57 protein-coding genes and 1 pseudogene are annotated in these 56,346 nt (G+C 55.9%); 52 read left to right on the top strand and 6 right to left on the bottom strand.

Going from position 1 to position 56,346, the window contains the following annotated elements; genetic code table 11:
- Positions 1-300 precede the first annotated feature (300 nt).
- The 3 genes from GFC01_RS09565 to GFC01_RS09555 all read left to right on the top strand — a co-directional run bounded on the left by GFC01_RS09565 (position 301) and on the right by GFC01_RS09555 (position 2,896).
- Complete coding sequence (locus tag GFC01_RS09565; RefSeq protein WP_152946614.1) at positions 301-1,224, top strand: sulfite exporter TauE/SafE family protein; 924 nt, start codon at positions 301-303, stop codon at positions 1,222-1,224.
- Positions 1,224-2,042: a TIGR02186 family protein gene (locus tag GFC01_RS09560; protein WP_152946612.1), complete on the top strand. Its 819-nt coding sequence runs from the start codon at positions 1,224-1,226 to the stop codon at positions 2,040-2,042. Before GFC01_RS09565 ends, GFC01_RS09560 begins: the two co-directional genes overlap by 1 nt.
- Positions 2,043-2,218: 176 nt before the next feature.
- Positions 2,219-2,896 carry a hypothetical protein gene (locus GFC01_RS09555; RefSeq protein WP_152946610.1) on the top strand — a complete coding sequence of 226 codons (678 nt, stop codon included), beginning with the start codon at positions 2,219-2,221 and terminating at the stop codon, positions 2,894-2,896.
- Positions 2,897-2,899: 3 nt separating this feature from the next.
- Here GFC01_RS09555 and GFC01_RS09550 read toward each other — a convergent pair whose 3' ends face one another.
- Positions 2,900-3,883: a TSUP family transporter gene (locus GFC01_RS09550; RefSeq protein WP_152946609.1), complete on the bottom strand. Its 984-nt coding sequence runs from the start codon at positions 3,881-3,883 to the stop codon at positions 2,900-2,902.
- A 36-nt stretch (positions 3,884-3,919) separates the two neighbouring features.
- A complete protein-coding gene (locus GFC01_RS09545; protein WP_152946608.1) occupies positions 3,920-4,069 on the bottom strand; it encodes a hypothetical protein in 150 nt (49 codons plus the stop codon).
- A gap of 741 nt (positions 4,070-4,810) precedes the next feature.
- Here GFC01_RS09545 and GFC01_RS09540 point away from each other — a divergent pair.
- Positions 4,811-6,946 carry an FAD-dependent oxidoreductase gene (locus GFC01_RS09540; RefSeq protein WP_152946607.1) on the top strand — a complete coding sequence of 712 codons (2,136 nt, stop codon included), beginning with the start codon at positions 4,811-4,813 and terminating at the stop codon, positions 6,944-6,946.
- Here GFC01_RS09540 and GFC01_RS09535 read toward each other — a convergent pair.
- Positions 6,903-8,603: a PAS domain-containing sensor histidine kinase gene (locus GFC01_RS09535; protein ID WP_152946606.1), complete on the bottom strand. Its 1,701-nt coding sequence runs from the start codon at positions 8,601-8,603 to the stop codon at positions 6,903-6,905. The two genes, GFC01_RS09540 and GFC01_RS09535, sit on opposite strands and share 44 nt — an antisense overlap.
- A gap of 454 nt (positions 8,604-9,057) precedes the next feature.
- Here GFC01_RS09535 and rpsB point away from each other — a divergent pair, with 454 nt between their 5' ends.
- From rpsB to GFC01_RS19380, 46 genes and pseudogenes are all read left to right on the top strand, one after another.
- Entirely contained in the window at positions 9,058-9,762 is a 705-nt protein-coding gene (gene rpsB / locus GFC01_RS09530) for a 30S ribosomal protein S2 (RefSeq protein WP_152946604.1), read from the top strand.
- 370 nt (positions 9,763-10,132) lie between these two features.
- Positions 10,133-10,789, top strand: a complete 657-nt coding sequence (tsf, locus tag GFC01_RS09525; protein WP_152946602.1) for a translation elongation factor Ts — start codon at positions 10,133-10,135, stop codon at positions 10,787-10,789.
- 83 nt (positions 10,790-10,872) lie between these two features.
- Positions 10,873-11,604 (top strand): UMP kinase, encoded by a 732-nt coding sequence (pyrH, locus tag GFC01_RS09520; protein ID WP_341473876.1) that lies wholly within the window; start codon positions 10,873-10,875, stop codon positions 11,602-11,604.
- Entirely contained in the window at positions 11,597-12,154 is a 558-nt protein-coding gene (gene frr / locus GFC01_RS09515; protein ID WP_152946600.1) for a ribosome recycling factor, read from the top strand. Before pyrH ends, frr begins: the two co-directional genes overlap by 8 nt.
- The gene (locus GFC01_RS09510; protein ID WP_152946599.1) at positions 12,151-12,372 is read left to right on the top strand and encodes a hypothetical protein; all 222 of its coding nucleotides are present in this window, start codon (positions 12,151-12,153) and stop codon (positions 12,370-12,372) included. Before frr ends, GFC01_RS09510 begins: the two co-directional genes overlap by 4 nt.
- A 2-nt stretch (positions 12,373-12,374) precedes the next feature.
- Positions 12,375-12,542, top strand: a complete 168-nt coding sequence (locus GFC01_RS09505) for a DUF362 domain-containing protein (protein ID WP_341473875.1) — start codon at positions 12,375-12,377, stop codon at positions 12,540-12,542.
- A 78-nt stretch (positions 12,543-12,620) separates the two neighbouring features.
- On the top strand, positions 12,621-13,442 hold the full coding sequence (locus tag GFC01_RS09500; protein ID WP_341473874.1) for an isoprenyl transferase: 822 nt from the start codon (positions 12,621-12,623) through the stop codon (positions 13,440-13,442).
- Positions 13,421-14,209, top strand: coding sequence for a phosphatidate cytidylyltransferase (locus GFC01_RS09495; protein ID WP_152946597.1), 789 nt, complete (start codon positions 13,421-13,423; stop codon positions 14,207-14,209). The genes GFC01_RS09500 and GFC01_RS09495 overlap by 22 nt, the downstream gene beginning before the upstream one ends.
- A 10-nt stretch (positions 14,210-14,219) precedes the next feature.
- A complete protein-coding gene (gene ytvI / locus GFC01_RS09490; RefSeq protein WP_341473873.1) occupies positions 14,220-15,296 on the top strand; it encodes a sporulation integral membrane protein YtvI in 1,077 nt (358 codons plus the stop codon).
- A gap of 19 nt (positions 15,297-15,315) precedes the next feature.
- Positions 15,316-16,467: a 1-deoxy-D-xylulose-5-phosphate reductoisomerase gene (locus tag GFC01_RS09485; RefSeq protein ID WP_152946595.1), complete on the top strand. Its 1,152-nt coding sequence runs from the start codon at positions 15,316-15,318 to the stop codon at positions 16,465-16,467.
- 4 nt (positions 16,468-16,471) lie between these two features.
- Positions 16,472-17,491: an RIP metalloprotease RseP gene (gene rseP, locus GFC01_RS09480; protein ID WP_152946593.1), complete on the top strand. Its 1,020-nt coding sequence runs from the start codon at positions 16,472-16,474 to the stop codon at positions 17,489-17,491.
- 48 nt (positions 17,492-17,539) lie between these two features.
- Positions 17,540-18,598: a flavodoxin-dependent (E)-4-hydroxy-3-methylbut-2-enyl-diphosphate synthase gene (gene ispG, locus GFC01_RS09475; protein ID WP_341473872.1), complete on the top strand. Its 1,059-nt coding sequence runs from the start codon at positions 17,540-17,542 to the stop codon at positions 18,596-18,598.
- A gap of 82 nt (positions 18,599-18,680) precedes the next feature.
- Entirely contained in the window at positions 18,681-20,396 is a 1,716-nt protein-coding gene (locus tag GFC01_RS09470) for a proline--tRNA ligase (protein ID WP_341473877.1), read from the top strand.
- A gap of 11 nt (positions 20,397-20,407) precedes the next feature.
- The gene (locus GFC01_RS09465; RefSeq protein ID WP_152946587.1) at positions 20,408-21,601 is read left to right on the top strand and encodes an MGDG synthase family glycosyltransferase; all 1,194 of its coding nucleotides are present in this window, start codon (positions 20,408-20,410) and stop codon (positions 21,599-21,601) included.
- 13 nt (positions 21,602-21,614) lie between these two features.
- A complete protein-coding gene (locus GFC01_RS09460) occupies positions 21,615-22,292 on the top strand; it encodes an MgtC/SapB family protein (protein ID WP_152946585.1) in 678 nt (225 codons plus the stop codon).
- A gap of 192 nt (positions 22,293-22,484) precedes the next feature.
- Positions 22,485-22,949, top strand: a complete 465-nt coding sequence (locus tag GFC01_RS09455; RefSeq protein ID WP_341473871.1) for a ribosome maturation factor RimP — start codon at positions 22,485-22,487, stop codon at positions 22,947-22,949.
- Positions 22,950-22,973: 24 nt separating this feature from the next.
- Positions 22,974-24,140 carry a transcription termination factor NusA gene (gene nusA / locus GFC01_RS09450; protein ID WP_152946583.1) on the top strand — a complete coding sequence of 389 codons (1,167 nt, stop codon included), beginning with the start codon at positions 22,974-22,976 and terminating at the stop codon, positions 24,138-24,140.
- Between the two features lie 187 nt (positions 24,141-24,327).
- Positions 24,328-24,594, top strand: coding sequence for an RNase P modulator RnpM (gene rnpM, locus GFC01_RS09445; protein WP_152946581.1), 267 nt, complete (start codon positions 24,328-24,330; stop codon positions 24,592-24,594).
- Complete coding sequence (locus GFC01_RS09440; RefSeq protein WP_152946579.1) at positions 24,594-24,902, top strand: L7Ae/L30e/S12e/Gadd45 family ribosomal protein; 309 nt, start codon at positions 24,594-24,596, stop codon at positions 24,900-24,902. Before rnpM ends, GFC01_RS09440 begins: the two co-directional genes overlap by 1 nt.
- 94 nt (positions 24,903-24,996) lie before the next feature.
- The gene (infB, locus tag GFC01_RS09435; RefSeq protein ID WP_152946577.1) at positions 24,997-27,567 is read left to right on the top strand and encodes a translation initiation factor IF-2; all 2,571 of its coding nucleotides are present in this window, start codon (positions 24,997-24,999) and stop codon (positions 27,565-27,567) included.
- Between the two features lie 13 nt (positions 27,568-27,580).
- On the top strand, positions 27,581-27,940 hold the full coding sequence (gene rbfA, locus GFC01_RS09430; RefSeq protein WP_152946575.1) for a 30S ribosome-binding factor RbfA: 360 nt from the start codon (positions 27,581-27,583) through the stop codon (positions 27,938-27,940).
- A 22-nt stretch (positions 27,941-27,962) separates the two neighbouring features.
- Positions 27,963-28,904 (top strand): DHH family phosphoesterase, encoded by a 942-nt coding sequence (locus GFC01_RS09425; RefSeq protein WP_243137413.1) that lies wholly within the window; start codon positions 27,963-27,965, stop codon positions 28,902-28,904.
- 5 nt (positions 28,905-28,909) lie between these two features.
- Complete coding sequence (truB, locus tag GFC01_RS09420) at positions 28,910-29,833, top strand: tRNA pseudouridine(55) synthase TruB (protein ID WP_152946573.1); 924 nt, start codon at positions 28,910-28,912, stop codon at positions 29,831-29,833.
- Positions 29,834-29,873: 40 nt separating this feature from the next.
- Entirely contained in the window at positions 29,874-30,809 is a 936-nt protein-coding gene (locus GFC01_RS09415) for a bifunctional riboflavin kinase/FAD synthetase (protein ID WP_341473870.1), read from the top strand.
- Positions 30,810-30,920: 111 nt separating this feature from the next.
- Complete coding sequence (locus GFC01_RS09410) at positions 30,921-31,148, top strand: hypothetical protein (RefSeq protein ID WP_152946571.1); 228 nt, start codon at positions 30,921-30,923, stop codon at positions 31,146-31,148.
- A gap of 15 nt (positions 31,149-31,163) precedes the next feature.
- On the top strand, positions 31,164-31,385 hold the full coding sequence (locus GFC01_RS09405; protein WP_152946569.1) for a hypothetical protein: 222 nt from the start codon (positions 31,164-31,166) through the stop codon (positions 31,383-31,385).
- Positions 31,386-31,476: 91 nt separating this feature from the next.
- Positions 31,477-31,746, top strand: a complete 270-nt coding sequence (gene rpsO / locus GFC01_RS09400) for a 30S ribosomal protein S15 (protein ID WP_152946567.1) — start codon at positions 31,477-31,479, stop codon at positions 31,744-31,746.
- 161 nt (positions 31,747-31,907) lie between these two features.
- Positions 31,908-34,130, top strand: coding sequence for a polyribonucleotide nucleotidyltransferase (locus GFC01_RS09395; protein ID WP_152946565.1), 2,223 nt, complete (start codon positions 31,908-31,910; stop codon positions 34,128-34,130).
- A 343-nt stretch (positions 34,131-34,473) separates the two neighbouring features.
- Positions 34,474-34,707: a MerR family DNA-binding transcriptional regulator gene (locus GFC01_RS09390; RefSeq protein ID WP_243137411.1), complete on the top strand. Its 234-nt coding sequence runs from the start codon at positions 34,474-34,476 to the stop codon at positions 34,705-34,707.
- Entirely contained in the window at positions 34,679-36,379 is a 1,701-nt protein-coding gene (locus GFC01_RS09385) for an IS200/IS605 family accessory protein TnpB-related protein (RefSeq protein WP_152946563.1), read from the top strand. Before GFC01_RS09390 ends, GFC01_RS09385 begins: the two co-directional genes overlap by 29 nt.
- Before the next feature lie 337 nt (positions 36,380-36,716).
- Positions 36,717-37,361: a 4Fe-4S binding protein gene (locus GFC01_RS09380; RefSeq protein ID WP_243137409.1), complete on the top strand. Its 645-nt coding sequence runs from the start codon at positions 36,717-36,719 to the stop codon at positions 37,359-37,361.
- A gap of 178 nt (positions 37,362-37,539) precedes the next feature.
- Positions 37,540-38,295, top strand: coding sequence for a polysaccharide deacetylase family protein (locus GFC01_RS09375; RefSeq protein WP_152946561.1), 756 nt, complete (start codon positions 37,540-37,542; stop codon positions 38,293-38,295).
- A 49-nt stretch (positions 38,296-38,344) separates the two neighbouring features.
- Positions 38,345-39,607, top strand: coding sequence for a D-alanyl-D-alanine carboxypeptidase family protein (locus tag GFC01_RS09370; protein ID WP_152946559.1), 1,263 nt, complete (start codon positions 38,345-38,347; stop codon positions 39,605-39,607).
- Between the two features lie 83 nt (positions 39,608-39,690).
- Positions 39,691-40,956, top strand: a complete 1,266-nt coding sequence (locus GFC01_RS09365) for a M16 family metallopeptidase (protein ID WP_152946557.1) — start codon at positions 39,691-39,693, stop codon at positions 40,954-40,956.
- Positions 40,957-41,088: 132 nt separating this feature from the next.
- A complete protein-coding gene (locus GFC01_RS09360; protein WP_152946555.1) occupies positions 41,089-41,418 on the top strand; it encodes a hypothetical protein in 330 nt (109 codons plus the stop codon).
- A gap of 207 nt (positions 41,419-41,625) precedes the next feature.
- Positions 41,626-41,895 carry a YlmC/YmxH family sporulation protein gene (locus GFC01_RS09355; RefSeq protein ID WP_152946553.1) on the top strand — a complete coding sequence of 90 codons (270 nt, stop codon included), beginning with the start codon at positions 41,626-41,628 and terminating at the stop codon, positions 41,893-41,895.
- A 153-nt stretch (positions 41,896-42,048) separates the two neighbouring features.
- Entirely contained in the window at positions 42,049-43,035 is a 987-nt protein-coding gene (locus GFC01_RS09350; RefSeq protein ID WP_152946551.1) for an SDH family Clp fold serine proteinase, read from the top strand.
- Between the two features lie 14 nt (positions 43,036-43,049).
- Positions 43,050-43,340 (top strand): hypothetical protein, encoded by a 291-nt coding sequence (locus tag GFC01_RS09345; RefSeq protein WP_152946549.1) that lies wholly within the window; start codon positions 43,050-43,052, stop codon positions 43,338-43,340.
- A 15-nt stretch (positions 43,341-43,355) separates the two neighbouring features.
- A complete protein-coding gene (dapB, locus tag GFC01_RS09340) occupies positions 43,356-44,156 on the top strand; it encodes a 4-hydroxy-tetrahydrodipicolinate reductase (protein ID WP_341473869.1) in 801 nt (266 codons plus the stop codon).
- 85 nt (positions 44,157-44,241) lie between these two features.
- Positions 44,242-45,120 carry a dipicolinate synthase subunit DpsA gene (gene dpsA / locus GFC01_RS09335; protein WP_152946547.1) on the top strand — a complete coding sequence of 293 codons (879 nt, stop codon included), beginning with the start codon at positions 44,242-44,244 and terminating at the stop codon, positions 45,118-45,120.
- 29 nt (positions 45,121-45,149) lie between these two features.
- On the top strand, positions 45,150-45,737 hold the full coding sequence (locus tag GFC01_RS09330; RefSeq protein WP_152946545.1) for a dipicolinate synthase subunit B: 588 nt from the start codon (positions 45,150-45,152) through the stop codon (positions 45,735-45,737).
- A gap of 197 nt (positions 45,738-45,934) precedes the next feature.
- Positions 45,935-46,948: an aspartate-semialdehyde dehydrogenase gene (locus tag GFC01_RS09325; protein WP_152946543.1), complete on the top strand. Its 1,014-nt coding sequence runs from the start codon at positions 45,935-45,937 to the stop codon at positions 46,946-46,948.
- A gap of 5 nt (positions 46,949-46,953) precedes the next feature.
- Positions 46,954-48,180: an aspartate kinase gene (gene dapG, locus GFC01_RS09320; RefSeq protein ID WP_152946542.1), complete on the top strand. Its 1,227-nt coding sequence runs from the start codon at positions 46,954-46,956 to the stop codon at positions 48,178-48,180.
- A gap of 36 nt (positions 48,181-48,216) precedes the next feature.
- Complete coding sequence (gene dapA, locus GFC01_RS09315) at positions 48,217-49,101, top strand: 4-hydroxy-tetrahydrodipicolinate synthase (protein ID WP_152946540.1); 885 nt, start codon at positions 48,217-48,219, stop codon at positions 49,099-49,101.
- A gap of 308 nt (positions 49,102-49,409) precedes the next feature.
- Positions 49,410-51,074 carry a ribonuclease J gene (locus GFC01_RS09310; RefSeq protein ID WP_152946538.1) on the top strand — a complete coding sequence of 555 codons (1,665 nt, stop codon included), beginning with the start codon at positions 49,410-49,412 and terminating at the stop codon, positions 51,072-51,074.
- A 257-nt stretch (positions 51,075-51,331) separates the two neighbouring features.
- Positions 51,332-51,823: pseudogene (locus GFC01_RS19380) on the top strand (ClpP family protease); the annotation flags it as partial.
- Positions 51,824-52,014: 191 nt separating this feature from the next.
- Here the strand turns inward: GFC01_RS19380 and GFC01_RS09300 are convergent.
- The 3 genes from GFC01_RS09300 to GFC01_RS09290 are packed head-to-tail and all read right to left on the bottom strand — an operon-like array spanning position 52,015 to position 53,032.
- Positions 52,015-52,248 (bottom strand): type II toxin-antitoxin system HicA family toxin, encoded by a 234-nt coding sequence (locus GFC01_RS09300; protein WP_152946536.1) that lies wholly within the window; start codon positions 52,246-52,248, stop codon positions 52,015-52,017.
- Positions 52,245-52,622 carry a type II toxin-antitoxin system HicB family antitoxin gene (locus GFC01_RS09295; RefSeq protein WP_152946534.1) on the bottom strand — a complete coding sequence of 126 codons (378 nt, stop codon included), beginning with the start codon at positions 52,620-52,622 and terminating at the stop codon, positions 52,245-52,247. Before GFC01_RS09295 ends, GFC01_RS09300 begins: the two co-directional genes overlap by 4 nt.
- Positions 52,622-53,032: a helix-turn-helix domain-containing protein gene (locus GFC01_RS09290; protein WP_207707602.1), complete on the bottom strand. Its 411-nt coding sequence runs from the start codon at positions 53,030-53,032 to the stop codon at positions 52,622-52,624. The genes GFC01_RS09295 and GFC01_RS09290 overlap by 1 nt, the downstream gene beginning before the upstream one ends.
- An 84-nt stretch (positions 53,033-53,116) precedes the next feature.
- Between GFC01_RS09290 and GFC01_RS20180 the strand changes: the two genes are divergently transcribed.
- Complete coding sequence (locus GFC01_RS20180; RefSeq protein WP_423244382.1) at positions 53,117-53,347, top strand: helix-turn-helix domain-containing protein; 231 nt, start codon at positions 53,117-53,119, stop codon at positions 53,345-53,347.
- 350 nt (positions 53,348-53,697) lie between these two features.
- Positions 53,698-55,626 (top strand): multicopper oxidase family protein, encoded by a 1,929-nt coding sequence (locus GFC01_RS09280; RefSeq protein WP_152946532.1) that lies wholly within the window; start codon positions 53,698-53,700, stop codon positions 55,624-55,626.
- Positions 55,627-56,346: the final 720 nt, after the last annotated feature.

Here is a 56,346-nt window from a genome sequence, read left to right as displayed (position 1 = left end):
GGGGGGAGGGTACAAATTTATTTTAAACCCGTTTTTTTTAAAAGTAGCTTTGTGCATGGGTTTACAAGCACAAGCCGGAAAAGGGGTGATGTTAAGGAAATATTTCCTCTACCCGTTGAATGTGCAGGGCTGGAGAAACAGGGAACGGCTTTCCGGTCACTGTTCCGGGGCGTACCCGCGGTTTTGGGGGACTGCCGGGCCCGGGGTGGTGGTCGAAAGCGGCCGGAAAAAACTGAACAGAGGACGAGAAAGATATGATCATCGCCTTCTTACCAGAAAGAAGTAGAGGAGTGAGGGTTTATGAGCATTTACCTGGCCGTAGCGGGAATGTCGGTAAACGTCTTCCTGATCATGGGCCTGGGGGCTCTGGTGGGCGTGTTGTCCGGTCTGTTTGGGGTGGGCGGCGGTTTTCTTTTGACACCGCTTTTAATGATGGTGGGCATTCCACCGGCTGTGGCCGCCGCCTCCGACTCCAACCAGATTGTGGCTGCTTCCTGTTCCGGGGCCATAGCCCATAAACGTTTGGGCAACGTGGATATGAAAATGGGCATCACCTTTCTTATCGGAGGGATCATGGGTGGCACTGTGGGCGCCCAGCTGGTGAAGGTCCTGCGCGGGTTCGGCAACTATGATTTTGCCGTCAAGCTCATTTACGTGGTGGTCCTGGCTCTCATTGGCGGATTTATGTTTATTGAAAGCTTAAACGCACTGCGCGGGAAGGTAAAAGTATCTGACCCGGCCAAACCATCGAAATTCAAGCGATTTTTGGCTTCCCTGCCACTGCAGACCGATTTTCCGGTGAGCGGCATCAGGGCTTACATCATCTTTGTGGTGGGTTTGGGTTTTCTGGTAGGATTGCTGGCCGCCCTGATGGGTGTGGGGGGTGGATTCATTACCGTACCGGCCATGATCTATCTGCTGGGTATGCCCACCATGGCTGCCATAGGTACGGATCTGTTTCAGATAGTTTTCACCAGCATGAATGTGACCTTCCAGCAGGCCATAACCAACCATACCGTGGATGTGGTGCTGGCCGTCCTGCTCTTTTGCGGTTCCACCATCGGCGCCCAGATTGGCGCCCGGTTCAGCAAGCGGTTTAAGGGAGAGCAGCTGCGGGTGTTGCTGTCCCTCATCGTTTTGATGGTGATGGTAAAAATGTTTGTTGATCTGGTTACCGTGCCCGTCAGTTTCATCGGTTTAACCACGGGGGGAGGGGGGCACTGATGAAAAATAAACTTTTGGTTTTCTTGCTGGTGGCAATGCTGTTGCTTCCGGGAGCCCCTCTCGCCCTGGCCCAATCCCTGACCGTGAACACCAATCCGTCCACGGTGGAAGTGGGGCTGAACTTTGCGGGCGAAACGGTGAAAATTTCCGGTCAGGTGCCGGAAGGAAGCCGGGTATTTATAAAGGTGCTTTCTCCTGAAAGGACCGTGGGGTTGAGCAAGAAGGGGAAAAAAGGCGGTATCTTTTACATGACAGTGGAAACAGTTAATGTAAAGGGAATGCCCGGAATGTATAAAGTGCTGGGTAGTGACCGGATAACCAGCTTGACTCCGGAGTTGCAGCGGGCCATGGGCATTGACAGCGAATATTCTTATATTCGGGGCAATGCCCAGGTTGTGCGAAAGCATGACGAGAAAAGTGTCGTCCTGCCCCCTGCAGAAGCGAAGGAATATCTGGACGGGCTGGTGCGACTCAACACCCAGCGGGGCCTTTACAGCATGTCTGAAAATGCTGTTATGGTCAGGGGCAACCAGTACGAAGCCACTTTGGCCATTCCTCCGGAAGTCCCCCGGGGAGATAGTCAAATTACCGTTTATGCGGTGAAGGACGGTCGGGTGGTGGCCACGGCCAGCCGGGTTCTGCCGGTGGTGAATGTGGGATTGGTACGTTCCCTGGGTGGCATGGCTCAGGTTAACGCTGTGGCCTATGGGGTGTTGTGCATTGCCGTTGCCCTTACGGCCGGTATCGTCATTGCCGGGTTGTTCAAGCTGATCAACAAGTACCTTTTTAAGGACGAGGGCGTTAGCGCACACCACTAACCGTTTCCCTGAACTGCCGGAGATTCTGCCTGCACTGGAAGGAGCGGAAAGCGTCTGCCTCCGGGTGCCGGTAATGGGTTGTTAGCGGCACCCGGAGCACAGCATCCGACCTGACCGGGCCATATCCCGTTATGCCACCCCTTCGCATGAGGAAAATCTGTTAAGGAGCGAGGGAGATGACTGACAGAGAGTTCCTGAAAGTATTCCGGCAGCAAAAGGAAGCCTTTTTAAAAGACTTTGAAAAAGGGACCCATCATTTACGGTCGGCGCCGGTGACCAGTGCAGGTGGTGATTATAAAAAGGTGCTGGACTGGTTCGAACGCTGGCTCAGGGAAGAAAGGGTGAACACAGGCAGTTTTGAGGTTGGGACCCGGGAACCGGCCAGGTCCTTTGATCAGTTTATGGATGAAGTGCTGGCCGTTGCCCGGGAAAAGCTGGGCGACAAAAATATCAACATAACTTATAGCCTGCCCGGTCAGCGGCTGGGGATTAGTGAATCCTGGAAATGTATAAAGGCCTTTGGTTCCCGGGACATATACTATCGTATCGGGCGCACCCGCCCCCGCAAGGGTCCCCGCCGCGGGGAAGACTTGCTGGTTATTGACCTGGTTATGGACGGATATAAAAAGCAGGTCTTTTTGCCTTTACTGGCCCAAAAAGAGGCCATTGAACGGGAACTGGGCGAAACCCTGGAAAGGGAACCGCCCAAGGTGGAAACCACGGGAAAATATCGCTTGAAACTGCTGCTACCCTTTCAAGTGGTTTTACGGAACGATGTGCATTTTGTCGCTGAAAAACTGGCCGACTTCATCGCCGTGACCAAACCGGTGCTCAACGGTCTGGGTGTGATGTGAAGGCTAACGTTGCTGGGGCCGCGGCTTTACCGGTCTGGTCCCCAACCGTTCCCGCAGGTGGTTCCAATAGGAGCCGAGAACCACGCACGTGCAGGCCAGCATAAGGGCACCCAGAAAAAATAAGGCGCCCGGACTGTATTCACCCAATCCTCTGATTGTCAGGGCTATTATGGTCAGGAGGCACATAATGGCCGTTAAACGGCGCTGGAAGAGGAAATTTATTGCGGCCGGAAGAAGTTGCCCAGTGCGCTGACCGAGAATTGTGCCGGCCATCAATAGTAACACTGCTACAATTTCTGTCCGCCCGGCCAAACTGAAGGTAAGCACCGAGGACCCTGCTGCAAACATCCACATAAGGCGATCCGTGGCCAGCGCCACCAGGCGGGGGGCACCCAGGTAACGGGTTAAAAGGATGTTTCCCGCCAACCCGGCCCCCAGGCCCAAAAACCCGCAAATAAATCCGCTGCACAACCCGACCCGCAGGATATCTCCCAGTGAGACAAAGTCAATAAAGTGTTCGCTGTCAAACCCCGGGCGCCCGCCAAATGGCCAGGAAGGGGACGGAAAGCGGGTGCCATACCATCTCCGCGGACGTAGTGGCCAGTAAAAAATGAAGATACCCAGGAAGAGCAGGCCATAGGCTGTATATAGAACAGGAATGGCCAGGTTCAGGCGGGCCAGGCCCATTAGAGACAGCGAACCGGCTGCCGCCCCCACCAGGGCAAACAGACCCAGGGCCAAACCGAGCCTGCGGTGAGCGTACGTGAGGGGAGTGGAATCAAAAAGCACGGCGGCAGAGCGACCGAAAGCCGAGGTAAGGGTGGTGCTGACGGCGAAGGTGCTGGGGAAGCCGAACAGGGTGAGTGCCGGCACCGTCAACATCTGGGCGGCCCGGCCGAGGCTTCCCCAGAGCAGGCCAATGCCCGTTCCCAGCAGGAACAGGGCGTGAAAGTTAACAAACACATCAGCCAGGGGCAGATACAGCACTTGAGTTCCCCCCTTCGAAAATGGTTGTTGGTGTAGCTACTCCTGACCTTCTTTGCGAGCGGGAAAGATGGTCAGTGTTTCCAGGGCGATGCCCACTGCCGTGGACAACAGTATGGTCAGGAGAGCAAACAGATAGGGATGGGTGCAGTAGAGAGCAAGCAGGTAATCATTGCTGCCTTCGAACATACCCTTTCCCTCCCTATGAAAATAGATTTTCATGCTTTATGGAGGGAACCAATGTTCCCATGGGCAACTCCTTAAATTAAGCTGGTCCCGGTATTAGGTAGCCCGGCATTTATTGATACAAGGTAGCTTCGCAATACGCCCCACCACCTCCCGTAGAGGAAAACACGTGCATGTGATAACAAGCACATACTTTACTAGTGGTATATTATCACAATCTTTCCTGTAGTGCAAGAGGTTCTGCCATAAAATTTGTGACTGACATCACAATACCCTGGTGGGAATAATTGTCACCATGATGTTCTTACCACTGAGGAGCAATCTTTTTTTCAGCGGGAATGCCACTGCAAAAGGCGGAAGAAAATGTCTGTTTGTGTTGCGGGACATGGCAGGAACCCCCTTGCGAAAGAACATAATTGTTTAAAGCCTGCCGGTATTATGCCTTTGTAATATTGTTATACTACGGCGTTTGGCCCGCGGGTAGGCTTCGGCTCCTAAAAGCAGTTTTTTTCCGCTGAGCACCGCCGTGGCAAAGGCGAAAGTTTCACAAAATGGCTTGTGGCCGTCCATTCGATATTAAAAAAGTTATTTCCTGCAAGAAGACTTATTTCCATCCCCCTGCAGGAATTACAAACGGCTAAGGCGAAATAAGACAGGAAGGACTAAAGTAAGACTATTTTTTGTTTTAATGAAACTGAAGAGGGGAAAATTTATTTTCATCTGTTAAAGGGGGAATATGGACAAATGAGTTTGCTTTTGCCGCCATGTACGGCTGCCTGCCCCGTTTATACGGATGTCCGTGGTTACCTGGCTGCCATAGCCCGGGGAGATTACCGGGAGGCGGAGCGCCTGATCCGGGCTACCAATCCCTTTGCTGCCGTATGCGCCTGGGTTTGTCCCCATCCCTGTGAAGAACGCTGCCGCCGGGGGCAGGTGGAGGAACCTCTGGCGGTGCGGGCGCTGAAGCGGTTCGCTCTGGAGAAAGCCGGTGGGAGAAACGGGTTTTCCCGGCCATCCCCGTCCGGGCACAGCGGTGTTTCCCACAAGGTGGCCGTTGTGGGGGCGGGGCCGGCGGGCTTGACCGCCGCTTATGATCTGGCCACGCGCGGCTATCTGGTAACGGTTTTTGAACGCTGGCCGGAAGCGGGGGGGCACTTATATGCCTCCCTGCCCACTTATCGTTTACCCAGACATGTGGTCAGGCAGGATGTGGCCCGGATCAAGGCCGCCGGGGTGGAAATACGTACGGGAGTAGAAATAGGAAAGGATCTGGGTTTATCCGAACTCAAAGAAAAATTCGATGCGGTGATCCTGGCGGTGGGTTTATCCTCCAGCCGGTGCCTGAACCTGCCCGGTTTTGAACATCCGCAGGGGGTTCTGCCGGCCCTGCCTTTTCTGCAGGGAGCCAACCTGGGGCGTCCCCATGCTGTGGCCCGCCGGGTAATTGTCATCGGTGGCGGGGATGTGGCCATGGATGTGGCCAGGGTGGCCCTGCGCCTGGGGGCAAGGGAAGTACGGGTGGTTTGCCTGGAATTCCGGGAAATCATGCCCGCCCATAGCTGGGAAATCCAGGAGGCCCTGGAGGAGGGGGTGGAACTGTGGCCGGGATGGGGGCCGGTGCGGGTTTTGCTGGAAGGGGACCGGATTCAGGGCCTGGCCGTCAAAGGGGTGGTTTCGGTTTTTGATGAAAAGGGTCGTTTCAATCCCCGTTTTGACGAGTCCAGGACGGCGGTGGTGCCCGGTGAGATGATCATTCAGGCCATCGGACAGTGTGCCGATTTGACCTGTCTCGACGGCAGCGCGGTGGCGGTAAATGAGCGGGGACAGCTCCTGGTGGATGGTGACAGGATGACCACCAGTGAGCCCGGTATATTTGCCTGCGGCGAAGTGGCCACCGGTCCCGGCCCGGCCGTGAATGCCGTGGCCAGCGGCCACCGGGCGGCCGCCGCTGTCTGTGCCTATCTGGAGGGGGAAAGGATTTCCGCCACCCGGCCGCCGGTAATTCCCGATTTGCCCCAATGGATCAGGCCGCAGCTACCATCCCTGCCCCGGCAGGAGGTGCCGGTACTGCCGGTGGAGGAAAGGCGCAGTTCATTTGTACCCGTGGAATCGGGTTTTACCCAAACCAGGGCTTTGCGGGAGGCGGAACGCTGTCTGCGCTGCGGCCTGGGGGCCGTGGTGAATACGGAGCGCTGTGTGGCCTGTTTGACCTGCCGCCGGGTATGCCCCTACGGCGTACCGGTGGTGGAGGGGCGGGCCAGCATCGGGGCCGACGCCTGCCAGGGATGCGGCATCTGTGCCACCGCCTGCCCGGCGGGGGCCATTGAAATCACCGGCTTACCGGCGGAAAAGGTAAACGCCCTTCTGGCTGGTGTCGCTGCCGCAGGGGATGCTCCGGGAAACGTTCCAGGCCGTGTTTCCGGCGGACCGGATGCCGGTAACGTGGCGGACTGCCACGGGCCCGCGGCTTCCGGGATGGAGTCCCCCGCAGGAGCCGCCGATCCTCCCCTGGCCGTCTTTGTCTGCCAGCGGGCACACTTTCTGGGACTGCCTCCCGGCTTTACATCCCTGGCTTCCGGCATGGGCCGGGCAAAGGTGATTACCCTGCCCACGGCCGGAGCGCTGGATCCGGTCTGGTTGCTCAGGGCTCTGGAAGGGGGAGCCCGGGGGGTGGCGGTGATTACCTGTGGAGATGAGCAATGCCGTCACGCCGGCGGTGCGGCCCGGGTAAAGGGACAGTTAAAGCGCTTCCGGAATTTGCTGTCGGATCTGGGTTATGACCCTGTGTGTCTGCAATGGCACACCCTCGGCGTAGACGGTGATCCCCTGGCCTGGCTCAGTGCTTTTGCCCGGAGGGTGGCACAGGTAGATAAAGCCTGAATTCGCTGCCGGCGCCGGCATGGCTTTCCACTTCCACGCGGCCGCCATGGTTTTCGATAATGCGGTAGGATACGGTAAGTCCCAGACCGGTGCCGGCGTCTTTGGTGGTAAAAAAAGGTGTCCCCAGGCGTTTTAGCACCTCCGGACTCATGCCGGTGCCCGTATCCCGTACCACCACTTTGATTTCCCCGCTGTCCGGCAGGTAGTGGGTGGCCAGGGTGAGGGTTTTCTTTTCCCGTCCTTCCATGGCCTGCAGGGCGTTATGGATCAAATTGAGCAGCACCTGTTTGAGCTGGTCCGGTTCCCCCGGAATGACCGGCAGAGCCGGGTCCTGGCACCGGACCAGATCCACTTCCGTGAGCAGGCACTGGCTTTCAATTAGAGGCAGCAGATCATTGAGTAGCTGGTTCAAATCCACCAGTTCTCCCCGGGGGGATCGGGGACGGGCCAGCAGGAGAAAATCCCGGATGATTTCATTGGTGCGGTCTATTTCCCGGATGATGATATTCAGGTATTCTTTATTTTTTTCGTCAGCCAGCCGTTCACCCAGGAGTTGGGCGAAGCCCTTTACCGAAGTCAGGGGATTGCGCAACTCATGGGCCATGCCTGCTGCCATCTGACCCACCACAGCCAGCTTTTCCCGGTTGTGGTCCAGATCCTGCTGATGGCGCAACTGGGTGATATCATGGAATACGGTGACCGCCCCGCTGATCCGGCCGTTTTTCTCCCGTAAGACATCGGCACTGGTGAGCAGGATATAGTTTTTCCCCTGAAAGTTCCATTGTTCTTCCACCGGACCCACCGGTGCCCCTTTTTGCAACGCCTGGAGGGGTACCAGTTTTTCCGGGGCCACCTTCGGGAACAGATCGGTCAGGGAACGCCCGATGGCGTGGGAGGCTTCTATACCGGTAATCTGCTCGGCGCTGCGGTTGAACATGGTCACCTTTCCCGAGGCATCCACGGCGATTACGCCGCCCAGCATCTGCTCCAGAATGGTGGCGGCTGTTTGTTTCAAGTTATCATATTTCACTTCCGCGCTTATATCCATAACGTAGATAATGGTTCCTTCCCTGGTATCCCCCCGCATCAGGGGGGTGGTATCCAGCGTAACGTGGATTAACTGACCGTTTTTCCCCGTTATATTTAACTGCTTGCCCGGTACGGGAAATCCAGGGTTCCTTTCGGTGGTCCCGGTTTCCATCATCTTTGCCTGGAGTAGCCCCAATAATTCGGATAGATCCTTCCCCTCCACTTCATTTCCCGTATATCCCACCAAACTTTCCCAGGCCCGGTTGACAAAGCTGATCTTCATATGGTTATCCGCGGTCATGATGGCCAGGGGGGTGCTGTTCAATACGCTGGTGACGAATTCTTTCATCTGGATTTCCCTGATTATTTCCTCCTGGGCCAGCCTTTGCCCCTGGCGGACGCGGTAGTACTTGAACATGCTGAAACCCAACAAACCGGCCAGCAAAAGGAGCATTACGTTGTGCAGGGCCATGGAGAAAACCAGTTTGGTGACCAGTTCCGGCCGGGTGGTGAAAGGTTCCATATTCAGATGTTTAAAAAAAAGCGAATTTTCGTATACGGCAAAATAGAGCAGTATCAGGGCAACCGGCACGGCCACCAGTAAAAGACGCCAGTTTTTAGCCGACATTAATTTATGACACCCCCGTAGCTTAAGGCGGAAATAAATCTCACCAGGCGCTGTTACCGGCGCTCCACATTATCGTTCGCTCTGGACCCGGCACTCAATGGCATACCAGGTCTTAGTAAAACCAGTGGTATCAATTAATAAACCTGAAACACCAGGAGTAAAGTAATATTCTGGTGATTGCTGGACCGCGCCTTTCCCGGTTGGGTGAACTTTTGTCGAAGGAAAGATGCCGTCAACTGCAAATTAATTCAACGCTTACAACCTTTTCCCTGCTTCGGTGTGTAAAACTTTTCCTTGTACCGGCCCCGTACCCGCCTTGCACCGGGTGTGGTTTTGTGTTAGAATACATCCTGGTGTGAATACACACGCCGCTTGATTTCTACAAAGGTGCCCCCCGCGGGCTTTGTGGAAAGATGAGGGCGGCGGCGGAAAAAACCGGAAGGAGGTGGCTTGGATGGCGATTATTTCCATGAAGCAGTTGCTGGAGGCCGGCGTGCACTTCGGGCACCAGACCCGGCGATGGAACCCCAAAATGGCCCCCTATATTTTCACCGACCGCAACGGGATCTATATTATCGACCTGCAGAAAACCGTTCGCAAGGTGGAAGAAGCTTACAACTTCGTTAAAAACCTGGTCGCTGAAGGGGGGACCATCCTCTTTGTGGGCACCAAAAAGCAGGCGCAGGAGTCGGTAAAGGAAGAGGCGGAGCGCTGTAACATGTTTTATGTCAACCAGCGCTGGCTGGGTGGCATGCTTACCAATTTCCAGACCATTCGCCGGCGGATTGATCGCCTCCACGAGCTGGAGCGCATGGAAGCCAGCGGCACCATGGATGTCCTGCCCAAAAAGGAAGTTGCCGAGCTTTTGCACGAAAAGGAAAGGCTGCAAAAGTTTCTGGGGGGCATCAAGGACATGCGCAAGCTGCCGGGAGCGCTATTTGTAATTGATCCTCGCAAGGAGCGCATTGCGGTGGCCGAGGCCCGGAAACTGCACATTCCCATAGTAGCCATCGTGGATACCAACTGCGATCCCGATGAAATCGATTATGTTATTCCGGGTAACGATGACGCCATCCGGGCGGTGCGGCTGCTGACCAGCAAGATTGCCGATGCCGTCCTGGAAGGCAGGCAGGGAGAGCAGCTGGCTGTGGCCGAATAACCGGAGAAAAAGGGTAGGGGGCCCCGCAAGAACCATTCCTTACGGGTAACCCCTGCTTTTTTCTATTACGGGGAACTTTTCCTGTTTGACCAGCGGTAATTGTGGATATATTATATTAGAAAAGTCTGGGATTGCAGGAATCGTTGAGGAATTCCGGCATGGGAACAGTTTGTCTTTTAATTAAGGAATGGAAATCGCTTGAACAATTTTTAATTTGCCCGGCCCTCACCGGCACCGGGCTGTCGTTAAAGTCAAATTGTTATGGATTTGCCGGGGTTATTTTGCAGCTGTTTTTTACCGGTGAATGCCGGTCTACTTAATGCGACGTCCGATATCTGAAGACCGACGACCATCTTAAGGGGGTATACATATGGCCGAAGTAACAGCGGCAATGGTTAAAGAACTGCGGGAACGTACCGGAGCCGGAATGATGGACTGCAAAAGGGCGCTGACCGAGACCGGCGGCGATATGGAAAAGGCGGTGGATTTTTTACGGGAAAAGGGTTTGGCTGCTGCCGCCAAAAAAGCCGGACGCATCACCACCGAAGGCGTGGTAGATGCCTATATCCACGGCGGGGGACGCATTGGCGTGCTGGTGGAAGTGAACTGCGAAACCGACTTTGTGGCCAAGACCGATGAGTTCCGCCTGTTTGTGCGGGACATAGCCATGCAGATAGCGGCCTCTCGTCCGGAGTACGTGCGCCGGGAAGATGTGCCGGAGGATGTTATTGCCCGGGAACGGGAAGTGCTCACTGCCCAGGCCCGGAACGAAGGCAAGCCGGAAAAGATCATCCAAAAAATGGTGGAGGGGCGGCTGGAGAAGTTTTATAAAGAGGTATGTCTTTTGGAACAGCCATTTATTAAAGACCCCGATATTACGGTACAGCAATTGTTGACCGAAAAAATCGCCAAAATAGGTGAAAATATATCCGTTCGCCGTTTTGTCCGCTATGAACTGGGCGAAGGGCTGGCCAGGCGACAGGACGACTTTGCAGCCGAAGTTATGGCGGCCAGCCAGAAGAGTTGACTGCTTTTTAAAATTTCCCGCCTGGGAAGAGGAATTTTACCGGCATTGTAGAATAAAACTGGGGAGACTGGAGGTCAAAACCGGTGACGCAAACTCCCAGGTATAAACGGGTGGTGCTGAAATTAAGCGGTGAAGCCCTGGCCGGATCCCAGGGTTACGGCATAGACCCCGATGTGGTTAAATCCATTGCCGTGCAGATTGATGAACTGACGGGCATGGGCGTACAGCTGGCCGTAGTGGTGGGCGGTGGGAACATCTGGCGGGGCGTGGCCGGTAGCGCCAAGGGGATGGACCGGGCCACGGCCGATTATATGGGAATGCTGGCCACGGTCATTAATTCCCTGGCCCTGCAGGACGCCCTGGAAAAACAGGGGGTGGATACCCGGGTGCAGACGGCCATAGAGATGCGGGAAGTGGCCGAGCCCTATATCCGCCGCCGGGCCATCCGTCATCTGGAAAAGGGACGGGTGGTGATTTTCGCCGCCGGCACGGGTAATCCCTACTTTTCCACCGATACCACGGCCGCCTTGAGAGCGGCTGAAATAGAAGCCGATGTTATCCTGATGGCCAAAAGGGTGAACGGGGTTTACGATTCGGATCCCATGAAGAATCCCGGTGCCCGCCGCTTCGATCGCCTGACATACATTGAGCTGTTGAACCGGGGACTGGCGGTGATGGATGCCACGGCCACCTCTTTGTGCATGGATAATCGCATTCCCCTGGTGGTCTTTAATCTTAACCGGGAGGGTAACATAAAAAAGGCCGTCCTGGGCGAAAATGTGGGCACATATGTCGGAGGTGATTACAATGGCTAATCCGCACCTTACCGAGGCGGAAAAAAATATGCAAAAAACCGTGGAAGTGGTCCGGAAGGAATTTGCCAGCCTGCGGGCCGGCCGGGCCACCCCGGCTCTGCTGGACAAGGTGATGGTGAACTACTACGGTACCCCCACACCGGTGAACCAGCTGGCCACCGTTTCGGTGCCCGAGGCACGCCTGCTGGTGATTCAGCCGTGGGATAAGTCCGTATTGCCGGAAATCGAACGGGCCATCTTGAAGTCCGATCTGGGTATTACTCCTTCCAGTGACGGTTCGGTTATCCGCCTGGCCATTCCGCAGCTTACCCAGGAAAGGCGGGCGGAACTGGTTAAAGTAATTAAGAAAAAAGCGGAAGAGGGACGGGTGGCCATTCGTAATATCCGCCGGGATGTAAACGATGCGGTTAAGCAGCAGCAGAAAAACGGGGAGATTTCGGAAGATGAATTGAGACGCCACCAGGATGAAATTCAGAAGCTGACCGATAAATATATCAAGGAAATAGATCAGCTGGTCAGCAACAAGGAACAGGAGATCATGCAGATTTGATGAATAAGGATGTTTCACGGGTGCCGGATGTGCTGGCCCTGGAACTTTCCGAAGCCCTGGATATCTGTGCCGCCCTGAACTGGCATGTGGAAGTGTGTACCACGGCACCGCCCCGGGATAATCCGGGGGGACCGCTACGGGTAGTCCGCATTACCGTTGCCGCTCCCGAAAAGGCAGTGTTAACAGTGGCACGGGAAAACCAGGGAAAGGAGGTGTGAAGGTGGCCTATCGTATTACCGATGAATGTTTGGCCTGCGGGACCTGTGCCGAATCCTGTCCCAATGAAGCCATCGTTGAGGGTGATATTTACCGTATTGACCCCGACAAGTGTGAGAACTGCGGCACATGCATTGATGCCTGCCCTACCGGAGCCATTATTGAAGAGTAATGGACAAAACCCCCTCATTTCCGGAGGGGGTTGTTTAGTAATATAATTATAGCGGGGCCGGTTTAAGGAGGTGTACCTGTGCTCAAAAGCCTGGTTCGTAGTTTCTGGGGGGGCGGTTCAAGGCAGGCCCAGGAAGAGGAGATGCTGAAGGCCCGCCTGGACTTACACCGTTTGCCCCGTCATGTGGCCATTATAATGGATGGCAACGGTCGCTGGGCGCAGCGGCGGGGTTTGCCCAGGACTTATGGTCACCGGGCCGGGGTGGAGTCCCTGCGGGAAGTTGTCCGCGCCTGCGCCGAGCTGGGCATCGGTTATTTAACCGTGTATGCCTTTTCCACGGAAAACTGGAAGCGTCCCAGGGATGAGGTGGATATTCTCATGAACTTGCTGGTGGAATACCTGCACCGGGAAATTGACGAACTTTGTGCCAACGATATCCGTATTCATCCCATTGGACGCCTTCAGGAACTGCCGGTTTCCGCCCGGGAAGCCCTGGAGGCGGCCTGTCTGCGGACCAGGAACAACCACAGGCTGGTATTGAACCTGGCTCTGAATTACGGGGGGCGCACCGAACTGGTGGATGCCGTGCGCACCATAGCCCAGAAGGTGGCCCGGGGTGTTCTTTCCCCCGGGGACATTGACGAATCCACCATTGATGGGCACCTGTACACCGCCGGCCAGCCCGATCCCGATTTATTGATCCGGCCGGCCGGGGATTACCGGGTGAGCAACTTTCTTTTATGGCAGCTTTCTTATACGGAATTCTGGATGACCACCGTTATGTGGCCCGATTTTCGACGCGTTCACCTTTTGCAGGCCCTGGTGGATTATCAGCGGCGGGAACGGCGTTTTGGTGGCCTGGTTAGAGGTGACAGAAGTTGCTCAGGCACCGGATCTTAAGTGCCCTGGTGGGCATCCCCCTGATTATTGTCGCCGTATGGCACGGGAGCCTGCCCCTTTTCATATTGACCGGTTTGTTGATGATCCTGGCGTCCATGGAAATAGTGGCCATTTTTCAAAGGATCAGGCTCTACCTGCCCCTCTGGTTATCCCTGGTGAGCAGTCTTTTACTGCTTATCCTGACATACATATACAGGGATGCCGTCTGGGGGGTGGCGGCGGTGCCCCTGTTGTTTCTAATTCTTTTGACCATGGTTCTGCAATATCCCGGTTTCACACCGGTGGAGGGTGCTGTGACCCTGCTGTCCACCTTTTATGTGGGATTGTTTGTTTTTCTCTATCTGTTGCGACTGTTGTCCGACGGGTGGATCTGGTTGATCTTTACCCTGGTGGGTACCTGGTCCAGTGACACCCTGGCCTATTTTATCGGGCGGCGGTGGGGAAGGCATCAGCTGGTTCCGGTTTTAAGTCCCGGCAAAACCGTGGAAGGCGCCCTGGGAGGTATTGCCGGCAGCCTGGGTGCCGCTGCCGTTTTTTCCTTTATCTATCCCTTTATCCCCCGCGGGTCGCTGCTTTTCCTGGGTTTATTGCTGGGGGTGGCCGCCCTGCTGGGGGATCTGGTGGAATCGGCCTTTAAGCGGCAGGCCGGGGTAAAGGATGCCGGGGATATCATCCCCGGTCACGGAGGTATCCTCGACCGTTTCGACAGTATGTTGTTTACCGCCCCTCTGGTATATTATTACGTAGGAAGGTTTATAATAAGTTGAGGTGACCCCGGTGCCCAAGTCCCTGCGGGTAGCCCTGATCATTACAACAATTTTACTGTTTTATCTGGCCTGGAAGTACGTTGTACCGGAAGTTCTGCATGTTTTACATTTTCTGCTGGTTGTGCTTACTCCATTTATCATGGCGGTAATCATTGCCGTCTTAATGGAGCCGCTGGTGCGGTTTCTAAATTATCGTTGCCGGTTGAACCGCTCCTTTGCCGTCGCTGTGTCCATGCTGGTGTTTATCGGCGGGATAGGGGCATTGCTGGCTTTTTTGAGCCTGCACCTGGCGGGGGAGTTAAGTGATCTTTCCGTACGTTTACCCCAGTACATGGGCCCTTTACAGGACTCCATTAACCAGCTGGTGGAAAGGGGCCGGTTTTTTTACTTCCAGTTGCCGCCGGTGGTTACCGGGCGGATCCAGGAGAACATGGGCACCGTTACCGGCTGGCTTTCCCGCACGGCCGGTTCTCTGGCCGGCTCTTTATTGCATATGGTTACCTCCCTTCCCAATGCGGTGACGGCTATTGTGGTGGCGCTGGTGGCTACTTTTTTCGTCAGCCGGGACCATCCTCTGATAGTCCAGTTGTGGCTGAAAACGGTACCGCCGCCCTGGGGTGGCCGGGTGGTGGAGGTAAGCCGGGAGGTGATGGGCGCTTCCCTGGGTTATTTGCGCGCCCAGTCCTTTCTGGTTACTTTGACCACATTGCAAAGTATCGTTGGTTTGTATCTCATCGGCGCCAAATATTCCCTGACCATTGGTTTGTTGATTGGATTCTTTGATATTATTCCGGTGCTGGGACCGGCTACCGTTTATGTGCCCTGGGCCATCTGGTGCCTGTTTACCGGCAATATTGGTTTTGGGATCAAGCTGTTGTTTTTATACCTGCTGGTATGGGGAGTAAGGCAGGTGCTGGAAGCCCGGGTGGTGGCGGCCAATCTGGGGTTGCACCCCCTGGCCGTTCTGGTGGCCATGTATGCCGGGTTGAAGCTCGTCGGCGTCCTTGGCCTGGTTCTGGGTCCTTTGACCCTCATTGCCCTGCTGGCGGCAATGAAAACCCGTACACCGGTTAACCCGGGCAAATAATAGCGAAAGATGTGGTTTGATGAAAGAAATAGCTATTCTGGGCAGTACCGGGTCCATTGGGCGGCAGGCGCTGGATGTAATCCGGGAGTTTCCCGGAGACCTGCGGGTGGCCGGTTTGAGTGCCGGCCGGAACTGGCCCCTTTTGCTGCAGCAGATTAAGGAATTCCATCCCCGGGTGGTAGCGGTGGCCGGAGAAGGGGAAGCCCGGGAGCTGAAAAAACACCTTTCCGGTACCGGGGGACCGGAAATATTCTGGGGTGAAGACGGGCTGGTACAGGTGGCTGCCTCTTCCGGCGCCCGGGTAGTATTAACGGCCATAACGGGTACCGCAGGGTTGATGCCGACGGTGGCGGCACTGCGCAAAGGTCTTTCCATTGCCCTGGCCAACAAGGAAACCCTGGTGGCGGCCGGGGCGCTGGTGATGGAACTGGCCAGGTCGACGGGGGCGGACATTTTTCCCGTGGACAGTGAACATTCGGCCATCTGGCAGTGCCTGGACGGCCACCGGGAAAATGCCGTGAACAGGATTATGCTTACCGCTTCGGGCGGTCCCTTTCGCCGGGAACCGGCGGATTTGTCCGCCGTAACGGTGGAGCAGGCCCTGGCCCATCCCAATTGGACCATGGGCCGCAAGATTACCATCGATTCGGCCACGTTGATGAACAAAGGCCTGGAGGTTCTGGAAGCCCGGTGGCTTTTCGGGGTTGATCTGGACCGGATTGAGGTGGTCATTCATCCCCAGAGCATCATCCATTCCATGGTGGAATTTGTGGATGGTTCGGTACTGGCCCAGATGGGTCCGCCGGACATGCGCCTGCCCATTCAGTACGCCCTGTCCTATCCCCGGCGCTGGTCCAACCGGCTGCCCCGGGTGAACTGGTATAGTTTAAAAGGTTTAACCTTTGAACCTCCGGACACCCGGCGGTTTCCCTGTCTGGGCCTGGCCTACGCCGCCGGGCGGGCCGGGGGAACCATGCCGGCGGTGCTGAACGCGGCCAACGAGGTGGCGGTGGAGGCCTTTTTGAACGGGGAGATTGGTTTTACCGGTATCTCCCGGGTGGTGGAGGCGGTTATGGACGAACACCGGGTTGTTTCCCGGCCCGATCTGGAAGAAATTCTTTTTGCCGACGGCTGGGCCCGGGAAAAGGCCCGGGAAATTATAAGAAGGTGATGTCATGCAGACATTCTGGGCGTCCATAGTGGTTTTTGGTTTGCTCATCCTTTTTCACGAACTGGGACATTTTCTGGTGGCCAAGCGGGTGGGCATCAAAGTGCACGAGTTCAGCATCGGTTTCGGACCAAAACTGATTGGCCTGATCCGGGGGGAAACGGTTTACAACCTGCGCCTGTTGCCCCTGGGGGGGTATGTGCGCATGGCCGGCATGGATCCGGCGGAAGAGGTGGACGACGAGGAGCGCAGCTTTCAGAAAAAGCCCGTCTACCAGCGGGCGGCGGTGATTGCCGCCGGCCCGGCGATGAATTTCCTGCTGGCCGCCCTGTTGCTGGCCGTCATCTTTATAACCCAGGGAGTGCCCACTCCCACCACTACCATTGGCAAACTGGTTCCGGGTCAGCCGGCGGAAAAGGCCGGGGTGCTGCCCGGCGACCGGGTGGTGGCCATCAATGATCAGCCCGTGGACACCTGGGAGCAATTAAGTCACCTGGTGAATACCCATCCAGGCCAATCCCTCACCCTGACCGTGGTCCGGGCCGGAAAGGAAAGGAAAATCCACCTGTTGACGGTGGCGGATCCCCAGGGTATGGGAAAAATTGGGATATATCCCGCCCAGGAACTGCGCCGGCTGAATCCCTTCAGCGCCCTGGGCCGGGGTGTGGAGTATACCGTGCGCATCAGTGTGCTCATTCTGGACTTTATCGGGAAAATGATCACCGGTCAGGCACCCGCCGAACTGGGGGGTCCGGTACGAATTGTACAGGAGATCAATACCGCCGTTAAAATGGGTCTCTTTTACCTCATACAGCTGGCCGCCTTTTTGAGTATAAACCTGGGTCTGTTTAATCTGTTACCCGTTCCGGCCTTAGACGGCAGCCGCATTCTTTTCCTGGTGGTGGAAGGCTTAAGGGGCCGGCCGGTGGATCCCGCCAAGGAAAACTTTATCCACCTGATTGGTTTCGGTTTGTTGTTACTGTTGATTGTGGTCATTACTTACAAGGACATAGTACAGCTAATGTAAGCCGGATAGTATCTGCTGACTGACGGCCGTTTCAAAGGGGAGTTTCCCGTGCAGAGAAGAAAAACCCGTGCCGTTTTTGTGGGTGGGGTGCAGGTGGGAGGCGACGCGCCGGTATCGGTGCAGTCCATGACCAATACCGATACCCGGGACGTGCCGGCCACCGTGGCCCAGATTAAAAGACTGGCCCGGGCCGGCTGCGAAATCGTGCGGGTGGCCGTGCCCGACGCCCGGGCGGCCGGTGCCCTGGAAAAGATCAAGGGGCAAAGCCCCATTCCCATCATTGCCGATATACATTTCGACCACCGGCTGGCCCTGGATGCCCTGGCGGCCGGGGTGGATGGGCTCCGGATCAACCCCGGCAATATCGGCGGTCCGGACCGGGTGGCCCGGGTGGTGGAGGCCGCCCGGTCCAGGAAGGTGCCCATACGCATTGGTGTCAACGCCGGATCCCTGGAAAAGGATTTGCTGGCCAGATACGGCGGTCCCACGGCCCGGGCCATGGTGGACAGCGCTTTAAGACACATACGCCTCCTGGAAGAGATGGACTACCGGGAAATCAAAGTTTCCCTGAAAGCCTCGGATGTGCCTCTGATGATGGAAGCCTACCGGCTGCTGGCCGCCGAGGTGGATTATCCCTTTCATGTGGGGGTTACGGAAGCCGGCACGGTTCGCTCGGGAACCATCAAGTCGGCCGTGGGCATCGGCGCGCTGCTGGCCCAGGGCATCGGTGACACCATCCGGGTTTCCCTTACCGGCGACCCGGTGGAAGAAGTACGGGTGGGCTATGAAATTTTAAAAGCCCTGGGATTGCGCCGGCGGGGCATTGAATTGATTTCCTGTCCCACCTGCGGCCGGACACAGGTGGATCTGGAAAATATAGCGCTCATGGTGGAGGACCGGCTGCAGTGGGTGGAGAAACCATTAAAGGTGGCTGTTATGGGGTGTGCTGTAAACGGTCCCGGGGAAGCCGCCCACGCCGACGTGGGCATTGCCTGCGGGAAGGGCGGCGGCCTCCTTTTCCGGAGCGGCCTGGTGGTTAGCCGGGTGCCGGAAGCCGGTCTGGTGGATGCCCTGGTACGGGAAGTGGAAAAGATGGTATCGGAATAACATTTTACGATAACCCGGCGCTCACAACCCGATAACCGGTGTCTGACGGCCGACGACTTTTTACGAAGGGGGATCAGTGTTGGTGAGGGTCAGTCAGTTGCTCATACCTACTTTAAGGGAAGTGCCGGCTGAAGCAGAGGTGATCAGCCACCAGCTGCTGCTGCGGGCCGGATTTATCCGCAAGGCCGCGGCCGGGGTTTATACCTTCCTGCCCCTGGCCTGGCGGGTGATCAGGAAAATCGAACAAATTGTGCGGGAAGAAATGGACCGCCAGGGCGGTCAGGAGATCATGATGCCCATCATCCAGCCGGCGGAACTCTGGCAGGAATCGGGGCGCTGGGATGTCTACGGCCCGGAACTGTTTCGTTTGAAGGACCGGCACGGCCGGGATTTCTGCCTGGGACCCACCCATGAGGAAATCATTACCTCCCTGGTACGGGGCGAGGTGCGGTCATACCGCCAGTTGCCCCTTTTGCTCTACCAGATCCAGAACAAGTACCGGGATGAGCGCCGTCCCCGTTTCGGGCTCATGCGGGGCCGCGAGTTCATCATGAAAGATCTGTACTCCTTTGACCGGGATGAAGCCGGGCTGGACGTGAGCTATGGAAAAATGTACGAGGCCTATACCAGGGTCTTTCAGCGGTGCGGGCTCAAATTCCGCCCGGTGGAAGCCGATTCCGGGGCCATCGGCGGCAACGACACCCATGAATTCATGGTGCTGGCCGAATCGGGAGAGGCCCTGGTGGTTTTCTGTCCGGGTGATGCCTGTGGTTACGCCGCCAATGTGGAGCGAGCCGCCGCCACACCCCCCGGGGACACGGGTATCGATGAAGAGCCCCGTCCTGCAGAGCAGGTGCACACCCCGGGTATACATACGGTGGAACAGGTTACAGCATATCTGGGTGTGGATGCCCGGCGGCTGATTAAAACCCTGCTTTACCGGACGGAAAAGGGTACAGTGGCCGTACTGGTCCGGGGTGACCGGGAGGTAAACGAGATAAAGTTGCAGAAGGCTCTTGATGTTCTTTCCCTGGAACTGGCCGACGCTCCCGCCGTGGAGCGGATTAGCGGTGCCCGGGTGGGATATGCCGGTCCGGTGGGTCTAACCGGTGTGAAGCTGGTGGCCGATCCGGAAGTGATGGGGCTGGTGAACGCGGTGGCCGGTGCCAACAGGGACGATACCCATCTGATTAACGTCAATCCCGGGCGGGATTTTATTCCCGATCTGGTGGTGGATGTGCGTCTGGTGCGGGCGGGGGACCCCTGTCCCCATTGCGGCACGCCCCTGCAGGAAGCCCGCGGAATAGAAGTGGGGCAGATTTTTAAACTGGGTGACAAGTACAGCCGGGCTCTGGGAGCCACCTATCTGGACGAAAACGGGCAGAACCATCCCGTCATTATGGGCTGTTATGGTATTGGTATCACCCGAACCATGGCTGCGGCCATTGAGCAAAACCACGACGAAGATGGGATCATCTGGCCGGTATCCATCGCACCCTTTCACGCGGTAGTCATTCCGGTGAATCATAAGGACGAGCGTCATATGCAAATGGCCGAAAATGTTTACCGGGATCTGGCCGGCGGCGGGGTGGAGGTGGTCCTGGACGACCGCCCCGAACGTCCGGGGGTGAAATTCAAAGATGCCGACCTGATCGGTTATCCTTTGCGCATTACCATCGGCAACCAGACAGTAGAAACCGGTGCAGTGGAGGTACGCCGCCGGGCCACCCGGGAAACCGGTCTGGTTCCCCGGGACCGGTTGGTGGGCCATGTGCGGCAAATTCTTTTCGAGAGCTAGAGGGGATGGTTATGGCTGTCCTGGAACGGGTAGTCATCCTGTCTGTTTCCGCCGGCATGGGCCATATGCGCGCGGCAGCAGCCATAAAAGCTGCCATCCAGCAACAGAATCCCCTGGCCGAAGTGACCATTCTGGACACCTTTCGCTATACCAGCCCTCTTTTGGAAAAGGTGATTCTGGGCACCTATATGGAAATGCTCAAAATCACTCCGGTGGTTTACGGTTACCTTTACCGCCGGGCCGAAAAGGGGCAGCCCCTGTCGGAATTTGCCAAACAGGAGTTCAACCGCATATTGAACAAGCTCACGGCGCCCAGGCTGGTCAAGTTTTTACAGCAGAGCCGTCCCCAGCTGGTTGTCTGCACCCATCCTTTTCCCGTGGGTATTCTGGACCGTTTAAGAAGCCAGGGGATCTTCCGGGTGCCGGTTTGCGCCACCATTACCGATTTTACCGTCCATCCCTTCTGGGTATTTCCGGAGGTGGACGCCTATGTGGTGGCCACAGAGGACTTGCGCCGGCAATTTATGGAGTATGATTTTCCCGTGGAGCGGGTTCACGCCACTGGTATTCCCATTGATCCCTCCTTTGCCCGGCCGGTGGACTGCGTACAGGTGCAGCAGATGCTGGAACTGGATGCGGACCGTCCTACCGTGCTGGTGATGGGGGGCGGACTGGGCATGGGGCCGCTGGCGGAGGCTGTACATTACCTGGGCAATGGTCCCGTACCCTGCCAGTTGCTGGTGGTGACCGGTCAAAACGAACAACTGCGCCACCGGATACAGCACATGGCTGAAAACAGCCGCCATCCGGTACGGGTTTTTGGATTCGTGCATAACATTCCGGAACTGATGTCCGTGGCCCATTTGATGGTGGGCAAGGCCGGCGGGTTGACCTGTGCGGAAGCCATGTCCAGAGGCCTGCCCATGATTATAGCCGATCCCCTGCCCGGACAGGAGGAACGCAACACCGAATATCTCTGCCGGGCCGGCGCCGCCGTCCAGGTATCCCGGGTTCAGGATCTGGGCCGGGAGGTGGCCGCCTGTCTGGAAAACAAAAGTCGTCTTTTGTCCATGTCGGCGGCCGCCGCCCGTTTGGGCCGGCCCCACGCAGCCCGGGATGCGGTGGACCTGATGTATGCCATGCTGCAGTCTTTTCGTTTCACTGGAAGCCCGGAAGGGGTAAGGGGCTTGACCGGGCGTTTCTGACGGGGGCGGTGCCATGCTTACCGAAAAGGAAATTATTCTCAGGCTGGCCCTGTCGGTATTGCTGGGGGGAATGATCGGTCTGGAGCGGGAAAGGTTGTACGTGACCATCCGGACCTATTCGGCCGGTTTTCGCACCCATATCCTGGTTTGCGTGGGCGCCGCCCTGGCCATGGTTGTTTCCGAAGGCCTGCATTACGAGTTTAAGGGCGATGCCGCCCGGGTGGCGGCCCAGGTGGTCAGCGGCATTGGTTTCCTGGGGGCCGGTGCCATCTTAAGGGAAGGCCCCCTGGTACGCGGACTGACCACGGCGGCCAGCCTGTGGGTGGTGGCCTGCATCGGTCTGGCGGCCGGGGGAGGATTTTACCTGGCGGCCACCCTGGGTACCGTGCTGGTCCTCTTTGCCCTGGTAATCCTGGGCGCCCTGGAGGATTATGTGCGCCAGCGCCGTATCCATGACGTGTTAAGCATGGTTATAGGCAGTCAGCCGCAATATATCCACCAGGTGGGCGAATTTTTAAAGGAATCGGGACTGATTATTAAAAATATTGAAGTGGCCAAGATGGCTGATGACGAGGAGCGCCAGTTGCTGGAGATCACCGTACAGTTTCCGCCCAACACCAGCCGGGTACAGATCCTGAACAAGCTGGTGTCCCTGCCGGGAGTATACCGGGTGGAACACCGGCAGGGCTGATTCAGGAATCGAAGGAATATGCGTTTTAATTCAGCCCTTGCCAGTATTTTTTTTCTATGGTATACTATCCTATGGTTTTTGTGGCCAAGTGTTTGATGTCCTGCAGGAGTGGGTAATCCCCACTCTTTCGTCTTATAATATACCGTAAAATACCGGAAAATTTTTTGACGTTAAATCAGGGAGGAAACGCCTGTGGTTAAAAACAGGGTGGCGGCAACTGTGGAAGAACTGGCTGTTCCGGTGGTATCCGGGCTGGGATTGGAGCTGGTGGATGTGGAATATGTCATGGAAGGAGGACAATGGTTTTTACGCCTTTTTATCGACAAGCCGGGTGGAGTGACGCTGGATGATTGCCAGTGGGTGTCCGAGAGGTTGGACAAAATTCTGGACGAGGCCGATCCCATACCCCATTCCTACCGCCTGGAAGTTTCTTCCCCGGGGATTGAGCGCCCTTTAAAAAAACCGGGCGATTTCCAACGCTTCCGGGGACGGCTGGTTCGTCTGACTACCTTCGCCCCCCTTGACGGCCAGAAAAGGTTTACCGGGCGCCTGCTGGGGATGCGGGAGGACAGCGTGCTTCTGGCAAAGGACGGTGGCGGGGAGTGGTCCATTCCCCTGGCCCAGGTGGCATCGGCCCGGCTGGTGGCGGAATTTTAGTTGTCTTTTCAGGAGGCAGGCAAGATGAACACCGAATTTTTGACGGCCCTTAGGGATCTGGAAAAAGAAAAGGGCATTGCGGCGGATATACTCTTTGAGGCCATCGAGGCGGCTTTGCTTTCTGCTTACCGGCGCAATTTTGGTTCCCTGCAGAACGCCCGGGTGGTAATCGATCGCCAGACTGGAGATTTCAAAGTTTATTCCCAGCGCACTGTGGTGGAGGAGGTGACTGATCCCCGGGTGGAGATCTCCCTGGCCGAGGCGCGGGAAATCGATCCCCGCTATGAAGTGGGGGATGTGGTGGAAAACGAGGTTACACCCCGCAATTTCGGTCGCATTGCCGCCCAGACGGCCAAACAGGTGGTGGTTCAGCGTATCCGGGAAGCGGAACGCAACATAGTCTATGAAGAGTACGCCAACCGGGAAGGGGATATCATTACCGGTGTTATCCAGCGGGTGGAAAACAAGAATGTCTTCATTGAACTGGGCAAAACGGAAGCCATATTGACTCCGGTGGAGCAAATGCCCGGCGAGGAATACCGCCCCGGTACCAGGATTAAGACCTATGTGGTGGAAGTGCGCAAAACCACCAGGGGGCCGCAAATACTGGTCTCCCGTACCCACCCGGGGCTGGTGAAGCGGTTGTTTGAAATGGAAGTGCCGGAATTGCAGGAAGGCGTGGTGGAGTTGAAGGCCATAGCCCGGGAGGCCGGCTATCGTTCGAAAATGGCCGTTTATTCCAGGGATGAAAATGTGGATCCGGTGGGCGCCTGTGTGGGCCCCAAAGGCATGCGGGTGCAGTCCGTGGTCAACGAGCTTAACGGGGAAAAGATTGATATTATTAAATGGAACCCCGATCCTTCCAAATATGTGGCCGCTTCTTTAAGCCCGGCCAAGGTGGTGGCCGTGGAAATATGGGAGGAGGAGAAGATTGCCCGGGTGATTGTTCCCGATCACCAGCTGTCCCTGGCCATCGGCAAGGAAGGTCAAAATGCCCGTCTGGCAGCCAAGCTAACGGGATGGAAAATCGATATCAAGAGTGAATCCCAGATGCAGGAGATCTATGCCCAGGAGTACAGCCAGTATTATGGTGATGGCGCCGCTGGCGAACGGGCGGATGATGATCTGGTAGCTGATATGAATGATGACCTGACCGGTGCCATGCCCTGCGAAGGGGATCTGGATAAATAATAAAAAGAAAAGTAATGAAGCAAATTTAATCTGCCCAGCACTCACGGATACCATGATTTTACTCAAGCCCAATGGCACGAAAGAAATAAAATGCACTCAAAAGCCCCTTTATACCGGTGAGTGCCGGGCCGCTTAAATCCAACAAGCAACGATTAACGTCCGATGTTTACTGAGGGAGGGGCCCTAAATGCCCAGGGTGAAAAAAATACCCCAGCGAATGTGTGTGGGCTGCCAGCAGATGAAACCGAAAAAGGAATTAATCCGGGTGGTGCGCACTCCGGAGGATAAGATTGAGATTGATCCTACGGGTAAGCGTTCAGGCCGGGGAGCCTATATTTGCCCTCAGAAGGAATGTTTGCAAAAGGCGGTGAAGGGCAGGCGACTGGAAAGGGCGCTGCACCGTCCCGTGGCGCCGGAGGTTATCCAGTCCCTGTTTGAAGGATTGAAGGAATAATGGATGAACGGATAAAACAAATGCTCTTTCTGGCCAGGCGGGCGGGGGGGATTGTGGCCGGCGACAAGATGGTGCGTCGGGCCATCGAGCGGGGCCGTGCCCGGCTGGTGGTGGTGGCCCGTGATGCTTCGGCCCACACCCAAAGGACTTTCCTGTTTTTCAGCCGCCGGACCGGGGTACCCGTGGTTAACTTCGGTTCCAAAGACCAGCTGGGGCAGGTGTTCAACCGTTCCTCCTGTGCCGTGGCGGCCATTACCGATGAAAACTTCTCCCGGGGCATCCTGGGAATTATGCAAAGGGGAGATTAGTCGTTGGTTTTGGTGGTTGGCGACGAAGCCGCTGACCTTGCATCAACCCCGGTACTGACGACTAACTGCCAGCCACCAATTTGGAGGTGTTTTAATGGTCAAAAAAAGAGTGCATGAACTGGCCAAAGAACTAAACATAGAAAACAAGGAATTCATAAAAAAGTTAAATGAAATGGGCATTGAAGTGAAGTCCCCTCTGAGCACCCTGGAGGACGCCGAAACAGATCGGATATTAAAGGAATGGAAAAAACCGGCCGCCAAATCGGGCAAAGGTTCCGATGGGGCAAGGGGCAAGAAGAAGGGTCAAAAACAACACCACGGCCGCCGGCCGGAAAGCCGGTTCGATCCCGGACCGGGGCTGGTGGACCGGGTGCCGTCCCGGCCGCCGGACAGGCGTTTCCAGGAACGCCCCATTAAAGGGGAACCTCCCCAGTTCAGGTCACCCCAACCGGTAAAGGCGGAGCCTGCGCAAACGGGAGCAGCGGTACAGCAGCCCGGACACCCGCCGCGGCCAGAAAAGGCCGCCGGCCCTGGTGCTCAGAGGCCTCAACAAAAGCCCGCTTCTGCACCGGTTTCCCAGCCACCCCGGGGCAGAGAAGAACATGCCGCGCGGGCCAAAGGTGAACCGGCCGCCCCCGTCCGTCAGCCGGCCAGGCAGTGGCCGGATCATTTAAAGGTGCCCAGGGTTCCCCAGGAAATCAAGGCCGTTAGCGAAAAGGTGCGGGCTGAAAAAACCCGGGGTGAGCGGGGTAAACAGGAAAAACAGCAGCGGCAGGGCGGCCGGGATCAGGAGCGGAAGAAAATACTGGAAGAAACCGTTGCCGATCGCAAGCTGCGCCCGGCAAGAAAGAAAGGGGCAGCCGGGCAGGAGCGTACCGAAGCCAGACCTCCGGTCGTGGTGGAAAAGAAACCCATTGTCATCGGTGAAAGCGTTACCGTACAGGAACTGGCCGAGAAAATGAAGAAGAGTCCGGCCGACATCATTAAAAGGCTGATGATGCTGGGAGTTCTGGCCACCATCAACCAGGAGATTGATGCCGATACGGCCGGTATTGTGGCTGCGGAATACGGCCTTGAAGTGGAAGTAAAGGTGGAATTGGACGCCGAGGCCCTGTTGACGCAGGAAGCGGAGGACGACCCGGCGGATCTGGCGCCCCGGCCCTGTGTGGTTACGGTAATGGGGCACGTGGATCACGGCAAAACTTCCCTGCTGGATGCCATTCGTCAGACCAATGTCACGGCCACGGAGGCCGGCGGGATTACCCAGCATATCGGGGCTTACCAGATTGAGCATAATAATAAGAAAATCACCTTCCTGGACACACCCGGTCACGAGGCCTTTACCGCCATGCGTGCCCGGGGGGCGCAGGTGACCGATATAGCCATCCTGGTGGTGGCGGCTGACGACGGAGTTATGCCCCAGACGGTGGAGGCCATCAACCACGCCAGGGCGGCCGGAGTACCCATCATAGTGGCCATCAATAAAATGGATAAACCCGATGCCAATCCCGACCGGGTTAAACAACAGCTGACCGAATACGGGCTGGTGGCCGAAGAATGGGGCGGCGATACGGTAATGGTCCCGGTAAGTGCCAAAACCAGGCAGGGTATTGAGGATCTGCTGGAAATGATCCTGCTGGTGGCCGAAATGGCCGATTTGAAGGCCAACCCCAAACGGGCGGGCCGGGGTACGGTTATTGAAGCCGAACTGGACAAAGGCCGGGGGCCTGTGGCCACCGTGCTGGTGCAGAACGGCACCCTGACGGTGGGGGACAACGTGGTGGCCGGTACGGCCTGGGGCCGGGTGCGGGCAATGATGGACTACCGGGGCCGCCGGGTGAAAAAGGCCGTTCCCTCCATGCCGGTGGAGGTGCTGGGCTTTTCCGAAGTGCCCCAGGCCGGTGATATGTTCTACGTGGTGCCTGATGAAAAAACAGCCCGCTCCATTGCCGAAAAACGGGCCAATCGCAAGCGGGAAGAGGAATTCAAGGCCGCCATGCCCAGGGTCTCCCTGGACGACCTCTTCAAACAAATCAAGGAAGGCCAGGTAAAAGAGTTGCGGGCGATCATCAAGGCCGATGTGCAGGGGTCGGTGGAAGCCCTGAAACAATCCCTGGAGCGCCTTTCCACCGATGAGGTGAAAGTAAACATCATTCACGGTGGTGTGGGCGCCATCACCGAGACGGATATTATGCTGGCTTCCGCATCCAACGCCATTATCATCGGATTTAACGTGCGTCCCGATGTAAACGCCCGGGGAGTGGCGGAGCGGGAAAAGGTGGATGTCCGTCTCTACCGGGTGATCTACGACGCCATAGAAGATGTGAAGGCGGCCATGAGCGGGCTGCTGGAACCGGAGTACCGGGAAGTGGTCCTGGGCCGGGCGGAGGTGCGCAAAACTTTCAAGATATCCAAAGTGGGTACCATTGCCGGATGTTATGTCACCGAGGGTAAAATCACCCGGGATGCCGGTGTGCGGGTGATTCGTGATGGTATAGTGGTTCATGAGGGCAAGCTGGATTCCCTGAAACGATTTAAAGATGATGTGCGTGAGGTGGTTCAGGGCTATGAATGTGGTCTGGCGCTGGAAAAATATAATGAAATCCGCGAAGGTGATGTGATAGAGGCCTTTACCACCGAGGCGGTAAAAAGGGAACTGGCCTAGGGAGGAATGTCGTATGGCCCATCGTCCGGAACGGTTGGGCGAGATAATCAAGGAAGAAGTTTCCCAAATGCTCCGGGATGAGCTGAAGGATCCCCGCATTGGATTTGTAACCATCACCGGGGTGGAAGTGTCCACCGACCTGCGGCATGCCCGGATTTTCGTGAGCGTTTACGGCTCCGATGAGGAGCAGAAGGCCTCCATGGAAGCTTTGAACCGCGCCCAGGGTTACGTGCGCAGCGAGCTGGGACGGCGCATCCGGTTGAGGCATACGCCGGAGATCACCTTTAAGCTGGATAAATCCATCATTCGTGGTGTGCGGGTGATGGAATTGCTGAATACCGTAAGGGAGCAGGGTGAGCGGGGTGACGACTAGCCTTTCAAAGGTGGCTGAATGTTTGCAGCAGGCAAAGCGGGTGGTGATCAGCGGGCACGTAATGCCCGATGGAGATTGCCTGGGTTCCGTGGCCGCCCTGGGCCTGTCCCTGGAAGTTCTGGGGAAGACGGTCACCCTGGCCAGCCCCGAACCCCTGCCCGAATTGTACCGGTTTCTACCGGCAGCGGATCGTTTTTTGATTGGTTCGGGGGCATTGTCGGGTGATTATGACACCTTCGTGGTGCTGGATTGTTCCGTACCCGACCGTTTGGGTCCCTTGAGGGAACTGCTGGAGCGCAACCTGATGATCGTGAGCATTGATCACCATGCTTCCAGTTACGACTTCGGTTCCTGCACCTATATTGACACCGGGGCGGCGGCTACGGGAGAAATCATTATGGATCTCCTGGACCTGCTGGGGGTTTCCCCCCGGCAGGAGGTGGCCGTATGCCTTTATACGGCCATTGCCACCGATACCGGTTCCTTTCGCTATCAGAACACCACGCCCATGACCCATCGCCGGGTGGCCCGTTTGATGGAGCTGGGAATTGATGTGGCCCGGTTGAACGTTTTGCTTTACGATCAAAAATCCCTGCTGCACCTGCGGGTGCTGCAGGCTGCTTTACAGACGCTGGACTTGAGCCCCTGCGGGCGGGTGGCCTGGATGAGCATTTCCAGGGAAACGCTGGATAGCCTGGGCGCCCTGGAAGAACATACCGACGGTCTCATCGATTACGTGCGTTCTTTGAAGGGTGTGGAAGTGGCCCTTTTCTTCCGGGAGATGGTTCCGGGCCGCTGGAAGGTGGGTTTGCGCTCCAAGGGTGAGGTGGATGTGCAAAGGGTGGCCGCCCTTTTCCATGGCGGCGGTCATGTGCGGGCGGCCGGAGCCGTCCTGGAGGGGGAAGGGGACCGGATCATAAAAGAAGTGGTGGCGGCCGTCCTGTCCGCCCTGAGTGCGGGGTAGGCAAAATGGACGGGATCCTGAATGTCTTAAAGCCCCCGGGCATGACCTCCCATGATATGGTGGCCTTTATCCGGCGCCTGGTCCCCGGCAAGAAGGCAGGCCATACGGGGACGCTGGATCCGGGGGCAGCCGGCGTACTGCCGGTTTGTCTGGGACGGGCCACCCGGATCATTCAATTTCTGCCCGGTGAAAAGGCATACCGGGCGGAAACAACCTTCGGCCGGGCCACCGATACCGGCGATGCCTTCGGCCGGGTGGTTTATCGTGGTGATGCCACCGGTCTAACCCGCCGGGCCATTGAAGAAGTGCTGCAGACCTTTTGCGGGCAAATCCGGCAGGTTCCGCCCATGACTTCCGCGGTGCATTATGCGGGGAAAAAGCTTTACCAGCTGGCCCGCCAGGGCCTGGAGGTGGAACGGCAGCCCCGGTTGGTAACCATCCATTCCCTGCGTCTGGTTCGCCTGACCGGCGAAGGTAGCGGGCAGCCAAAGGCGCTGGTGGATGTGGTTTGCTCCGCAGGTACATACATACGCACACTGATCCACGACCTGGGAGAAAGGTTGGGTTGTGGGGCTTATATGAGTTTTCTTTTACGTATCAGGGCCGGTCCTTTTTCCATCCACCGGGCTGTGACACTGGAGGAAGTGGCAGACATGGTCCGGGAGGGCAACCTGGCACAAAACCTGGTCGGCCTGAAAGAAGCCCTGGGCCATATGCCGGCCGTGCAGGTACAACAGCGGGCGGTGGCCGCGGTGCGCGCCGGCCGCCCCTTGTACTGGCCGGGGGTGGGCGGTGTGGAGGGTTGTTTGCAAACCGGGGGGCTGGTGCGGTTGACTGACGGTACGGAACTGCTGGCCGTGGCCAGGGCGGAGCTCGACCCGGAAAGGGCGGGCCGTTTAAAGTTCCTGCCCGTACGGGTGCTGGTCTGAATTTAAACCACTGAGATCCAAACAGGGGGCTGAAGCTACAGTGAAAATATACGAGACATGGCAGGGGATCAAAGAAAAATACCCAAGGTTGATGGTTGGTCTGGGAAATTTCGACGGGGTGCACCTGGGGCACCGCCAGTTGATCGGTAAAATGGTGGCCCTGGCCCGGTCCGAAGAAGCCACAGCGGCTGTTTTTACCTTTCATCCCCACCCCATGACGGTACTGGATCCGGATGACGCTCCCCCCTTACTGCTCACCCCGCAGGCCAAGGAACAGATGATGGCCCGCCTGGGGGTGGAAGTCATGTTGCGCATTCCCTTTACCATGGAATTTGCCCGTATTGGCCCGCGGGAATTTATTGACGGTGTGCTTTACCGGGGGCTGGGCGCGTCCCATATTTTTGTCGGCTATAATTATACCTTTGGCTTCCGGGGTGAAGGGACACCCGCCCTGCTGCAAAAATACAGCAGGGAGTACGGGTACCGGGTGCATGTGGTGCCACCGGTGACAGTGGAAGGAGAGGTGGTGAGCAGTACCCTGATCCGCAAACTGCTGTCGGAGGGAGATGTGGCCAGGGCAGCGAAGTTTTTGGGGTATTACCCTTTTGTGGAAAGTCGGGTGGTTGCCGGAGATCGCCGCGGGGGGCGGCTGGGTTTCCCCACGGCCAATTTGAATCCTGATGAAGGGCTATTAATACCGGCCAATGGCGTTTATGCGGTGGAAGTGGCAGTGGACGGGGATCTCTTCCTGGGGGTGGCCAATATCGGTACCAGGCCCACATTTTTCAGGGGTAATTCCCGGCGTAACATCGAAGTGCACCTGCTGGACTTCCGTGGCGACCTGTACGGTCGCAAGATACAGGTTCATTTCCGCCGCCGCCTGAGGGCGGAAAAACGGTTTTCCTCGGTGGATGAGCTGGTGACCCAGATCCAGCGGGATATAGAGACCGCCCGGCTGGAATGTGCCCGGGAATAAGGTGCGGTGTGAAATCATATAAATAAAATGCCGGTAAGTTTACTTATAGCCCGGATTATGCTAAAATAAAAGCAACCGGTGTCCCGGCAACCAGAAAAAGGAGAAATGGGCATGGGGGTTCCCCGGTTTGATTCATCGGAAGAAGAGATCAGGGAATGGCTGAACCATATCGCCCTGATTTGCCTGTCCGCGGAATTCCAGGAATTGAAAAAAGAACTGGAAAGGATCTACCGGTGCTCCAATGTGGAAAACTGTACACTGGTGGCCTTTCAGGATGCCCTGTATGCTTTTCTGGCCCAGGAAGAGGATAACCCCGTTTACCAGTCCGGGGCCTTTTAGAAAGCGGTTTTTGCCATGCGAATCATTATTACGGAGCATGCCAAAAAGCGCCTTTCGGATCTGCGTCAGGAGGGAATTACCCCGGCCGACATTACGATGGCGGCCGGGAATATCCCCGGACGAATTCCCACGGCCACCCGTTTCAGGGGTTTCATCGCCCGTTCCGGGCGGGTGTTTGATCTGGTAGCCAAGGACATTCCAGGCGGTCGCCTGGTAATTACTATTATCGGGAAATAATTTTTCCCGGTGGAACTGCCGGCTAGGGAACCCGTTTCCCCGGCGGTTAGCTTGGCCGGCAGCGATTAAGTTCAGGGGGAGGTGACGGAAAATGGCTCTGACTGCGGAAAAAAAGCAGGCTTTAATTGCCGAGCACCGGCTGCATGATAGTGATACCGGTTCGCCGGAGGTGCAGATTGCCATTTTGACCGAACGGATCAACAGTTTGACGGAGCATTTACGGATCCATAAAAAGGATCATCACTCCCGGCGCGGTCTGTTGAAAATGGTCGGTCAAAGGCGGGCACTGCTGAACTATCTGCGGGCAAAAAATTTCGAGCGGTACCGGGCACTCATTGAAAAACTGGGCTTGCGCAAATAATAAAGGGCGGGTATAGACCCGCCCTTTGTAATTTGGCGGCCGGTATGAACGGTGAGGTGAAAAGTATTTTTTGTTGCCTCTGCAGGAAATAATATTTACTATGTAGAAGAATTACCAGTTGTTTTAATTAACAGGTAAGGTAGGAGGTTTAGGATTCGTAAATGGCAGAACAGCCTATTTTAATCAGGGAAATGGAAGTTGGCGGGCGTACCCTGCAACTGGAAACAGGCCGGGTGGCCGGACAGGCCGGCGGGGCGGTACTGGTCCGTTATGGTGACACCGTGGTGCTGGTCACTGCCACCATGGCCAAAAATCCGCGGGAGGGGATTGACTTCTTCCCCCTGACCGTGGACTATGAGGAAAGGCTTTATGCCGTGGGCAAGATCCCCGGCGGTTTTATCAAACGGGAGGGCCGCCCCAGCGAAAAGGCCGTTCTCTCCGCCAGGTTGATTGACCGCCCCATTCGCCCCCTCTTTCCCAAAGGTTGCCGCAACGAGGTGCAGGTGGTGGCCACCGTTTTATCGGTGGACCAGGACAATGCGCCCGAAATTGCGGCCATGGTGGGGGCTTCGGCAGCACTGCACATCAGTGAAATTCCCTTCCAGGGCCCCATTGGAGGTGTAATTGTGGGCCTGGTGGATGGGGAGTACGTGATCAACCCTACCCTGGCCCAGTCCGAAAAAAATTTAATGCACCTGGTGGTGGCCGGGACCGCCGATGCGGTGATGATGGTGGAAGCGGGGGCAAAGGAAGTACCGGAGGAGCAAATGCTGCGGGGTATTTCCTTCGGTCATGAAAAGGTGAAGGAAATTGTGCAATTCATTGAAGACTTCCGCCGGGAGGCACTGGCCCTGGGCCTGGCCAAAGAAAAGGTGACGCCGGTACTGGCCGTGGTGGAGCCGGAAATTGAAGAGGCGGTAAGCGGCCCGGCACTGGAGGCTTTGACAGGTGCCGTCAGGCAGTGCATTGAGCAGCGCCTGGATAAAAAAGCGCGGGAAGCACTGCTGGAAGAAGTAAAAACGAAACTGGTGGAATCCTTCCAGGAAACCTTTCCCGAGAAGGATGCTTCCATTGCCGCCGTGGTGGATGCGGTGGAGAAGAAAGTGGTCCGGCAATTTATTTTGGAGGAAAAAATCCGCATTGACGGCCGGGCTTTGCATGAAATACGTCCCATAAGCGTGGAGGTGGGCGTGCTGCCCCGCACCCATGGTTCGGGGTTGTTTACCCGGGGGCAGACCCAGGTGCTTTCGGTAGTCACCCTGGGCGCCATTTCCGATGAACAGATTCTGGACGGCCTGGGCATCGAGGAAACCAAGCGGTTCATGCACCATTACAATTTCCCGCCCTACAGCACGGGGGAAACACGGCCCATGCGTTCCCCGGGCCGGCGGGAAATCGGCCACGGCGCCCTGGCCGAGCGGGCATTGGAACCGGTAATCCCCGGCGAGGACGCCTTTCCCTATACCATCCGCATTGTGTCCGAGGTCCTTTCCTCCAACGGCTCCACTTCCATGGGCAGTGTCTGCGGCAGCACCCTGGCCCTCATGGATGCCGGCATTCCCATCAAAGCGCCGGTGGCGGGGGTGGCCATGGGTTTGATCAAAGAAGATGACCGGGTGGCCGTGCTTACGGACATCCAGGGAGTGGAAGATCACCTGGGCGACATGGACTTCAAGGTGGCCGGTACGGCCCGGGGTGTGACGGCTCTGCAAATGGACATTAAAGTGCCGGGCGTCACGGAAGAGATCCTGGAAAAGGCACTGGCCCAGGCCCACGAGGGGCGCATGTATATCCTGGGCAAGATGCTGGAAGTTATTTCCGCCCCCCGGCCGGAACTGTCTCCCTATGCGCCGCGGATTCTGCACACGGTGATTGATCCCGATAAGATCCGGGAGGTCATCGGACCGGGAGGCAAGATCATCAAGAAGATTATTGATGAGACGGGTGTGGAAATTGATATTGAGGATGACGGCCGGGTGTTTATCGCTGCGGTGGATCCGGCTGCGGGCCAGCGGGCGCTGGATATTATTGAAAGCATTACCAAAGATGTGGTTACCGGAGAGGTATACACCGGCCGGGTGACCCGGGTCACCGACTTTGGCGCCTTCGTGGAGATCGTGCCCGGTGTGCTGGGGTTGCCGGGTAAAGAGGGCCTGGTGCATATTTCCCAGCTGGCCCATCACCGGGTGAACAAGGTGGAAGATGTATTGAAAGAGGGCGACACCGTCCTGGTAAAGGCCATTGGATACGACAACCAGGGGCGTTTAAAGTTATCCCGCAAAGAGGCGCTGCCCCCGGAGCCCCGGGATTCCCGGGAGAGCCGGGAAAATAGCGGCGCCACCCACCAGCGGCGTCCCTCCCGGGCAAGACATGGCCGGCATTAATGGAACAACAACGTGGGACACCCTTTGTGTACAAAACTCCCTGCCAAGGTTTTTCCTGGAGGGGTTTTGTTGTTTTGGGGGCCTGTGATATTAATCATAGACCGTAAGGTGCGGCACGGTATATAATGGGTAAACCCACCTTTAGTACCCTGTTTCCCGCCCCTCTCGGCAGACCCCCGGGCCCGTGCGGGTCAGGTGAAAAACGGTCTGGTGGTGGGATCCCTTAACCCGATGTTTGGAGTTGTGTAGCAGCTGCCGACAGGGCAATAAACATTGACAGAACATGACAAAGTAACTATCATAAAATCATTGAACTATTAACCATAAGCCAGGCAGCAAAAAGTTGGGCGTTCACCCGAACAGCCTGCGTAATTGGGAAAAGCGCGGCTTAATCAAACCTGTCCGTTTACCAGGCGGCCAGCGCCGGTATTCCATGGACGAACTGAGCCGGCTGTTATCTTCCGGCCAATTGATTGGTGAACCGGAAGCGGTCGTGCTTTACGCCCGGGTATCCACCAAAAAGCAGGCCGATGCGGGAGTGGAAGCAGATGAAGAAGCCGAAAAAGAAACGGACTAACCCTGTCGAAGGCATCAAATACACCGTCTGCGGCGAATTTTTCCCGGAACTCTACCCATCCCGGCGCAATGAGAAGTGGGCGAAGGGCATGGAAGACCCCCTGGCCACGGAAATGCGCCTGTTCTGCGCCTGCACCCGCTGGGCCTTCAACCGCTTGCTGGCAGGAGATTCACGGGAAGCACTCAAAAAACAGGGTCAGGGGCTGTTCGGCTTAAACTCCCGCTACTGCGACGACGCCATCTTAAAGGCAAGGGAAATCATTGGTTCACAGCAAGAACTGCTGGCCAGGGAAATCGAAGAAACACAAACCAAACTGGCCCGGGCGAAAAGGAAACTCGACCGGGCCGAAAAAGACCTGGCCAAAGCGGTAAAAGCCGGCGACGCGACTAAAATCGCCAAAGCCAAACATACAGTCCACGGCCGCAAAGCCAGGGTCAAAAAGCTGGCCGGCAAGTTGGAAGAGTTGCAAACTCACCGGGACAACGGCACCATACCGAAAGTGGTCTTTGGCGGCCGCGCCTTATGGAAGCGGGTCTGCAAAGGCAAAGCCACCCGGGAAGAATGGAAAAACGCCCGGCAAAACCGGCTGTACGCCCGGGGAGACGAAACCAAGGGTGGCAACCCGAATATCAAAATAAGCTACCGCAACGGTAAATTCACCCTGACGGTAACCGTTTCCCATCTGTCGGAACAAACCGGTGTAGACCGCCTGGGAAGACCGGTCATGACCAGAGCGCCCCTGGTAACAGGCAAAATGTGGCTACCGGAAAAGCACCGGCTCAAAACGTGGGAATTGCTCCTTTCCGGTGCACCCTACACTGTGGAGTTAATCAGGGATAATGGTGGTCGGTACAGAACACACATCACATTCACCGTCGCCGTGCCCGAAACAGTGACCAGTCCCAACCGGGGCTACCTGGGCATGGACACCAACCCGGACGGGGTGGCTTTGGCCAGTGTCAGTTACACCGGCCAGCCGGAACCCTGGCCGGAAGGATTCACCGTACCGTACCCGAAGGCCCTGCACAAATTCGCCGGGGAATTTCAGGTTACGGTGCACCCGAACGGGTTTCTCTACATCAAGATACCTGAACTGGCTTACAGCCGGGGGTACCGGCGCACCTATTTAATTGGCGTGCTGGCCAAAGTGGCGGTGGACATAGCCAGAGCCCTGGGTAAACCCATTGCTTTGGAAAACCTGGACTTCGGCAAAGACCGGCTGGATACGAACAAAAGATTCAACCGCATGGCTTCCAACTTCCCGTTTAAAAAGATAAGCGAAGCCATCACCCGTAAAGCCGTCAAAGAAGGCGTAAGTGTAAGACCGGTCTGGCCGGCCCACACTTCAACCATCGGCTACTATAAGTACAAGCAGCGTTACGGCGTAACCATCCACCACGCCGCCGCCCTTCCCATCGCCCGGCGGGCGATGGGTTTTAAAGAACGCATAACCAAAGAAATAAAGCAAAAGATCCAGGCCATAAGAGAAAAGCTGAACCACAAGGCAAATTCCTTACCTGGGGAAGGAAAAGGGATGACCCGAAAGGTAAAGCGGCTCTTCAAGCAGTTGGACGGAAAGATTCCCCTGCACAACGGACTGACCCGTTTTCAACAGGAATCCTTTTATTCCGCCTGGCACGACTTAAAGCAGCTCGCTCTATCGAGTAGGTGACCCCGTTTAGCCGGAGTGCGGATAAACCGGTAGGCCGTATCTAACAGATCGCGGAAGGCACCCGGCACTCAGCGGTAAGTGCCGGGTCACTTGACGGTCAACGCAGGACGGAAACTCTCGTGGTTTCCCAAAAGGCCGCGTTTTGTGCCCGACAAGCACCGTTCTTCCGTCCGGGTGGGACTCCCGGGGCCGAGGCCCCCCTGTCGCCCTGTCCGCATACTAAAGGCGCGGACAAATCCAATCCGAAAGGAGCGAAAACCTGGTCATGGGGGTGGCCGGCTACACAAAAACTAACACTTATTAGTTTTTGTTAGCTTATTCGAACCAGGTGGTTTCGTTGCAGCAGCAGTTGGTTGTAAAAAAGGCAACTCCCTCACCGGGGGAATTCTTTACCGTCAAATCCTGTTTCAATTGTGCCAGCGCCGTACAGGATCCCCTGCAGGTAAAGACGGTTCTGGAAGCGGTTTTTAAAGAGCATGATTTCAGCCGCCGGTTGGCCGCCAGGTTGAACGGGGCAGAACCGCTGCACCATCAAATGTTTCACCTGGCCGTGGCCGGCTGTCCCAACTCCTGCAGCCAGCCCCAGATTAAAGACTTTGGTTTACAGGGGCAGGTGGTGCCGGAAGTCGCCGGGGCCTGCCTGTTTTGCGGCCGGTGCACGGATGCCTGTCCCGATGGAGCCATTACCCTGGCGGAGGACGGCCCGGTTATTGCCAGGGAGCAATGTCTGAACTGCGGGCAGTGCATCCGGGTCTGTCCCAACGGAACACTGGTGGCCGGCCGTAAAGGTTTCCGGGTGCTGGTGGGAGGTAAACTGGGACGCCACCCCCGTCTGGCCCGGGTGCTGTTGCCCCTGGCCGGTGAAGGGGAGGTGGCCCGGGTGCTGGGGAACTGCCTGGAGCTTTTCCTGGAGCGGGGCCGGCCCGGGGAACGTTTCGGCACCCTGCTGGACAGGGTGGGGATGGAAACCTTGCTTCAGTAATATGCCTGTTGGGGATGCCGGAGCAGCAAACGGGTGAAAAGTGGAACTGGAGGTGTTATTAATATTTTTCGCCGCAAACGGCAAAAAATCCTGGTAACGTCGTTAATTTTGGAAAAATGGGGGCCATATACAACCCTCCCCCCGCATACAAATGTGGTGAACGGTGGGAGGGGGAAAATTGCGCGTATTTTATTTCAATCGCCGTCAATTGCAACGGGTAATATGGCTGGCGGTGCTCGGGGTTTCCCTACTGGTGTGGGGATACTGGTACGACCGCTCTTTACAGGCCGTGCCCGCCGTGCTGCCACAACCCATTTACCAGGGGAACGGCAGGGAAAAGGAAATCGCCTTTACGGTCAATGTCTTCTGGGGTGAGGAATACCTGCCCCGGTTGCTGGATATTTTGGCCCGGGAAAAGGTGGCGGTCACCTTCTTTATTGGCGGTCAATGGGCCGAGCAGTTTCCCGCCCTGACCCGGGAGATTTACCAGAGGGGCCACGAAATAGGCAGCCACGGCTATGCCCATCCCCATCCGGATCAACTTTCCGTGGCCGGCAATGTGCAGGACATTCGCCGGGCGGAAGAGGTGCTGGTGCGCATAACCGGCCAGCGCCCCGGATTGTATGCGCCGCCATACGGCGAACACGGTCCGGCCGTACTCCAGGCCGCCCGGGAAGCGGGATACCGGACCATTTTGTGGAGTGTGGATACGGTGGACTGGCAGCGTCCGGCACCGGAGGTAATCAGCTCCCGGGTGCTGGAAAAGGTGCATAACGGGGCCATTGTGCTCATGCATCCCACGGCGCCCACCGTTGAAGCCCTGCCGGGAATCATCAGGGAATTAAAATGCCGGGGCTACCGGCTGGTTACCGTGTCCCGGCTGCTGCGGCAGCTGGATGGAGAAGGGGACGGAAAAACAGAACATAAAGTATAGGAAAACCGGGAAGTTTAGAATCTGGAACGCCAGATTAAGAGGTGAAAACATGTCTTCCCGGTTTTTTTTATGCTCCATCCTTTTTCTTTGCCTGATGGCTTTTCCATTTCCCGTGGCCGCCGGTATTCCTCCGGGACCATCCCTGCCGGCGATACTCTACATGGAGGAACTACCTGCTTCCACCGCCCCGGGACCCCGGGCCCCGGTACCTCCCCGCATCACCGCCGATGCGGCAGTTTTAATGGATGCAGCCACCGGTCAGGTCCTCTACGCAAAAAACCCCGACCAACCCCGTCCGCCGGCCAGCACCACCAAGATCCTGACGGCCCTTCTGGCCCTGGAAGGGGGGCGGCTGGACCAGGTGGTGACGGTGAGCCCGGAGGCGGCTGCCGTGGGGGAAAGCAGTATGCATCTGTTCCCCGGTGAAAAGATGACTTTGGAGCAGCTTTTATATGGAGCCCTGTTGCGCTCGGGCAATGACGCCTGTGTGGCCATTGCCGAACATATCGCCGGCAACGTGAATAATTTTGTCTGGCTGATGAACCGGAAGGCCAGGGAACTGGGGGCACGCCACACCCATTTTGTCAACCCCAACGGCCTGCCCGCCGCAGGGCATTTGTCCACGGCTTACGATCTGGCCCTCTTAACCAGGTATGCCCTGCGGAACCATAATTTCCAGAGGATGGTGGCCACCCGCTACCACGGCTTTGGCGTTCCCCATTACGGGGAGTATCATTTGCATAATACCAACCGCCTGCTCTGGAGCTACCGGGGGGCCGACGGGGTGAAAACCGGCACCACCAGTGCCGCCGGCATGTGCCTGGTGGCTTCGGCCAGCCGTGACGGCCGGCAACTGATTACCGTGGTTTTGCACAGTGACGACCGCTACGGTGATACCATGGCCCTTTTGGATTATGGCTTTGCCGCCTTTAAAAATACCACCCTGATTACCAGGGGCCAGGTTTGTGCCCGGGCCGCCGTCGTTGACGGTATGGTTCCGGAGGTGTCCCTGGTCAGCGACCGGAATGTGGAGGTAACCCTGCCGGTGAAGGCAGATCCAATTATAGAGAAGAGGCCGGGTCCCGCACCCCCGCTCCAGGCCCCGGTGCAGGCCGGCATACCGGTGAACAGCCTGGAAATATGGGTGGATAGACAACCGGCGGCCAGGGCACTTTTACTGACCGCCCGTTCGGTGGAACGCCTGCCCTTTTACCGCCTGTGGTGGCAAAGGTGGCGGGGTATAAACAGCCCGCCGGCAGGGTTGAGAGGATTTTCAGGACAGCCGGCGAATATTTCAATTTATGTGTTTTAAAGATGGGGGGAACGAATGCCGCAAGGGGCGTTTACTGACGGTTATTGGGGGAAGAACCTTTCAGTCAATGGGGGTGTGGGTTTTTGTATCAAACGGTGACCCTGGAAAACGGAGTAAAAATATTGACCGAAGATATTCCCCACGTCCGCTCCGTGGTGCTGGGGATCTGGGTGGATGTGGGTTCCCGGGATGAAAGTCCGGAGGTGGCCGGGGTTTCCCACTTTATCGAGCACATGATGTTCAAAGGTACGGAGCGGCGGACGGCCCGGGATATCGCCGAGGCCCTGGACGCCGTGGGCGGCCAGCTGAATGCCTTTACCACCAAGGAATATACCTGTTATTATGCCCGGGTGCTGGATGAGCATTTTGATCTGGCCCTGGACATCCTGACGGACATGTTGTTCCATTCCCGCTTTGCCCCGGAGGATATCGACCGGGAACGCAATGTCATTATTGAAGAAATAAAGATGTACGAGGATGCTCCCGATGAGCTGGTTCACGATGTCTTTGCCACCACCATCTGGCAGGGGCACGCCCTGGGCCGGCCCATCATCGGTACCGCCGAAGTGATCCGCAATCTCTCCCGGGAAGATATTTTGCATTATTACCGGCATCATTATAATCCCGGCAAACTGGTGGTGGCCGTGGCCGGAAATATCGACCACGGACGGACGGTGGAAAAGTTGCGCTCCATTCTGGGGCGGCTGGATGGTGAACCGGTATCCCGCCGGCTGGGTCATCCCCTGCCCCGGCGGGAGATTACCTGCCGGACCAAGGATACGGAGCAGGTGCATTTATGTGTGGGCGCCCCGGGACTGCCCCTGGACCACGATCAGGTCTATGTCTTTCAGCTGGTGAACACCATCCTGGGCGGCGGCATCAGCTCCCGTCTGTTTCAGGAGATCCGGGAACAAAGGGGGCTGGTTTATACCATTTACTCCTATCACAGTTCCTACCGTGACGCCGGCCTGTTTTGTGTCTACGCCGGTTTAAGCAAACAGAACCTGCCGGCGGTGATGGACCTGATCTTCAAGGAAATCAGGGACATACAAAAAAATGGTGTGCGGGCGGAGGAACTGCAGCGGGCCAAGGAGCAGATTACCGGCAACCTGTGGCTTTCCCTGGAAAGCGTGAGCACGCGCATGAGCCGGCTGGCCAAATCCCAGCTTTACCTGGGCAAGGTGCAAACGCCGGAGGAAGTGGTGTCCCGGGTGAAAGGGGTTACCCTGGAAGATGTGCAGGAACTGGCCCGGACCAGACTTAATCCAGAGTCCTTTGCCCTGGCCACCGTGGGTCCCTGGGACGACTGCCGTGCACTGGAAGCGGCGGCCCGGCATGTACTGGACTGAACTGTGGTCCGGCAGTTCCGGCCGGGCGATGCACAACCGGCAACCGGCCAGGGGGAGTTGCTTTAGAGCTGACAGTCCACGGGAGTTCTAAAACCTGTCCCACTCCCATATAATGCTAACGGGGGTGGGACAATGTTCTGGCTGGCCGTTTTGGGCATCCTTCTTCTCTTTGGCCTGTCTTTACGGGAAAGAATGCACCTGGCCATGGTGCGGGAAAAGAACTGGGACATCGCCGGGGAGGCCCGGCCGTCCCCCTTGTCCCAGGCGCTGGCGGGACTGGTGGGTACGGCCGGGGGAATATACCTTTCCCTGGTTATGCTGTTTACCTTCTTGCAGGTGCAGTTGCCCGCCAGAGTGCAGCTGGGGCAGGTGCAGCTGGAGCCCCTGGCCGCGGTATCCATCGCCCTGGCTATCGTCCAGCCCTTTGCCCTCAGGCTGTTGCAGTTAAAGCGCCGGTACTGAGTTGGACCGGCGACCAGGGAACGATCTTTATGGGAAGATTCGTATCGCAGCGTAAAACATCATCTGAGCTTTGGCAATCATCCGGGTAAAATTAAGCAAAACGAGGGGAATGGAGGGGTTTTAATCAGAAACTGGCTTCAGCCAGTTTCTACTTAATCCCGCCTCCAGCCTCTCACCTCTCACATCCCACTCCGGAGGTGGTGGCGATTGCGATTGGGTGAGCTGGCCGGCAAAGAGATTGTGAACTTTTATGATGGCGCCCGTCTGGGAGTGGTGGGGGATAGCGATGTGGCCATTGATGCCGAAACCGGTCAGGTACATTCCATTATCCTGCCCCGGCGGGGCGGCCCCATCAGTTTCTGGTTCGACCGCCAGCAGCTGGTAATTCCCTGGGAAGCGGTGCGCAAGATTGGGGCCGAGGTCATTATTGTGGATCTGGACCAAACCCACCTTAATTTTCACAGGCATCCCTTTTAATGGCAGCCCCGTACCCGGTCCGGGGCTTTCCGGTCGAAGGCGCCGCCGGCCGCCGTTGAAACACAGGCGACAGCAAGGTCTTTTACGCCATAAGGAGCCTGCCGGCGGGCTATAATAAATACAGCAAAGCCATCCCACTGGCAGGAGGCGCTTATGGGCCGGCAGGAAAGGTTGAAATTGTTGCAGAATATATCCCGGCAACGTAAAGCCGGGCTCCTCTGTTACATTACCGGGGATCGGGAAAATGTGAGCACCCGTATAGCTCCCGACGTAACGCCGGTTATTTTCCGCCACCTGGAAATGCTGGGTGAACAGCCGCGCATTGATTTGTTTCTCTATACCCGGGGGGGTGATATTCTCACCCCCTGGCGTCTGATCCAGCTGTTGCGGGAATATACCGGTGAGCTGGGCGTATTGGTGCCTTACCGGGCTTACAGCGCGGGAACACTGCTCTGTCTGGGAGCCGATGAGTTATTGATGGGCAAAATGGCTGAACTGGGGCCCATCGATCCCAGTGTGGTTAACGCCTTTAATCCCCAGGATCCGCTGAATGCCTGCGCCAGGGTGCCCGTGAACGTGGAAGATGTTTACTCCTACCTTTCCCTGGCCCGGGAAAAGGCGGGCCTCACCGGGGGTGCGGACCTGGCGGGTGCTTTTACCCTGCTGGCGGAACGCATCCACCCTCTGGCCCTGGGTAATGTGCACCGCAATTATTTGCTCATCCGCTCCCTGGCCAGAAAATTGCTGCAATTGCGCCGTAACCCTCCGGCGGAGGAGGCGGCGGAGGCCATTGTCAACCATCTTACCGAAAAGTTTTATGCCCATAATTATATGATCACCCGCAGAGAGGCGGCCGGGGATATCGGACTGCCGGTGATTTATCCCGGCCCGGGGTTGGAAAAGGATATGTGGCAGCTGTATGAGGACTACGCCCGGGAGTTGTCCCTGGATGAACCTTTCAGCCCGGATGGCGCGTTGCGGGAGGGTCGCGACTCCTTTGAAGTTGTGGGTGGTATGGTGGAATCAATTTATGGCCAGGATGGCTTTGTTTTTTCCGGAAATGTGGAGAGAATGGACCTTTCCGGTAAAAGGCAGTTAAATGTACACATCACCAGACAGGGATGGAAATCCTTTGTGTAGAAGGGATGTATGGGATGGAACAAAGAGACGGATCCCATTATAAAATTAAGTTTATTTATCATAGTGGTGATACCAGGTATTACCTGTTGACCGGCCGCTCCGGATTTGCAGCGGCCCATTTTACCTACCCTTTTTCCCACTGGGCGGAAAAAACTTTACTGGTGGTGCCCGAAAAACGGACGGGCAGCGGCATCCTTCCCGGGGGGAAATGGAATACTGAACATTTTATCTTGACATCTGCCGGGGGATGTGTTTTAAATTTAAAAAATGGACGAGGGGAGGAAACTGGTTTTACCGGAGTGTGAAAACCGGGTGATTCAGTGATTAAAGTGGTTGTTTCCGGCGCGGCCGGCCGCATGGGCCGGGAAGTGCTGAAGGCGGTGTGGCAGACCGAAGATCTGGATCTGGTGGGAGCGGTGGATATCCGGGCTGAAGGACAGGATGTGGGGCCCCTGTGGGGCGCACCGGAAGTGGGTGTACCCCTGCAGGCGGATCTGGAGGCAGTGCTTTTGGAAACCCGGCCCGATGTTATGGTTGATTTTACCAGCCCGGCGGCTGTGGCCGGCAATGTGAAAACCGCCCTGCGCCACCGGGTGAGGCCGGTGGTGGGCACCACCGGCATGGGGGCGGACGAACTGGAGGAAATCCGGTCGCTGGCCGCGGATTTAAAAGTGGGTTGTGTCATTGCCCCAAACTTCGCCCTCGGCGCAGTGCTGATGATCCGCTTTGCCGCCGAGGCGGCCAGGTATTTTCCCGATGTGGAGATCATTGAGCTGCATCACGACCAGAAGCTGGACGCTCCTTCCGGTACGGCCATTAAGACGGCCGAGGCGGTGCTGGCCGTGCGGGGGGATTACCGGCAGGGATTCCATGGGGAGGAGGAGAAAATACCCGGTGTGCGGGGCGGCCGCCACGCGGGGGGTATACGCATTCACAGTGTACGCCTGCCCGGTCTGGTGGCCCACCAGGAGGTAATTTTTGGCGGACTGGGGCAGACGTTGACCATCCGTCACGATTCCATTTCCCGGGATTCCTTCATGCCCGGTGTGCTGCTGGCGGTGCGCCGGGTGATGCACCTGGAAGGAGTGGTTTATGGTCTGGAAAACCTGATTTTCGCTTAATAGCATAAAAATCATGACAAGCACCTCCCCCGCCGGCCCCTCATATATTGGTGTTAAATATGAGGCCAAGGAGGGTTTGCCGGCCATGCAGCCAGACCTGCAGGGGAAGACCATAGCGGTACTGGGCGGCGATGCCAGGGAAAAAATCCTGGCCGGGCGGCTGGCGATGCTGGGAGCGCGCCTTATAGTCGCCGGCCTGCCAGTGCAGGGGGAAAATATCACCCCCTGCGAGGATCTGGTCCGGGGACTGGTGGGTGTGCAGGCGCTCATTCTGCCCCTACCCGGCATAAATGACCAGGGACATATTTATTCGGCATTTCTGGACCGGCCGCTGATTCTTTCGGAGGAGCTGCTGGCTCTGCCGGCACCGGGTGCCCTGGTGGTGGTGGGAACGGCCAGACCCAGACTGAAAGAAATGGTGGCCCGGGCAAACCTCCGGCTGGTTGAGGTCATGAAGATGGATGAAGTGGCCATTTTAAACTCCATCCCATCAGCCGAAGGGGCCATCCAGGTGGCCATGGAGAAATTACCCATCACCATTCACGGCAGTTTTTCCCTGGTCCTGGGCTTTGGCCGTACCGGTGCCACCCTGGCCCGTATGCTGGCTGCCCTGGGTGCCCGCACCACGGTGGTGGCCCGTAATCCCGCCCAGCGGGCCAGGGCCTATGAAATGGGCCTTGGAACGGCCGATCTACCTGACCTGCCCTGCCTGGTGGGGGAAGCCGATATCATTTTCAATACCATCCCCGCGCCGGTGCTGGATGAGCATGTACTCTCCCGCGCCAGGGGGACGGTTTTAATTCTGGATCTGGCTTCTGGCGGGGGTACCGATTTTGAGGCTGCCCGGCGGTTGAATCTTACCGCCCTGCTGCTGCCCGGTTTGCCGGGTAAGGTGGCGCCGCAAACGGCAGGGGAGATTATGGCCCGGGTTGTCCCCAGGTTGCTGGCCGAAGGCATTGCATGAAAGCCCCTGGCTTTTCGGAGGTGCTGGTCATGCGCTTTAAAGATGTGCGGGTGGGGTTTGCCGTCACCGGTTCCCACTGCACCCTGGATGAAGTGATGGTTCAGGTGGCAAGGCTGGTTCAGGAAGGGGCCCTGGTTCATCCCATTGTCAGCGCGGTGGTGGATGAGACCGATACCAGGTTCGGTCCGGCTGCCAAATGGAAGGACATGCTGGAAAAGATTGCCGGAAAGCCGGTCATCAACAGCATCGTGGGAGCAGAGCCCATAGGACCGGGTAAACTGCTGGACGTGGTGGTGGTGGCTCCCTGCACGGGCAATACCCTGGCCAAACTGGCCGGTGGAATCACGGATACCCCCGTGTTGATGGCCGTGAAGGCCCACCTGCGCAACCTGCGTCCGGTGGTTCTGGCCGTGTCCACCAATGACGGGCTGGGTATGAACGCTAAAAATATCGGGTTGCTATTGAATACGAAAAACATATATATGGTGCCCTTCGGTCAGGATAGTCCGCAGGGGAAACCCAATTCCCTGAAAGCAAAAATGGATCTTATTCCAGATACCGTTTTATGTGCGCTGGAGGGAAAACAAATTCAACCGGTGCTGATCAACGTGGCTTGATTCCGGTCGTTTAAGGCTTGCTCAAGTTTTTATGGAAATGCCTCCGCTGCCCGTTTTACCGGGCCAGTTTTTTGCTCTGGATCGGGACGGGCGTACCCGGCGGTCCAGGAGGATACGTTAACAAAAGTGATTATTATACTGGGCAAAAAGCAGGTAGCCGGAATTTTACCAAAAGATTTTGCAGGAGGGGAAGCCCTTTGTATAATGTGGTGGTTGTTGGCGCTTCGGGAGCAGTGGGACGGGAAATATTAAAGGTGCTGGATGAACGCCAGTTTCCCGTGGGTGAATTGCGGTTGTGTGCCACCAGCCGTTCGGCGGGAAAACAGATGGTTTTTCGCGGCAAAACCATTACGGTGGAAGAGACCACACCGGATTCCTTTAAGGGAATGGATATAGCCCTTTTTGCCGGCGGTGCCGCCAGCAAACAGTTTGGGCCGGGTGCCGTTGAGCAGGGTTGCGTGGTTATTGACAACAGCAGCAATTTCCGCCTGGATCCCGCAGTGCCCCTGGTGGTGCCCGAGGTCAATCCGGGTGATGTGCGCTGGCATAAAGGGATTATTGCCAATCCCAATTGTTCAACTATTATTATGGTTTTACCGTTGAAAGCCATTGCCGACGCGGCAGGAATTAAACGGGTGGTGGTTTCCACCTACCAGGCCGTCTCGGGCGCCGGCATGGAGGCCATGGAGGAACTCACCGCCCAGACCCGGGCTGTTCTGGATGGGGGGGAATATACGCCCAAAGTTTTTCCCTACCCCATCGCTTTTAATTTGATCCCACACATTGATGTCTTTCAGGAGATGGACTATACTAAAGAAGAATGGAAGATGGTGAAGGAAACGAGAAAGATTCTCCATAATGATCATCTGCCCGTTACCGCCACCACTGTCCGGGTACCGGTTTACCGCAGTCATTCCGAATCCGTAAACATTGAAACGGAAGAAAAGCTATCTGCCACAAGGGCGCGGGAGGTTCTGGCCGCCTTCCCCGGCATAGTGGTCATGGATGATCCGGAGAAAAAGGAATATCCCATGCCGTTGTTCTGTTCGGAGCGGGACGAGGTTTTTGTGGGTCGCATCCGGGAGGATAACTCGGTGCCCCGGGGTTTAAACCTGTGGGTGGTATCCGATCAACTGCGTAAGGGCGCGGCCACCAATGCGGTGCAGATTGCCGAACTGGTGATCCGGTACGGTTGCTTGTTGAGGGGCTAAGGGTCATGCGCTTTCTGGTGCAAAAGTTTGGCGGCACGTCGGTGGCTACGCCGGAATTGCGGGAGAGAGCGGCCCTACGGGTGGCGGCGGCCAGGAAAGAGGGGTATACTCCGGTGGTGGTGGTGTCCGCCATGGGACGGAAGGGGGAACCCTACGCCACCGATACCCTGATCAATTTTGTCCGCCAGGTGTCTCGTGATATTCCCGCCCGGGAAATGGATCTGCTCATGTCCTGTGGGGAAATCATTTCCGGTGTGGTTATGGTGGCCACCCTGGAAAAGATGGGTTATCCGGCCGTTTTGCTCACCGGTGCCCAGGCCGGCATCATTACCGACGGGAACCACAATGAAGCGCGCATTGTCCGGGTGAAACCCGAAAAGTTGCTCACCCATGCCCGGGAAGGGAAAATAGTGGTGGTGGCCGGTTTCCAGGGGATCAGTGAAGATGGGGAGATCACCACCCTGGGCCGGGGTGGCAGTGACACCACGGCGGCCGCCCTGGGTGTGGCGTTAAATGCCGAGTACGTGGATATATATACCGATGTGGAGGGGATTATGACCGCCGATCCCCGCATTGTTACCGACGCCGTGGCTCTGGAGATGGTCACTTACGATGAAATCTGCCAGCTGGCCCACGAAGGGGCCAAGGTGGTTCATCCCCGGGCGGTGGAAATCGTGATGCAGAAAAACATTCCTCTGAGGGTGCGTTCCACCTTCAGCGATGCCCCGGGAACGCTGGTGACCAATTCCGGTGAAGTGTACAAGGGAACCATTGACATTACCCGGGACCGGACCATTACCGGGATAACCCAGATCCCCAATGTGGTGCAGTTTAAAGTGGCCACCGGTGACGGACCGGACGGCCTGGAGCAGCAGCGCCGCCTGTTTAAAGCCCTGGCCCTGGCCGGGATCAGCCTGGATTTCATTAATGTTTACCCCCATCAGGTTGTTTTTACCGTTAAGGAGGATGTGTCCGAAAAGGCGGCGCAGGTAATGGAGAATACGGGTTTCAACCCGGAAATAAGACCGGGATGTGCCAAGGTGGCGGCAGTGGGAGCGGGTATGACCGGTGTCCCCGGGGTGATGGCAGCCATTGTGGAAGCCATGACTAAGGAAAATATTCCTATCCTGCAGTCAAACGATTCCTACACCACCATCTGGGTGCTGGTCAGGCGGGAGGACATGGAAAGGGCCGTGCGGGCACTGCATCGTCGTTTTATTAACGGTGGATGAAAAACGATGAATTATTTCTGAAAGAAGGTGGATGTTTTGGCTGTTGACTTTGGGCGCGTTTTGACAGCCATGGTAACGCCCTTTGGTCGGGATCAGTCGGTGGACTTTAATCAGGTCAGGAAGCTGGCCCGTTACCTGGTGCAGTCCGGTTCCGACGGTCTGGTGGTTTGCGGTACCACCGGGGAGTCTCCCACCCTGACCCGGGATGAAAAGGTGGAGCTGTTCCGGGTGGTGGTGGAGGAAGTGGGTGGTCAGGCCGCGGTCATCGCCGGTACCGGCAGTTATAACACCGCCGAAAGCGTGTCCCTGACCCAGATGGCCGAAAAAGCGGGCGTGGACGGGGTAATGCTGGTGGCACCCTATTATAACAAACCATCCCAGGATGGCCTTTTTGAACACTTCCGGACCATTGCCGCCAGCACCAATCTACCGGTAATGCTGTACAATATTCCCGGACGCACGGGGGTGAATATCCTTCCGGCCACGGTGGCCCGCCTGGCCCAGATTGAGAACATTGTGGCTCTGAAAGAAGCATCCGGCAGCATGGATCAGGTAAGTGAGCTGCGGCGCCTTTTGCCCGATGATTTTGCCATCTACAGTGGCGATGATTCCCTCACCCTGCCCATGATGGCCCTGGGAGCCAAAGGTGTGGTCAGCGTTTGTTCCCATGTGGTGGGTTCGCGGATCCAGGAAATGGTGAACGCCTTCACTGCCGGCAACACCACCCTGGCCACCCAGATTCACCTGGAGCTTTATCCCATCTTCAAAGGCCTGTTTATTACCACCAATCCCGCACCGGTGAAGGCGGCGTTAAACCTGCTGGGCCATCAGGTGGGCAGCCCCCGGTTGCCCCTGGTGGAAGTCACTGCTGCGGAAAAGGAGACCATCAAAAACATACTGGCGGGATTGAAACTAATCTAAACAGCTGCTGGCTGGTATCCCCGGGAAAATGCCGGGAAGGGTTATGGCCATTAACGACTACTTTAAGGAGGGAAGTTACATTCCCTCTTTTTTGATTCCTCTGGTTCCGACTCGTCCGGTCCGGTTTGCATCTGCCCTTGTGCGGGGCAAACAAATCCAGTATAATTAATTCCGGAACTGTCTTGCGTTCGGCTTTCCTGCACGCGGTACAATAGAATATTTCCCCGCCTTCTCCTGTTATCTCACCGTAAAAGTCTTATAGAATTTCCGACTATGATTTTTGGAAAAACAGGTTAGGAGGTGTGTATTTGGCCAGAGAACCCAAACTGGCCCTGATCCCCCTGGGGGGGTTGGGGGAGATCGGTAAAAACATGATGGCGGTGAGATTCGGGGAAAATATTCTGGTGATTGACTGCGGCTTGATGTTTCCGGAGGAAGAGATGCTGGGGATTGATGTGGTCATCCCCGATATTTCTTTCCTTCTGGAAAATAAAGGTTCTGTGTGCGGTATAGTGCTTACCCACGGGCACGAGGACCATATCGGCGCCCTGCCCTATGTCCTGAAACAGTTAAACGTACCTGTATACGGCACCAAACTAACCCTGGGTTTGCTGCAGGGCAAATTGAAGGAGCAGGGTGTGGCCGGCGAAGCTCAACTGCATGTGGTCAAACCCCGGGAGACGGTATGCATTGGCCCTTTCAAGGTGGAGTTCATCCGGGTATCCCACAGCATTCCCGATGCGGTGGCGGTGGCTATTCATACCCCGGTGGGCGTTGTGGTGCATACCGGTGACTTTAAAATCGATCAAACACCGGTGGACGGACAGGTCACCGACTTTTACCGTCTTGCCCAGCTGGGGGAGCGGGGAGTGCTGGTATTGTTGTCCGACAGTACCAATGTGGAACGGCCGGGTTACACCATGTCGGAACGGATGGTCGGAGTCACCTTTGATGAAACCTTTCGCCAGGCCAGGGAACGGATTATCGTGGCCACCTTTGCCTCCAATGTCCATCGCTTACAGCAAGCCATTACCACTGCCCACCGTTACAATCGCAAGGTGGCGGTGGTGGGACGGAGTATGGTTAACGTGGTCAATATTGCCCACGAACTGGGGTATATTGACATACCCGGGGGAACCCTGGTGGAACTGGATGAAGCCAGCCGTCTGCCTAAAAACCAGGTAGTTTTTCTGTGTACCGGCAGCCAGGGTGAGCCCATGTCGGCGCTGACCAGGATGGCCCTGGGAGACCACCGGCAGGTGGAAATTTTGCCCGGAGATACCATCATTATTTCGGCCACCCCCATTCCGGGTAACGAAAAGCTGGTGGCACGCATCATCGATCAACTCTTCAAGCAGGGTGCCCACGTCATCTATGAGGCGGTTTCAGGCATACATGTGAGCGGGCACCCCAGCCAGGAAGAGCTCAAATTGATGATCAACCTGGTGAAACCCCGGTTTTTCGTTCCCGTACACGGCGAATACCGGATGCTGATCAAGCACGCAGAGCTGGCCCGGAGCATGGGTATTCCGGCCGAAAATATCTTTGTGGCCGAAAACGGACATATTCTGGAATTCACCCGCCGGACGGGACGGGTTGCCGGGCGGGTGACGGCCGGCCGGGTGCTGGTGGACGGCCTGGGCGTGGGCGATGTGGGCAACATTGTCCTGCGGGACCGCAGGCAGCTGTCCCAGGACGGGATCCTGATCGTGGTGGTGACCATCAACCGGGAACTGGGCCAGGTGGTGGCCGGGCCGGACATTGTTTCCCGGGGATTTGTCTATGTACGGGAATCGGAGCATCTGCTGGAAGAAGCCCGGGACAAGGTGAAAAGCGCCCTGGAAAAATGTAACGACCGTGGCCTTTCGGAGTGGGCGGCCATCAAATCCCAGGTACGCGACGTGTTAGGAAAGTTTCTTTACGAGAAAACCAGGAGAAGGCCTATGATTCTACCGATCATCATGGAAGTGTAATAAGGGCACGGGTTTAAACCCGTGCCCTTTAAATAAAATGGTAATTCTATATCTCCCGGAATTTCTTTTAATTCAAAAGAATTATCGGGGAGCAATTTGCCACCGTTCCAGCCGGTCCATCCTTAACATTAGATGCTGTGTAATGGCGGATTGTTCCACCACGGTATTGCCTGTTTATGGAATCCCTGTTCAGTGGTGTATTTTTGTTACTGTTCATCCATACTAAATACAGACCACAGTAGAAAGGATGAACGGCCATGTCCGGCGATAATCGTTTTTGGGGTTATGAAGGAGAATACCCTTTCGCACCGGGGGTGGAACCAAACCCGGGAACCCAACCCGGTCCCCAACCCGGCCCGGAACCCCAGCGAGAACCCAATGCACCCGAGACACCCGGCGGTCCCCGACGGGTACAGGGTAAAACGAAGGAAAGTATGGATGCGTTGAAAGAGCTGGGCGCCAGTCCCATGCCGGAGGTTAAAAGCAATATTCACTGCCTCACCATTGTGGGCCAGATTGAAGGCCACCTGGTGCTGCCGCCCCAGAACAAGGCCACCAAGTACGAACATGTAATCCCCCAACTGGTGGCTCTGGAACAGAGCCCGGAAGTGGAGGGGGTGCTGGTGGTGCTCAATACCGTGGGGGGCGACGTGGAAGCCGGCCTGGCCATAGCTGAAATGATTGCCAGCCTCTCCAAACCCACGGTGTCCATTGTGCTGGGTGGGGGGCATTCCATCGGGGTACCGATAGTGCCCTTGTCGCTACCCCCTGGCCTCACGCCAGGATAGGCAAGGGCTTCCTCTTTCGTGTTCCCCCAGGTAACGCACCCGGGGAGGGCGGGCACTTCTGCGGTTCACCCGTTATCCTCGGGTATTAGCCGGACGTTAAACTGGTATGCTATAATTCTCGCCTTCTTGACCTTGAGCCAAGGATGGTCTGTTCATAGCAGCTCAATGAATTCATCTATCGTAATCCCGGCTTTTTCAAGTATGCTTTTTAAAGTTTTGGGCTTCAGAATTTTCCCCGCATGTACAGGAACAACAGCCTGGCGGGAGGAGGAGGAAAAATGCACAAGGTGATAGTGGCTGCCCTTGATGTATTCAACGACAAAGCCGCCACGTCTCAAAGCGGCCACCACGTCAACCCCGGTAACTCTCGGCAGCCGTGGGCTCATACGGTAACTTCCACCAGGTTGTCACCTTTTTCATCATCTGGAGGTACCGGCTGACCGGTGATTATCAGGTACTCCAGGAAGCAGGCAATCGCTTCGCGGGCGTTGGCCAGAGCTTCTTCCCGGGTGTCCCCCTCCGTTACAACCGGCGGAAGGGAAGGAACGAGAACCGTATATCCTCCCTCGGAATCTTGCGCATCGGGCTCGTTCCATTCTAGAACCACATTGTAGCGGCGGGTAACCTTCCGGTTGATCAAGGATGCTTCGGCGAAATTAAGCACCATGCGCAAACGTTCGGGAGGCAGTTTTGACAATGTTTCCAAAACCTTTTGCGGCAGCACGTGGTTCACGCTCCTTTCCAGTTCATTGTACCTCATTACCGTTTTTCTCTATCCCGTTTACGCTTCTCCCTCTCCCACTTAACCTTGAGGTAAGTCAAAATGTCCTCCTTATCGTCCTCATCCAATGGAACACCGTCAAAGTATACGTTAGCGGTCTTAAGAAATTCTTCCAACTCCACATCGGTCGGCGTGGTGTCGCGGTGCCACCAGGAGGGTGTGGAGGAATTGTTTTGATCCCGAGGGTTTTCGTTTCGGCCCAGCAAATAATCTACGCTGCAGTCGAAAAAATCGGCGAGCTTTTGGAGGGTTTCGGGATCGGGGGTGCGTTCCCCTGTTTCGTATTTTGCTATTGCCCAATATGATAACTTAATGGCCTTAGCTAATTCATCGCGACTGATCTGTTTTCCCTCTCGTAATTCTTTAAGGCGTTCTTTAAAGTTAACCACAGACTTCACCCGCTATTAATTTCCTCTTAAAGTAATTTTAGCACATAATGTCCAGGCAAAAAATAATTTGGACGAATAGGGAAAATGCCCTTGATGTTGGACGTTAAGTCCATTATGCTAAACTTAGCAACAGGGCTAAATGTCCGAGTAGGGGGTGATCAAAAATGCGAAAGGTGCTTAGGAACGGCTCGGATAGCCAAGAAAATTTCAGTTTCGGAAATGGCGCGTCGGCTCAATATTTCACCATCATTCTACTACAAAATCGAACAAGGCATTCGTAATTCTACCATAGACCTTGCCAAAGCAATAGGCTGATATTCTTGAAAGCACCATCGATGAGCTTTTTTATACCTGCTACTTGGACAATTAGTCCAGAACGGCAAACAAAGCTGATTGACGACCCGCATGGTACGGTTGACTATTGAGGAAGAGTGTTTGACTGGTAGTATTAACCCTGTCCGTCTACCTGCCGGACAGGGTTGGGAGCAAAACCGGCGGCCATGAAAATTGGGCAGATTGCGGCCAGAAAGGCCGAGTAGCAACATTGAGGTGAATGGCTAAATAATTGTGGAGGGAATTTGGTTTTATTTTATCGAGGGAAGGTAACCTCTCTCAAGCGATTAACATAATATGTAATATATAGTTGCTTGAAGGAGGTTATAAACATGTTGAAATACCTCGTTGGAATACTCTATTTTTATGTAGTTAAAGCTATAAGCAGCTTAAAGCATGCTATACAAAGGAAAAAACCACAAGCTAAGATTTCTGAGCGAATTACACATCTTGACCCGGCATCTATACCAAAGTTTGTCAATCAACTAGTAAAACCGCTGGTTTATAAGCCTTTCGTAATAAAAGTTACAGCAAAAACAAATGAAAAAAATAAAAGGCGGTTTAAGAAAGAGGAGAAAAGACACCTATATATAATAGACATAAGTGAATTCAAGCAGCAGGTTCTTCCTCAGGGCTTTCCCAAAACAACAGTTTGGGGATATGGCGGACTTGTCAAGGATACAAAAACAGGCCGTGTCACGTATTCCAGAAGTGCACCAGGTGCTACTTTTGAAGCAGTTAGAGGCATCCCTGTCATGGTAAAGTGGATTAACAAATTGAAAGGTTCACACCTATTTGCCGTAGATCCGACGTTGCATTGGGTAAATCCCAATAATATGCCGATGGACCCTCCTAAGCCCTGGCCTCCGTTCCCTCCAGGATTTCCTGAAGCACAGAGGCCAGTACCAACAGTAACACACTTACATGGAGGTGAAGTGCCTCCAATTTATGACGGCCATCCTGATGCATGGTTCACTTATAATGGAAAGAGAGGGCCTGCATTCGTTACATCCCTGTATTATTATCCTAACAAGCAGGAACCTGCAACATTATGGTATCATGATCATGCATTAGGTATAACTCGGCTCAATGTATATGCAGTACTTGCAGGTTTTTATCTTCTGCGTGACTCTGATAATTGCAGTCAGAAAAAATTTGCCTTGCCGGATGATAAGTATGAGATGCCAATAGTAATACAGGATAGGTCGTTTAATACAGATGGCTCCTTTTCATTTTATAGGGAAGGATTAAATCCAGACATTCATCCCTACTGGGTGCCTGAATTTCTGGGGGATACTATCATGGTAAATGGAAAGGTCTGGCCTAATCTCGATGTGGAACGGCGACAATACCGGTTCCGTGTTTTGAACGGCTCCAATGCACGATTTTATAACCTGAAAATGTCAAACGGTATGAGGTTTATACAAATTGGAACTGATGGTGGTTTCCTGCCTGAACCGGTAGAGCTTGATACGCTTTTGATTGCACCGGGAGAGCGTGCAGATATCCTGGTAGATTTTTCGAACATAGCACCGGGAACTTCAATAATTCTTTTGAATGATGCTAATGCTCCTTTCCCTTTTGGAGAAGCACCTGATCCAAATACTGTAGGACAAATTATGCAGTTTACTGTTCCCGTTAATTCCACTGAGCCGGTCAAACCACCGAAGCTTCCTGATAAACTTAACAATATACCTACTCTTATGCCCGATTCACCTCAGAGAATACTGACACTAAATGAGGTAATAGGACCTAATGGCCCTGTAGCTCTACTTTTAAACGGCCAGAAGTGGGCAGCTCCGTTTTCTGAATTACCTAAAGTTGGATCAACCGAGGAGTGGGTTATTGTAAATCTGACTACGGATACGCACCCCATACATTTGCACCTGGTACAATGTCAAATTTTAAACCGTCAGGACTTCATGGCAGATGAATATAGAATCAAGTGGGAAGAAATTAACGGAATGCCGCCTTTGGACCATCCAACTGAAGTACTCCCGGTAGACCCCTATTTGATTGGTGAGCCCATTGATCCGGATAATAATGAAAAAGGGTGGAAAGACACTATAAGGGTGAATCCAAATCAGGTAACACGTATAAGGGTAAGATTTGCACCACAGGATTTCCCTGCTTCAGCTGTAAAACCAGGGGAAAATCTGTATTCATTCGACCCAACGCTTGGGCCAGGATATGTATGGCACTGCCATATTCTAGATCATGAAGATAATGAAATGATGAGACCATATAAGGTTAAATCATAGTAAGAAATTCTAACGCCCCCTTTTTGCGAGGGGGTCGCACCTTTACACAAAATAAACGTAACTACTAACTGCGGTATTACCTTGTAGAAGCGGCCAACTCCGTCCCGGGTGTGGGAGCCGGAGCATGCTGAGTTCTGCCGCAGGAAGTATGCCGAAGCCATAATGAAACCAGTGCGGCGGCAGTTCCGGCGGCAGTTCGCCGGTGGCCGCCGAATTCCTCATGTTGGTATCAATGAGGAAGATTATTCGGAAATTACCTACCCGCAAGAGGACGGAAAACAGGACATTCATGTCCCGACCGTCCTCTTTTGTGTTTTTAAGACCATCAGGTGATCCCGGCCCAAACCATATTCCCGAAAGGAGGAATGGGGCGGGCCGGAAGGCCTGCCCCGTTTTCAATGAAAGAAGAAAGACTGCGCGAAGCGCTAAGTAAGCTCTGGCCACTGTCAGGGAAACGAAGAGTCTTTGTGTCCACGATGAACCTTCCCAGGTATGACGGGCCGCCGTAGGTATGCACCCACACGTCCAGGACGGTTCCTCGAGGGTACCGACCTGCTATCCGTCTGACGTTCATGCTTGCGAGGCGGGCCTTTCATCGACGACGCCCTGGCGGCCGGCATTGAAGTGCGGGTCGTGCGGGTATAAGAAAGCCTATAAATCACGAATTAAGGAGATGGTATAAATGCCAGATTCAGTGAAAAGAATAGCGGCGGAGGAAGC

Origin of the sequence: Desulfofundulus thermobenzoicus (assembly GCF_009428905.1) — a bacterium.
Lineage (GTDB): Bacteria > Bacillota > Desulfotomaculia > Desulfotomaculales > Desulfovirgulaceae > Desulfofundulus_A > Desulfofundulus_A thermobenzoicus.
This window is presented reverse-complemented; position numbering and strand designations above follow the sequence as displayed.

Excerpts from the sequence above, each read along its gene's own strand:
- GFC01_RS09565 (WP_152946614.1), top strand. The coding sequence starts at position 301 with ATGAGCATTTACCTGGCCGTAGCGGGAATGTCGGTAAACGTCTTCCTG.
- GFC01_RS09560 (WP_152946612.1), top strand. The coding sequence starts at position 1,224 with ATGAAAAATAAACTTTTGGTTTTCTTGCTGGTGGCAATGCTGTTGCTT.
- GFC01_RS09555 (WP_152946610.1), top strand. The coding sequence starts at position 2,219 with ATGACTGACAGAGAGTTCCTGAAAGTATTCCGGCAGCAAAAGGAAGCC.
- GFC01_RS09545 (WP_152946608.1), bottom strand. The coding sequence starts at position 4,069 with ATGTTCGAAGGCAGCAATGATTACCTGCTTGCTCTCTACTGCACCCAT.
- GFC01_RS09540 (WP_152946607.1), top strand. The coding sequence starts at position 4,811 with ATGAGTTTGCTTTTGCCGCCATGTACGGCTGCCTGCCCCGTTTATACG.
- GFC01_RS09535 (WP_152946606.1), bottom strand. The coding sequence starts at position 8,603 with ATGTCGGCTAAAAACTGGCGTCTTTTACTGGTGGCCGTGCCGGTTGCC.
- rpsB (WP_152946604.1), top strand. The coding sequence starts at position 9,058 with ATGGCGATTATTTCCATGAAGCAGTTGCTGGAGGCCGGCGTGCACTTC.
- tsf (WP_152946602.1), top strand. The coding sequence starts at position 10,133 with ATGGCCGAAGTAACAGCGGCAATGGTTAAAGAACTGCGGGAACGTACC.
- frr (WP_152946600.1), top strand. The coding sequence starts at position 11,597 with ATGGCTAATCCGCACCTTACCGAGGCGGAAAAAAATATGCAAAAAACC.
- GFC01_RS09485 (WP_152946595.1), top strand. The coding sequence starts at position 15,316 with ATGAAAGAAATAGCTATTCTGGGCAGTACCGGGTCCATTGGGCGGCAG.
- rseP (WP_152946593.1), top strand. The coding sequence starts at position 16,472 with ATGCAGACATTCTGGGCGTCCATAGTGGTTTTTGGTTTGCTCATCCTT.
- GFC01_RS09465 (WP_152946587.1), top strand. The coding sequence starts at position 20,408 with ATGGCTGTCCTGGAACGGGTAGTCATCCTGTCTGTTTCCGCCGGCATG.
- GFC01_RS09460 (WP_152946585.1), top strand. The coding sequence starts at position 21,615 with ATGCTTACCGAAAAGGAAATTATTCTCAGGCTGGCCCTGTCGGTATTG.
- nusA (WP_152946583.1), top strand. The coding sequence starts at position 22,974 with ATGAACACCGAATTTTTGACGGCCCTTAGGGATCTGGAAAAAGAAAAG.
- rnpM (WP_152946581.1), top strand. The coding sequence starts at position 24,328 with ATGCCCAGGGTGAAAAAAATACCCCAGCGAATGTGTGTGGGCTGCCAG.
- GFC01_RS09440 (WP_152946579.1), top strand. The coding sequence starts at position 24,594 with ATGGATGAACGGATAAAACAAATGCTCTTTCTGGCCAGGCGGGCGGGG.
- infB (WP_152946577.1), top strand. The coding sequence starts at position 24,997 with ATGGTCAAAAAAAGAGTGCATGAACTGGCCAAAGAACTAAACATAGAA.
- rbfA (WP_152946575.1), top strand. The coding sequence starts at position 27,581 with ATGGCCCATCGTCCGGAACGGTTGGGCGAGATAATCAAGGAAGAAGTT.
- truB (WP_152946573.1), top strand. The coding sequence starts at position 28,910 with ATGGACGGGATCCTGAATGTCTTAAAGCCCCCGGGCATGACCTCCCAT.
- GFC01_RS09410 (WP_152946571.1), top strand. The coding sequence starts at position 30,921 with ATGGGGGTTCCCCGGTTTGATTCATCGGAAGAAGAGATCAGGGAATGG.
- GFC01_RS09405 (WP_152946569.1), top strand. The coding sequence starts at position 31,164 with ATGCGAATCATTATTACGGAGCATGCCAAAAAGCGCCTTTCGGATCTG.
- rpsO (WP_152946567.1), top strand. The coding sequence starts at position 31,477 with ATGGCTCTGACTGCGGAAAAAAAGCAGGCTTTAATTGCCGAGCACCGG.
- GFC01_RS09395 (WP_152946565.1), top strand. The coding sequence starts at position 31,908 with ATGGCAGAACAGCCTATTTTAATCAGGGAAATGGAAGTTGGCGGGCGT.
- GFC01_RS09385 (WP_152946563.1), top strand. The coding sequence starts at position 34,679 with ATGAAGAAGCCGAAAAAGAAACGGACTAACCCTGTCGAAGGCATCAAA.
- GFC01_RS09370 (WP_152946559.1), top strand. The coding sequence starts at position 38,345 with ATGTCTTCCCGGTTTTTTTTATGCTCCATCCTTTTTCTTTGCCTGATG.
- GFC01_RS09360 (WP_152946555.1), top strand. The coding sequence starts at position 41,089 with ATGTTCTGGCTGGCCGTTTTGGGCATCCTTCTTCTCTTTGGCCTGTCT.
- GFC01_RS09350 (WP_152946551.1), top strand. The coding sequence starts at position 42,049 with ATGGGCCGGCAGGAAAGGTTGAAATTGTTGCAGAATATATCCCGGCAA.
- GFC01_RS09345 (WP_152946549.1), top strand. The coding sequence starts at position 43,050 with ATGGAACAAAGAGACGGATCCCATTATAAAATTAAGTTTATTTATCAT.
- dpsA (WP_152946547.1), top strand. The coding sequence starts at position 44,242 with ATGCAGCCAGACCTGCAGGGGAAGACCATAGCGGTACTGGGCGGCGAT.
- GFC01_RS09330 (WP_152946545.1), top strand. The coding sequence starts at position 45,150 with ATGCGCTTTAAAGATGTGCGGGTGGGGTTTGCCGTCACCGGTTCCCAC.
- dapG (WP_152946542.1), top strand. The coding sequence starts at position 46,954 with ATGCGCTTTCTGGTGCAAAAGTTTGGCGGCACGTCGGTGGCTACGCCG.
- GFC01_RS09300 (WP_152946536.1), bottom strand. The coding sequence starts at position 52,248 with ATGAGCCCACGGCTGCCGAGAGTTACCGGGGTTGACGTGGTGGCCGCT.
- GFC01_RS09295 (WP_152946534.1), bottom strand. The coding sequence starts at position 52,622 with ATGAGGTACAATGAACTGGAAAGGAGCGTGAACCACGTGCTGCCGCAA.
- GFC01_RS20180 (WP_423244382.1), top strand. The coding sequence starts at position 53,117 with ATGCCCTTGATGTTGGACGTTAAGTCCATTATGCTAAACTTAGCAACA.
- GFC01_RS09280 (WP_152946532.1), top strand. The coding sequence starts at position 53,698 with ATGTTGAAATACCTCGTTGGAATACTCTATTTTTATGTAGTTAAAGCT.